This window comes from Campylobacter sp. US50a, from assembly GCF_004379015.1.
GTDB classification, from domain to species: Bacteria; Campylobacterota; Campylobacteria; order Campylobacterales; family Campylobacteraceae; genus Campylobacter_D; species Campylobacter_D jejuni.
The window spans coordinates 1-57,671 of sequence record NZ_RYYJ01000004.1; the positions used below are offsets into that span (position 1 = coordinate 1).

Annotated in this window: 58 protein-coding genes, 2 tRNA genes and 1 pseudogene (1 of these 61 running past the window's edge); 41 read left to right on the top strand and 20 right to left on the bottom strand. The window is 30.4% G+C overall.

Annotated elements, in window-relative coordinates:
• Positions 1-247 precede the first annotated feature (247 nt).
• A tRNA-Met gene (locus ELQ11_RS03445) sits at positions 248-323 on the bottom strand.
• 33 nt (positions 324-356) lie between these two features.
• Positions 357-431, bottom strand: a tRNA-Gln gene (locus ELQ11_RS03450).
• Between the two features lie 92 nt (positions 432-523).
• Between ELQ11_RS03450 and ELQ11_RS03455 the strand changes: the two genes are divergently transcribed.
• Genes ELQ11_RS03455 through lpxD form a run of 5 tightly spaced genes read left to right on the top strand, consistent with a single transcriptional unit; the run spans position 524 to position 5,139 of the window.
• Positions 524-1,543 carry a bifunctional 3,4-dihydroxy-2-butanone 4-phosphate synthase/GTP cyclohydrolase II gene (locus ELQ11_RS03455; protein ID WP_002861282.1) on the top strand — a complete coding sequence of 340 codons (1,020 nt, stop codon included), beginning with the start codon at positions 524-526 and terminating at the stop codon, positions 1,541-1,543.
• A gap of 11 nt (positions 1,544-1,554) precedes the next feature.
• A complete protein-coding gene (locus tag ELQ11_RS03460; RefSeq protein ID WP_002852081.1) occupies positions 1,555-1,998 on the top strand; it encodes a GatB/YqeY domain-containing protein in 444 nt (147 codons plus the stop codon).
• 17 nt (positions 1,999-2,015) lie between these two features.
• Positions 2,016-3,716, top strand: coding sequence for an acetolactate synthase large subunit (locus ELQ11_RS03465; RefSeq protein ID WP_002861283.1), 1,701 nt, complete (start codon positions 2,016-2,018; stop codon positions 3,714-3,716).
• Entirely contained in the window at positions 3,713-4,177 is a 465-nt protein-coding gene (gene ilvN, locus ELQ11_RS03470) for an acetolactate synthase small subunit (RefSeq protein WP_002852211.1), read from the top strand. The genes ELQ11_RS03465 and ilvN overlap by 4 nt, the downstream gene beginning before the upstream one ends.
• The gene (lpxD, locus tag ELQ11_RS03475; RefSeq protein ID WP_053872440.1) at positions 4,174-5,139 is read left to right on the top strand and encodes a UDP-3-O-(3-hydroxymyristoyl)glucosamine N-acyltransferase; all 966 of its coding nucleotides are present in this window, start codon (positions 4,174-4,176) and stop codon (positions 5,137-5,139) included. The genes ilvN and lpxD overlap by 4 nt, the downstream gene beginning before the upstream one ends.
• On the opposite strand, the gene queA is transcribed toward lpxD, so the two are convergent.
• From queA to hemW, 4 genes are read right to left on the bottom strand one after another with little or no spacing between them, the layout of a single operon-like run.
• Positions 5,128-6,156 carry a tRNA preQ1(34) S-adenosylmethionine ribosyltransferase-isomerase QueA gene (gene queA / locus ELQ11_RS03480; RefSeq protein WP_126223193.1) on the bottom strand — a complete coding sequence of 343 codons (1,029 nt, stop codon included), beginning with the start codon at positions 6,154-6,156 and terminating at the stop codon, positions 5,128-5,130. The two genes, lpxD and queA, sit on opposite strands and share 12 nt — an antisense overlap.
• The gene (gene tatC / locus ELQ11_RS03485; RefSeq protein WP_002856930.1) at positions 6,149-6,886 is read right to left on the bottom strand and encodes a twin-arginine translocase subunit TatC; all 738 of its coding nucleotides are present in this window, start codon (positions 6,884-6,886) and stop codon (positions 6,149-6,151) included. Before tatC ends, queA begins: the two co-directional genes overlap by 8 nt.
• Complete coding sequence (gene tatB / locus ELQ11_RS03490) at positions 6,887-7,294, bottom strand: Sec-independent protein translocase protein TatB (protein WP_002855100.1); 408 nt, start codon at positions 7,292-7,294, stop codon at positions 6,887-6,889.
• 58 nt (positions 7,295-7,352) lie between these two features.
• Positions 7,353-8,420, bottom strand: a complete 1,068-nt coding sequence (gene hemW / locus ELQ11_RS03495; RefSeq protein ID WP_070252503.1) for a radical SAM family heme chaperone HemW — start codon at positions 8,418-8,420, stop codon at positions 7,353-7,355.
• 101 nt (positions 8,421-8,521) lie between these two features.
• Here hemW and ELQ11_RS03500 point away from each other — a divergent pair, with 101 nt between their 5' ends.
• Genes ELQ11_RS03500 through cmoA form a run of 10 tightly spaced genes read left to right on the top strand, consistent with a single transcriptional unit; the run spans position 8,522 to position 17,686 of the window.
• Positions 8,522-8,992 carry an RNA pyrophosphohydrolase gene (locus ELQ11_RS03500; RefSeq protein ID WP_070252504.1) on the top strand — a complete coding sequence of 157 codons (471 nt, stop codon included), beginning with the start codon at positions 8,522-8,524 and terminating at the stop codon, positions 8,990-8,992.
• Between the two features lies 1 nt (position 8,993).
• Positions 8,994-10,196, top strand: a complete 1,203-nt coding sequence (locus ELQ11_RS03505; protein ID WP_070252505.1) for an aspartate kinase — start codon at positions 8,994-8,996, stop codon at positions 10,194-10,196.
• On the top strand, positions 10,197-10,733 hold the full coding sequence (locus tag ELQ11_RS03510; protein WP_002861289.1) for a HobA family DNA replication regulator: 537 nt from the start codon (positions 10,197-10,199) through the stop codon (positions 10,731-10,733).
• 5 nt (positions 10,734-10,738) lie between these two features.
• Positions 10,739-11,338, top strand: a complete 600-nt coding sequence (locus tag ELQ11_RS03515; protein ID WP_070252506.1) for a DNA polymerase III subunit delta' — start codon at positions 10,739-10,741, stop codon at positions 11,336-11,338.
• A 1-nt stretch (position 11,339) separates the two neighbouring features.
• Positions 11,340-12,482 carry a dihydropteroate synthase gene (gene folP, locus ELQ11_RS03520; RefSeq protein ID WP_070243473.1) on the top strand — a complete coding sequence of 381 codons (1,143 nt, stop codon included), beginning with the start codon at positions 11,340-11,342 and terminating at the stop codon, positions 12,480-12,482.
• Positions 12,483-14,426: an NAD-dependent DNA ligase LigA gene (gene ligA / locus ELQ11_RS03525; protein WP_070252507.1), complete on the top strand. Its 1,944-nt coding sequence runs from the start codon at positions 12,483-12,485 to the stop codon at positions 14,424-14,426.
• Positions 14,407-15,411 (top strand): hypothetical protein, encoded by a 1,005-nt coding sequence (locus ELQ11_RS03530; protein WP_126235176.1) that lies wholly within the window; start codon positions 14,407-14,409, stop codon positions 15,409-15,411. Before ligA ends, ELQ11_RS03530 begins: the two co-directional genes overlap by 20 nt.
• Positions 15,408-16,169 carry a TlyA family RNA methyltransferase gene (locus ELQ11_RS03535; protein ID WP_126235147.1) on the top strand — a complete coding sequence of 254 codons (762 nt, stop codon included), beginning with the start codon at positions 15,408-15,410 and terminating at the stop codon, positions 16,167-16,169. The genes ELQ11_RS03530 and ELQ11_RS03535 overlap by 4 nt, the downstream gene beginning before the upstream one ends.
• Complete coding sequence (locus tag ELQ11_RS03540) at positions 16,135-16,989, top strand: bifunctional riboflavin kinase/FAD synthetase (RefSeq protein ID WP_052949596.1); 855 nt, start codon at positions 16,135-16,137, stop codon at positions 16,987-16,989. The genes ELQ11_RS03535 and ELQ11_RS03540 overlap by 35 nt, the downstream gene beginning before the upstream one ends.
• Positions 16,976-17,686 (top strand): carboxy-S-adenosyl-L-methionine synthase CmoA, encoded by a 711-nt coding sequence (cmoA, locus tag ELQ11_RS03545; protein WP_072223616.1) that lies wholly within the window; start codon positions 16,976-16,978, stop codon positions 17,684-17,686. Before ELQ11_RS03540 ends, cmoA begins: the two co-directional genes overlap by 14 nt.
• Here cmoA and ELQ11_RS03550 read toward each other — a convergent pair.
• From ELQ11_RS03550 to nth, 5 genes are read right to left on the bottom strand one after another with little or no spacing between them, the layout of a single operon-like run.
• On the bottom strand, positions 17,676-17,891 hold the full coding sequence (locus tag ELQ11_RS03550) for an EexN family lipoprotein (protein WP_002871390.1): 216 nt from the start codon (positions 17,889-17,891) through the stop codon (positions 17,676-17,678). The genes cmoA and ELQ11_RS03550 overlap by 11 nt on opposite strands.
• Complete coding sequence (locus ELQ11_RS03555; RefSeq protein ID WP_002871389.1) at positions 17,888-18,316, bottom strand: EexN family lipoprotein; 429 nt, start codon at positions 18,314-18,316, stop codon at positions 17,888-17,890. Before ELQ11_RS03555 ends, ELQ11_RS03550 begins: the two co-directional genes overlap by 4 nt.
• A 57-nt stretch (positions 18,317-18,373) precedes the next feature.
• Positions 18,374-19,006, bottom strand: a complete 633-nt coding sequence (locus tag ELQ11_RS03560; RefSeq protein WP_002871388.1) for a trimeric intracellular cation channel family protein — start codon at positions 19,004-19,006, stop codon at positions 18,374-18,376.
• A 10-nt stretch (positions 19,007-19,016) separates the two neighbouring features.
• Entirely contained in the window at positions 19,017-19,667 is a 651-nt protein-coding gene (locus tag ELQ11_RS03565) for a DNA/RNA non-specific endonuclease (protein WP_002871387.1), read from the bottom strand.
• Positions 19,664-20,290, bottom strand: a complete 627-nt coding sequence (nth, locus tag ELQ11_RS03570; RefSeq protein ID WP_126217886.1) for an endonuclease III — start codon at positions 20,288-20,290, stop codon at positions 19,664-19,666. The genes ELQ11_RS03565 and nth overlap by 4 nt, the downstream gene beginning before the upstream one ends.
• An 80-nt stretch (positions 20,291-20,370) precedes the next feature.
• Between nth and peb4 the strand changes: the two genes are divergently transcribed.
• The 5 genes from peb4 (at position 20,371) to ELQ11_RS03595 (ending at position 25,605) form a co-directional block, all read left to right on the top strand.
• Entirely contained in the window at positions 20,371-21,192 is an 822-nt protein-coding gene (gene peb4, locus ELQ11_RS03575; RefSeq protein ID WP_126233031.1) for a peptidylprolyl isomerase PEB4, read from the top strand.
• Entirely contained in the window at positions 21,192-22,256 is a 1,065-nt protein-coding gene (gene fbaA, locus ELQ11_RS03580) for a class II fructose-bisphosphate aldolase (RefSeq protein WP_126254474.1), read from the top strand. Before peb4 ends, fbaA begins: the two co-directional genes overlap by 1 nt.
• Positions 22,257-22,350: 94 nt before the next feature.
• The gene (locus tag ELQ11_RS03585; RefSeq protein WP_052949604.1) at positions 22,351-23,793 is read left to right on the top strand and encodes a MotA/TolQ/ExbB proton channel family protein; all 1,443 of its coding nucleotides are present in this window, start codon (positions 22,351-22,353) and stop codon (positions 23,791-23,793) included.
• Positions 23,790-24,743, top strand: coding sequence for an OmpA family protein (locus ELQ11_RS03590; RefSeq protein WP_126230209.1), 954 nt, complete (start codon positions 23,790-23,792; stop codon positions 24,741-24,743). Before ELQ11_RS03585 ends, ELQ11_RS03590 begins: the two co-directional genes overlap by 4 nt.
• Positions 24,730-25,605 carry a 1-aminocyclopropane-1-carboxylate deaminase/D-cysteine desulfhydrase gene (locus tag ELQ11_RS03595; protein WP_052949605.1) on the top strand — a complete coding sequence of 292 codons (876 nt, stop codon included), beginning with the start codon at positions 24,730-24,732 and terminating at the stop codon, positions 25,603-25,605. Before ELQ11_RS03590 ends, ELQ11_RS03595 begins: the two co-directional genes overlap by 14 nt.
• Here ELQ11_RS03595 and ELQ11_RS03600 read toward each other — a convergent pair.
• The 3 genes and pseudogenes from ELQ11_RS03600 to ELQ11_RS03610 form a co-directional block, all read right to left on the bottom strand.
• Entirely contained in the window at positions 25,597-26,940 is a 1,344-nt protein-coding gene (locus tag ELQ11_RS03600) for a sodium-dependent transporter (RefSeq protein ID WP_052949606.1), read from the bottom strand. The genes ELQ11_RS03595 and ELQ11_RS03600 overlap by 9 nt on opposite strands.
• Before the next feature lie 50 nt (positions 26,941-26,990).
• A pseudogene (locus ELQ11_RS03605) lies at positions 26,991-27,655 on the bottom strand (MOSC domain-containing protein).
• Entirely contained in the window at positions 27,652-29,355 is a 1,704-nt protein-coding gene (locus tag ELQ11_RS03610; protein ID WP_134225144.1) for a protein-disulfide reductase DsbD, read from the bottom strand. The pseudogene ELQ11_RS03605 and the gene ELQ11_RS03610 overlap by 4 nt, the downstream one beginning before the upstream one ends.
• Positions 29,356-29,448: 93 nt before the next feature.
• Between ELQ11_RS03610 and ppk2 the strand changes: the two genes are divergently transcribed.
• The 5 genes from ppk2 (at position 29,449) to ELQ11_RS03635 (ending at position 36,077) form a co-directional block, all read left to right on the top strand.
• Positions 29,449-30,330, top strand: coding sequence for a polyphosphate kinase 2 (ppk2, locus tag ELQ11_RS03615; protein ID WP_002871378.1), 882 nt, complete (start codon positions 29,449-29,451; stop codon positions 30,328-30,330).
• 8 nt (positions 30,331-30,338) lie between these two features.
• Positions 30,339-31,529 carry a M20 family metallopeptidase gene (locus ELQ11_RS03620; RefSeq protein WP_126230210.1) on the top strand — a complete coding sequence of 397 codons (1,191 nt, stop codon included), beginning with the start codon at positions 30,339-30,341 and terminating at the stop codon, positions 31,527-31,529.
• Between the two features lie 78 nt (positions 31,530-31,607).
• Positions 31,608-32,780 (top strand): efflux RND transporter periplasmic adaptor subunit, encoded by a 1,173-nt coding sequence (locus ELQ11_RS03625; protein WP_002871376.1) that lies wholly within the window; start codon positions 31,608-31,610, stop codon positions 32,778-32,780.
• Positions 32,780-34,705 (top strand): ABC transporter permease, encoded by a 1,926-nt coding sequence (locus ELQ11_RS03630; RefSeq protein ID WP_002859966.1) that lies wholly within the window; start codon positions 32,780-32,782, stop codon positions 34,703-34,705. Before ELQ11_RS03625 ends, ELQ11_RS03630 begins: the two co-directional genes overlap by 1 nt.
• Before the next feature lies 1 nt (position 34,706).
• Complete coding sequence (locus ELQ11_RS03635; RefSeq protein WP_134225145.1) at positions 34,707-36,077, top strand: TolC family protein; 1,371 nt, start codon at positions 34,707-34,709, stop codon at positions 36,075-36,077.
• A 1-nt stretch (position 36,078) separates the two neighbouring features.
• Here the strand turns inward: ELQ11_RS03635 and ELQ11_RS03640 are convergent, their stop codons facing one another.
• The 4 genes from ELQ11_RS03640 to ctf are packed head-to-tail and all read right to left on the bottom strand — an operon-like array spanning position 36,079 to position 40,180.
• Positions 36,079-37,257: an SGNH/GDSL hydrolase family protein gene (locus ELQ11_RS03640; RefSeq protein ID WP_126229774.1), complete on the bottom strand. Its 1,179-nt coding sequence runs from the start codon at positions 37,255-37,257 to the stop codon at positions 36,079-36,081.
• Positions 37,244-38,254 (bottom strand): GDSL-type esterase/lipase family protein, encoded by a 1,011-nt coding sequence (locus ELQ11_RS03645; protein ID WP_126214701.1) that lies wholly within the window; start codon positions 38,252-38,254, stop codon positions 37,244-37,246. The genes ELQ11_RS03640 and ELQ11_RS03645 overlap by 14 nt, the downstream gene beginning before the upstream one ends.
• Entirely contained in the window at positions 38,255-39,631 is a 1,377-nt protein-coding gene (locus tag ELQ11_RS03650) for an MBOAT family protein (protein ID WP_126219544.1), read from the bottom strand.
• A 45-nt stretch (positions 39,632-39,676) separates the two neighbouring features.
• A complete protein-coding gene (gene ctf, locus ELQ11_RS03655; protein ID WP_002871370.1) occupies positions 39,677-40,180 on the bottom strand; it encodes a non-heme ferritin in 504 nt (167 codons plus the stop codon).
• A 178-nt stretch (positions 40,181-40,358) separates the two neighbouring features.
• On the opposite strand from ctf, the gene ELQ11_RS03660 reads away from it, so the two are divergent.
• The 15 genes from ELQ11_RS03660 (at position 40,359) to ELQ11_RS03730 (ending at position 54,082) form a co-directional block, all read left to right on the top strand.
• Complete coding sequence (locus tag ELQ11_RS03660) at positions 40,359-41,354, top strand: substrate-binding domain-containing protein (protein WP_126229775.1); 996 nt, start codon at positions 40,359-40,361, stop codon at positions 41,352-41,354.
• Positions 41,355-41,363: 9 nt separating this feature from the next.
• Positions 41,364-42,278 (top strand): phosphate ABC transporter permease subunit PstC, encoded by a 915-nt coding sequence (pstC, locus tag ELQ11_RS03665; RefSeq protein ID WP_002861319.1) that lies wholly within the window; start codon positions 41,364-41,366, stop codon positions 42,276-42,278.
• Entirely contained in the window at positions 42,275-43,363 is a 1,089-nt protein-coding gene (gene pstA, locus ELQ11_RS03670) for a phosphate ABC transporter permease PstA (protein ID WP_052857777.1), read from the top strand. Before pstC ends, pstA begins: the two co-directional genes overlap by 4 nt.
• Entirely contained in the window at positions 43,360-44,100 is a 741-nt protein-coding gene (pstB, locus tag ELQ11_RS03675; RefSeq protein WP_002871367.1) for a phosphate ABC transporter ATP-binding protein PstB, read from the top strand. The genes pstA and pstB overlap by 4 nt, the downstream gene beginning before the upstream one ends.
• Positions 44,101-44,177: 77 nt before the next feature.
• On the top strand, positions 44,178-45,494 hold the full coding sequence (locus tag ELQ11_RS03680; protein ID WP_134225146.1) for an MATE family efflux transporter: 1,317 nt from the start codon (positions 44,178-44,180) through the stop codon (positions 45,492-45,494).
• A complete protein-coding gene (locus ELQ11_RS03685) occupies positions 45,470-46,117 on the top strand; it encodes a M48 family metallopeptidase (protein WP_002871365.1) in 648 nt (215 codons plus the stop codon). The genes ELQ11_RS03680 and ELQ11_RS03685 overlap by 25 nt, the downstream gene beginning before the upstream one ends.
• Before the next feature lie 41 nt (positions 46,118-46,158).
• The gene (locus tag ELQ11_RS03690) at positions 46,159-47,679 is read left to right on the top strand and encodes a hypothetical protein (RefSeq protein WP_070314590.1); all 1,521 of its coding nucleotides are present in this window, start codon (positions 46,159-46,161) and stop codon (positions 47,677-47,679) included.
• Positions 47,660-49,864, top strand: a complete 2,205-nt coding sequence (gene hypF, locus ELQ11_RS03695; RefSeq protein ID WP_088306356.1) for a carbamoyltransferase HypF — start codon at positions 47,660-47,662, stop codon at positions 49,862-49,864. The genes ELQ11_RS03690 and hypF overlap by 20 nt, the downstream gene beginning before the upstream one ends.
• A gap of 62 nt (positions 49,865-49,926) precedes the next feature.
• On the top strand, positions 49,927-50,667 hold the full coding sequence (hypB, locus tag ELQ11_RS03700; protein ID WP_002871362.1) for a hydrogenase nickel incorporation protein HypB: 741 nt from the start codon (positions 49,927-49,929) through the stop codon (positions 50,665-50,667).
• Positions 50,667-50,948, top strand: coding sequence for a HypC/HybG/HupF family hydrogenase formation chaperone (locus ELQ11_RS03705; protein ID WP_002776342.1), 282 nt, complete (start codon positions 50,667-50,669; stop codon positions 50,946-50,948). Before hypB ends, ELQ11_RS03705 begins: the two co-directional genes overlap by 1 nt.
• Entirely contained in the window at positions 50,932-52,023 is a 1,092-nt protein-coding gene (hypD, locus tag ELQ11_RS03710) for a hydrogenase formation protein HypD (RefSeq protein WP_074487043.1), read from the top strand. The genes ELQ11_RS03705 and hypD overlap by 17 nt, the downstream gene beginning before the upstream one ends.
• Positions 52,020-52,994, top strand: coding sequence for a hydrogenase expression/formation protein HypE (gene hypE, locus ELQ11_RS03715; RefSeq protein ID WP_002872365.1), 975 nt, complete (start codon positions 52,020-52,022; stop codon positions 52,992-52,994). Before hypD ends, hypE begins: the two co-directional genes overlap by 4 nt.
• The gene (hypA, locus tag ELQ11_RS03720) at positions 52,994-53,338 is read left to right on the top strand and encodes a hydrogenase maturation nickel metallochaperone HypA (RefSeq protein WP_074487044.1); all 345 of its coding nucleotides are present in this window, start codon (positions 52,994-52,996) and stop codon (positions 53,336-53,338) included. Before hypE ends, hypA begins: the two co-directional genes overlap by 1 nt.
• 104 nt (positions 53,339-53,442) lie before the next feature.
• Positions 53,443-53,649 carry a hypothetical protein gene (locus ELQ11_RS03725; protein WP_126213670.1) on the top strand — a complete coding sequence of 69 codons (207 nt, stop codon included), beginning with the start codon at positions 53,443-53,445 and terminating at the stop codon, positions 53,647-53,649.
• A 235-nt stretch (positions 53,650-53,884) separates the two neighbouring features.
• On the top strand, positions 53,885-54,082 hold the full coding sequence (locus ELQ11_RS03730) for a hypothetical protein (RefSeq protein ID WP_126213669.1): 198 nt from the start codon (positions 53,885-53,887) through the stop codon (positions 54,080-54,082).
• A gap of 2 nt (positions 54,083-54,084) precedes the next feature.
• On the opposite strand, the gene ELQ11_RS03735 is transcribed toward ELQ11_RS03730, so the two are convergent.
• Positions 54,085-55,050: a DNA polymerase III subunit delta gene (locus ELQ11_RS03735; protein WP_134225147.1), complete on the bottom strand. Its 966-nt coding sequence runs from the start codon at positions 55,048-55,050 to the stop codon at positions 54,085-54,087.
• Complete coding sequence (locus ELQ11_RS03740; protein WP_134225148.1) at positions 55,043-56,977, bottom strand: ribonuclease R family protein; 1,935 nt, start codon at positions 56,975-56,977, stop codon at positions 55,043-55,045. The genes ELQ11_RS03735 and ELQ11_RS03740 overlap by 8 nt, the downstream gene beginning before the upstream one ends.
• Positions 56,978-57,095: 118 nt before the next feature.
• Here ELQ11_RS03740 and ilvC point away from each other — a divergent pair, with 118 nt between their 5' ends.
• On the top strand, positions 57,096-57,671 hold the 5' portion of the coding sequence (ilvC, locus tag ELQ11_RS03745; protein ID WP_134225149.1) for a ketol-acid reductoisomerase. The gene runs 447 nt beyond the window's last position; only the first 576 of its 1,023 coding nucleotides appear in the window; its start codon is at positions 57,096-57,098; its stop codon lies off the right edge, out of view.

Consider the following 57,671-nt stretch of genomic DNA (forward strand, 5'->3'; position numbering starts at 1 on the left):
CTTAGTTTAATTAGTTTTTACTCTCCTACTTGTTAAAATTTCATCCTGATAATTTTAAAATTATTAGGATGGATGTTTTTAAGGTTGTTAAACTCTTTTTAGATTGCAATCATTCTTTTAAAGTATTTTAAAAACTCAGTTAAGATTAACAATAAATCATTTTAAATCATTTTAAATCATTTTAAATCATTTTAAATCATTTTAATACGATTAAAAAGAAGTGAAGAGGATTGAAAAGTAATACATTTGGTTGCGAAGGGGAGATTTGAACTCCCGACCTTCGGGTTATGAGCCCGACGAGCTAACCACTGCTCTACTTCGCGACATATAAGATATTTGAAATATAAAATAAGAAGTGGATGGGGTAAAGGGATTCGAACCCCTGAATGACAGGACCAAAACCTGTTGCCTTACCGCTTGGCGATACCCCAATAAATATTTTTTAAAAGTGTGATTATAATGAATTTTAATTTATTTGTCAAGCAATTTAAGTTATAATTTTAAAAATTTTAAGGAAATAAAAATGAAATTTGTTAGCGTAGAACAAGCGATTAAGGATTTACAAGCAGGAAAAATGCTTGTTATGGTAGATGCAGAAGATAGAGAAAATGAAGGCGATTTAATCTTTCCTGCGCAATTTAGTACTCAAGAAAAAGTAAATTTCATGATAAAAGAAGCTCGTGGTGTGGTTTGTGTAGCTTTAGATGAAACTTTGGCAAAAAAATTTGAACTTCCTTTAATGGTGCCTAAAAATACTTCAAACCACGAAACCGCTTTTACCATAACCGTAGATGCAAAAGATGCTACAACGGGAGTTAGTGCTTATGAAAGAAATATGACTATACAAATTTTTGCTGATGATAATGCTAAAGCGAGTGATTTTGTAAGACCAGGACATATCAATCCTTTAATCGCAAAAAAAGGCGGAGTTTTAGAACGCACAGGTCATACAGAAGGTACGGTTGATCTTTGTAAATTAGCAGGATTAAAAGGTGCTTGTGTGATTTGTGAAATCGTAAAAGATGATGGAGATATGGCAAGAAGAGAAGATCTAGAATTTTTTTGCCAAAAGCATGATTTAAACATGATAGCCGTAAGTGATCTTATAGAATATCGCCTAAAACATGAAAGCCTTATTAAGCTTGAAGAAAAAAGTCAAAGTGTTTTAGCAGGCTTTAAAGCAGAAAAATTTATCTTTAGCGATCATAATCAAACCCAACACATAGCTTTTTGCTTTAAAGATATCAAAAAATGTGAAAATGTTAAATTTCATATCAGTGGTAGTGATTTTGAGCTTTTAACTTCAGATAAATTTTCAAAACTTTTAGAGCAAATCAAATTTCTTAGTGAAAATGGTGGCGTTATAGTTTTCATGCAAGGAGAAAAATCCAGTACCACTCAATACAAAAACTATGGTATAGGAGCGCAGATTTTAAGATATTTTGGTATAGAAGAAATTAAACTTTTATCTCAAAGTTGTGATAAAGACTATATAGGCTTAGAAGGTTTTGGTTTAAATCTTAAAGCTTGTAATTTTAACTAAAAAGGAAAAAAATGACTTTAAAAGAACAAATTTTAAACGATATCAAAGAGGCAATGAAACAAAAAGATGATTTTAAAAGAGATAGTTTAAGAACTCTAAATGCAGCTTTTAAGCAAATAGAAGTGGATGAAAGAATAGAATTGGATAATGAAAGAATTTATAAAATCATTGCAAGTGAAATCAAAAAACGCAAAGACGCAATCGAACTTTATCTTAAGGCAAATCGTGAAGATTTAGCACAAAAAGAACAAAATGAAATAAGTCTTTTTGAAATTTATTTGCCTAAACAACTAAGTGATGAGGAGTTAACTTTAGCCTTAAAACAACTTATAGAAGAACTGGGCGTAAGTTCACTAAAAGAACAAGGTTTGGTAATGAAAGAAGCTAAAATAAAATTAGGTGCGAGTGTTGATGGCAAAAGACTTAATTTGGCACTTAAAGAGCTTTTACAATAATTTTTTGGAGTGTTATTATGAAAGAATTAAGCGGTTCAGCAATGATTTGCGAGGCTTTAAAAGAAGAAAATGTTAAAATTGTTTTTGGTTATCCTGGAGGCGCTGCGCTTAATATTTATGATGAAATTTACAATCAAAAGTATTTTAAACATATTTTAGTGCGTCATGAACAAGCGGCTTTGCATGCTGCTGATGCTTACGCAAGAATGAGCGGAGAAGTGGGCGTGGCTATAGTTACAAGCGGGCCAGGTTTTACAAATACTATTACAGGTCTAGCTACGGCTTATAGTGATTCTATCCCTTTAATATTGATTTCAGGGCAGGTAGCAAATTCTCTTATTGGCACAGATGCTTTTCAAGAAATTGATGCAGTAGGTATTTCAAGACCTTGTGTGAAGCATAATTATTTAGTTACTTGCATAGAAGAGTTTCCACGCATTTTAAAAGAGGCTTTTTATATAGCAAGAAGCGGTAGACCTGGGCCTGTGCATATAGATGTGCCAAAAGATGTAAGTGCAACTTTGGGACTTTGGGAATATCCTAAAGAAATTTCTATGAAAACTTATAAACCTGTTTATAAGGGTAACTCAAAACAAATTAAAAAATTTGCAGAGCTTTTAAAAGAAGCAAAAAGACCTTTATTTTACTTGGGTGGAGGTTGTATCAGTTCCAATGCAAGTGAGCAAATCAGAGAGCTTGTAAAATTTACAAAAATTCCAGCAGTTGAAACCTTGATGGCGCTTGGAACTTTAAGAAGTGATGATGTTTTTAATCTCAAAATGGCAGGCATGCATGGAAGCTATGTTGCTAATATGGCTTTAAGTGAGTGTGATTTGCTTGTGAGTGTAGGAGCGAGATTTGATGATAGGATTACAGGAAAAACAAGTGAATTTGCTAAACATGCGACTATAGTTCATGTTGATATTGATCCTAGTTCTATTTCAAAGATTATCAATGCGCATTATCCTATAGTAGGAGATATTAAAGAAGTTCTTAAAGAGCTTTTAGAAGAGCTTAAAAAGGAAAATTTTAATACAACTTTTAAAGAATGGCATGAAACTTTAAAGCGTTATAATGAACTTTATCCACTTTCTTATGAAGATAGCAATGAGGTTTTAAAACCGCAATGGGTGATTGAAGAATGTGCGAAGATGGCTCCTGATGCAAGGATTATTACCGATGTGGGTCAGCATCAAATGTGGGTAGCACAGTTTTATCCTTTTAATTATCCAAGACAGCTTGCAACAAGTGGAGGGCAAGGAACTATGGGATATTCTTTACCTGCTGCTTTGGGTGCAAAGCTTGCTGTGGATGAAGAAGTGGTGATTAATTTCGTAGGTGATGGATCGGTTTTAATGAATATCCAAGAGCTTATGACTGCTCATGAGTATGGTATAAAAACTATAAATATTATTTTAAATAATGCCTTTTTAGGTATGGTAAGACAATGGCAAAGTATGTTTTATAAAGAGCATTTTTCACAAACAGATTTAAGCACTCAACCTGATTTTATCAAAATTGCTCAAGGTTTTGGTTGCGAAGGTTATGAAATTTCAAACAAAGAAGAATTCATTCAAGCTTTTAGCCAAGCTTTAAAAAGTGATAAAACCTCTCTTTTAAATGTAAAAATTGATCGCTTTGAAGATGTTTTACCTATGGTGCCCGCAGGAGGTGCGATTTATAATATGATTTTACCAAAGGCAAAGGATAGACAATGAGAAGGGTTTTATCGGTAATTGTTCTAAATGAGCATGGGGTTTTATCTCGTATAGTAGGACTTTTTTCAGGAAGAGGTTATAATATTGACTCGCTTACAGTAGCACCTTTGGAAAATAAAGAATTTTCGCGTATTAATATAGTCACTTCAGGAAATGAAAGAACTTTTGAGCAGATAGTCAAACAACTTCATAAGCTTATTCCTACTTATAAAGTGATAGAAAGTGAAGAATTTATTGACAAAGAAATGGCTTTAGTGAAAATTCCTTTAAATGAAAATTTAGGTGGACTTGATGCCGTTTTGAAAGCTTATAATGGTACTATTGCAAATAGTAATGAGAATTTTTTGTTTTTAATGGTTGCTGATGATGCAAATCGCATTGATAATTTTTTAAAAACAATTAAAAAATACAATCCTAGTGATATAGTTCGCAGTGGATCTGTTTTGATGGAGATTAAATGAAATTAAGTGAAATAGCAGAATTTTTAAGCTTAGAGTATAAAGGTGAGGATATAGAAATCAGTGCTTTAAATTCTTTATTGAAAGCAAATTTTACAGAGCTTACTTATTGTGATGGTGAGAAAAATACTAAAGATATACCTCACACAGGAGCTGCTGCTATTTTAGTATCTAAAGAATATGAAAATTTAGTACCTAAGGACACTAAAGCTTTGATTACTCAAAATCCACATTTGAATTTTGCTTTTTTAAGCAAGCTTTTTGCTAAGCCTTTGATAAGCACAGCTAAAGAAAAAGTGCAAAATATCGCAAAAAGCGCAAGAATCATGCCTAATGTTTATATAGGTGATAATGTAAATATAGGTGAAAATGTAATCATTATGGCAGGAGCTTATATAGGCGATAATGTCAGCATTGGTGATGAGAGTATTATCCATCCTAATGTAGTGATTTATAATGATACTAAAATTGGTAAAAAATGTCATTTGCTTGCTAATTGTGTAATAGGAAGCGATGGTTTTGGTTATGCACACAATAAAAACGGCGAACATTATAAAATTTATCATAATGGCAATGTGATTTTAGAAGATTTTGTAGAAGTGGGGGCTTGTACAACTATAGATAGAGCAGTTTTTGATAGTACTATTATCAAAGCAGGCACTAAGGTAGATAATCTAGTTCAAATCGGACATAATTGCAATATAGGTCAAAATTGTATCATTGTAGCACAAACTGGAATTTCAGGTTCAAGTGAGTTAGGACGCAATGTTATTATGGGTGGTCAAAGTGCAACGAGTGGACATTTAAAAATAGGCGATTTTAGTACTATAGCTGCAAGAGGCGGTGTGAGTAAAAATTTAGAAGGCGGGCGCGTTTATGGTGGTTTTCCTATCATGCTTCAAAAAGATTGGCTAAAACTTCAAGCTAAAATAGCAATAAATTTTAAAGAAAAATCACAAGATTAGCATCGCATCGCCATAAGAGTAAAAGCGATATTTTTCTTTTATGGCAAGTTCATAAAGTTTTAAACACTGTTCTCTACCGATAAAAGCTGAAACTAGCATGATAAGAGTAGATTTTGGTAAATGAAAATTGGTCAAAAGATGATTTTGTCTTATAGGTGGATTTTGCGGGTGTAAAAAAAGATCACAAAAACCATTTTTTGTTTTAGTTCTTGCGTAATATTCTATAGTTCTTGTTACCGTTGTTCCTACGCCTAAAATAGCTTGTTTAGAATCTATAATTTCACATGCTTGCTGCGGAATATTAAAAAATTCGCTATGCATTTTATGCTCTTGTATATTTTCACACTCTACGCTTTTAAAGGTTCCAGCTCCTACATGTAAGGTTAAATGATAAATTTCGTGTTTTTTTCTTAAATTTTCAAGCATAGTCTCACTAAAATGTAAACTTGCAGTCGGAGCAGCCACTGCGCCTAAATTTTTTGCAAAGATACTTTGATAATCTTTCAAATCACTTTTTTCATCCTCCCTTTTAATATAAGGAGGCAAGGGTATATGTCCTATCTTGTCAAGCAGGTTGTACAGATTTGAGGTATCTAAGGTTTTATCATTTTGAAAAAATTGAACTTTTCGAAGGCCATCATCTAAAAGTTCTACAACGCGCGCTTTTAAATCCTCTTTAAAATATAAGATTTCATCTTTTTTAACACGCCCTTTAATTTGAGCTAGAAAAAGTGGATTGTGAGAATTTAAAAAAGGTTGATGTAAGAAAAGCTCTATTTTTCCCCCGCTTGCTTTATTGCCATAAATTCTTGCTTTAATAACTTTAGTATCATTGAAAAAAATCGCGCAGTTGGGTAAAAAGTCTTGTAAATTTTTAAAAGTAGTGTGAAAAATTTCTTTGTTTTTGCGATCAAAAACCAAAAGCCTAGCATCTTCTTTTGGATTTGCAGGATAGTTAGCTATGAGTTCATTAGCTAGAGTGTAATCATAGCTTGAAAGAAGTAAGTCTTTATTCATCGCTTTCTTTATCTTTTGGGGCAGGATTTACCTTTTGAACAATTAAAATAGAAAGTCCATAAAGTCCACAAAGTGGTCCTGCCATTAAAAATTGAGATAAAACATCAGGTGGAGTCATAAAGGCTGAAAAAACAAAAATAACTAAAACAGCTATGCGAAAATGGCGTTTTAAAAAACTATCATCTATAAGCCCGATTTTAGCAAAGAAAAAGGCAATTACAGGCATTTCAAAAGCTAAGCCAAAAGCCACAACAACTTTTGTAAAAAAATCTACATAAGTTCCTATGGTAATCACAGGATTGAAATCTTCATTTAAACCAAAATTAATCAAAAATTTAAAAGCCAAAGGCACTACAACAAAATAACAAAAACAAGCCCCTAAGGCGAACATAATGCTTGCAAAGCTAACAAAAGGCACCACAAGGCGTTTTTCATTATCGTAAAGTCCCGGAGCTACAAATTTCCAAAATTGCCAAAAAATTACAGGTAAAGAAAAGATAAAGGCTGCAAAAAAACTAACTTTCATTGCAGTAAATAAGGCTTCTTGTACTTCAATTACATTCACATGTTTGGCTACTTCGGGCAAAACAGCTATAAGTGGAGCTTTTAGAATATCTAAGATATAGCTTCGTAGAGCAAAACATACAATAAACATAACTACAATGCAAGCAACGCTTATAAAAAGGCGTTTTCTAAGTTCTATTAAATGAGGTCTTAATTCTTCAAACATTTATTTTTCCGTTTTATCTTGTGTTTCTAATTTGCTAAGATTTGGTTTTTCTTCTGTATTTAAATTTTGTCCGCTAAGGTTATTTTTTGTGTTATCATCTCTGCTATCAAAGGTTAAATCTACCTTTGTTTTATCTAAAATATCTCTTTTAAGGTCATCAAATTCTTCAAAACTGAGTTTTTTGCGTATGTTTTCATTAGTGCTTGAAAATTCATCTTTGTATTTCTTAGCTTCTTCTTTTAAGTCATTGATGCGTATTTCTTTTTCTATACTTGATTTTGCATCATCTATGTTGCGTTTTACAGCCTTTAGAATTTTTGCTATTTGTACTATAGCTTCTGGAAGTTTATCAGGCCCTAAGACTAAAATCGCTACAACTAAAATAACTATAATTTCACCAAAACTCATTAATCGTTACTCTTTGATTTGATATTTTAAATAAATATTTTACTTAAAAAACTTAAATTTAAGATGAGAGATATAAAGCAAGTTCATCGCTAATGAGAAAATTAGGATTGAAATATCTTTTATTTTTGTAAAAAAGTTTTTTTTCTTTTAATAATATATTTATTTTGTCTTTTTGCCATTGATTGAGTTTTGTTTCATCAATCCCTGCTATACTTCTAAGTCCTAAAAATAGGTGTTCTAAATTCAAGTCTTTAGAACTTAGCTGCTCTATAGATCTAAAAGTGGGATTTTCTATGTAATTTTTTAAATTTTTTGCTGTATAAAAACGCTTGTTTTCATAAAATCCTACCGCACTTAATCCACAAGCTAGGTAGTTTTTTCCTTGCCAATAAGCAAGATTATGTTTGCAAATTTGGGCTTTGGTTTTTGAAAAATTACTGATTTCATATTGAAAAAAGTCAAGTTCTAGGAGTTGTTTGATGAAAAATTTCATTAAATTAGGAGCATTTTTTTTGAAATGTTCTTTTTTGGCAAAGGCTGTGTTTGATTCTATGGTTAAATTATAAGCACTAAGGTGTGTGATTAAAGCCTTGATTTGTTTTAAGTGTAAGAGTTCAAATTCAAGCATTTTTTTATTGTCTAATTTTGTATCATAAATAAGATCTAAATTGATATTTTTAAAACCTACTTTATTTGCGTTTTCTAATGCTTTGATAATCATTTCTTGATTGTGAATTCTTCCAAGAAAGTGAAGTTTTTTAGGATGAAAACTTTGAGCTCCAAAAGAAATGCGATTAACTCCTAGATTTTTCATATTTTTAAGCCAATTTAATGTTGCTGAGTTGGGATTAGCTTCGCATGAAATTTCTACATTTTTATCTAGTAAAGGATATAAAATTTTAAAAATATCTTCATAATTATACGCATCAATACAACTTGGTGTTCCTCCACCTATGAATAAGGTTTTAATTTGATTTGATTGAATGTTAAATTGTTTTAATTGAAAAACAATATCTTCTTTTAAAGCCTTAAAATAGGCTTTTTCATAATCATTTTTTTTCAAACTTGTAAAAGCACAATAATTACATTTGCTTTCACAAAATGGAATATGGATATAAAAATGCATAAAAACCCTAAAATATTTTATTAAATTTTTTTAATGTATTTTAATAAAAATTTGATTTGATTTAGGTTAAAATTATTTCCTTTAAATTAAGGAAAAATATTGTGGAAAACGAGAAAAATTATAGACCAAATGTTGCAGCTGTTATTTTGTCAAGTTCTTATCCTTTTGAGTGTAAGATTTTTATAGCTAGAAGAAGTGATATGGATAATATTTGGCAATTTCCACAAGGAGGTATTGATAAAGGTGAAAGTGTCAAAAACGCTTTATTTAGAGAACTAAAAGAAGAAATAGGCACCGATGAGGTTGAAATCATTGCTGAGTATCCAGGATGGTTGAGTTATGATTTTCCGAGTAAAATTGTTAAAAAAATGTATCCTTACGATGGGCAGATTCAAAAATATTTTTTAGTGCGTTTAAAACACGGTGCTGCAATCAATATCAATACCAAGCATCCTGAATTTGATGATTATCAATTTGTGAGTGTTAAACAAATTTTTGAAATGATTAATCATTTCAAAAAAAATATTTATGTTAAAGTGATCAAATATTTTGAAGAGAAAGGTTATATCTAAAATGCTTATAGTTCAAAAATATGGTGGAACAAGCGTTGGAACACTTGAGCGTATCGAAGCAGTAGCCAATAGGGTTATCCAAAGTGCGCAACAGGGTAATCAACTTGTTGTTGTAGTATCTGCAATGAGTGGGGTGACAAATACTCTTATCGAGCAAGCTGAATATTTTAGTAAAACTCCTAATGGTAAAGATATGGATATGCTTTTAAGTAGCGGAGAGCGTGTAACAAGCGCTTTACTTTCTATTGCTTTAAACGAAAAGGGTTATCCTGCTATATCATTTTCTGGGAGAAAAGCAGGAATTATTACAGATAGTGTTTTTACAAAGGCAAGAATTCATCATATTGATACAAAAGCGATAAAATCAGAACTTCAAAATGGTAAAATAGTCGTTATAGCGGGTTTTCAAGGTGTAGATGATGAAGGTAATGTAACTACTTTAGGGCGTGGTGGAAGCGATTTAAGTGCTGTGGCAGTAGCAGGTGCCTTAAATGCGGATTTGTGTGAAATTTATACCGATGTTGATGGGGTTTATACAACAGATCCAAGAATTGAACCAAAGGCAAAGAAATTAGATAAAATTTCTTATGAAGAAATGCTTGAACTTGCAAGTTTGGGTGCAAAAGTTTTGCAAAATCGCTCTGTAGAGCTTGCAAAAAAATTAAATGTTAACTTAGTAACTAGAAGTAGTTTTAACAATAACGAAGGAACAATGATAACAAAGGAAGATGGAATGGAACAAGCTTTAGTAAGTGGTATTGCTTTGGATAAAAATCAAGCAAGAGTGACTTTAAGAAATGTAGAAGATAAGCCTGGAATCGCAGCTGAAATTTTTTCTGTTTTAGCAAATGAAAATATTAATGTAGATATGATTATACAAAATGTTGGAGTTGATGGCGCTACAAATTTGGGTTTTACGGTTCCTCAAAATGAACTTGAATTAGCCAAAAATGCTATGCAAAAAATTTTAAGCTCAAAAACAACTATAGAAAGTGATAGTGCTGTAGTAAAAGTTTCTATAGTCGGCGTAGGCATGAAATCACATTCAGGAGTGGCAAGTAAAGCTTTTAAAGCTTTAGCTGATGAGGGGATTAATATCGGTATGATTTCTACTAGCGAAATTAAAATTTCGATGATAGTTCATGAAAAATACGGAGAACTTGCAGTTAGAGCACTACATGAGTGCTATGGACTTGATAAATAAATGAGTGATTTTTTAAGTTTTACTCTTGAAAATATCCGCAATGGCGGAGCTTTTATGGCATGGTTGGAGTCGCGTCGTTTAGAATGGGCTCCTTTGATGGCTGCAAGACTTAAATATCTTTTAGAAGGACGCACTTTTGTCTTAATGTGCGATGAACAAAGATCTTGGTATGAAGAGTATTTTTTAAAAAATATAAATTCAAAAGCCGCTCGTCCTATGCTTCCTTTTGTGTCGTTAAATTCTTTATGCAAGAAGAAAGTACAAAGTTCAGAAGATATAGCTTTACTTAATGACTTGCTTGACATTTCTTTTCCTAATGGTTATGTGTATTTTTATATAGGAAGTGCTTCTGATAATAAATCTTTAATCGCTAAATCAAGAGATGATAGTTTATTGTGGCTTTTTGATGAGCAGTTACAAGATAGTTTTTATTTAAATTCTAAAGATAAAGACTTGGATATTAAGCTTATTAGTTTATATCAACTTTTTGATGTAAGTTTGGATGCAATATTATTTTCCAAGGTGCAATTAGGATAAATATTTTGTTTATTAGTAAGATTATTATCAGTGAAGATTTTTTAGGTATTAAAGAAGAAATGATTAATAATTTTGGTATTAAAAAATTAAGATTTTTTATGCCACAAAATGAATTTTTACTTGATGATGCAAGAGCAGTTGAAAAAGAAAGCTATATCGCAGAAACCGAAGAAAAAATTATTGTTTTAATGGCGGATTCTTATAGGATAGAAGCACAAAATTTTTTACTTAAACTTCTTGAAGAACCTCCAAAAAATATTAAATTTCTTATTGTGGTACCTTCTAAAAATTTACTTTTACCTACTATAAAATCACGTCTTATTTGTGAAAAAAGAAAAGTTGAAAAGGAAGTTAAAAAACTTGATTTAGATCTTAAAAGAATGGATTTAAGAATGCTTTTTGATTTTTTGCAAAAAAATGAAAATTTGGATAAAAATGAACTTATGGATCAAATTGCATTACTTGCTAAAGAATGTGTGAAATATAAAGATTTTAACGCTGAAGAATTAGAGTTTTTTTATGAAAGCTATGAGCTTGCAAGATTAAATTCTAAAAGTGGGGTGCTTTTGGCTACTCTTTTGCTAAATTACTATACAAAGAAATAAAATGAAATTTTTTAAAATCAATCCAAATACCGATTTTAATTTACTTTGTTCTTTCATAAACCCTCATAAAATGGGGCAAAAGATTATGAGTAAAAAAACAAAAATTCATTTTATTTTTATCAAAGATATTTCTACTCCTGCAGCAAATATTTTAAAACAAGATGCCTTAAGAGTAGGAGCTGAGCTCATTACCCATAAAGAAATAATTACCGCAAAAATCACTCATTCAAATGCACTTTTAATGGCAAGTAAAGAACAAATTCAAAAACTTATTGCTAAAGAAAAACTTCAAGATTTTGGACTTAAAAATTTGGCTCTTTTTTTGCAAAAAGATTTTTTAAAAACAAAAAAAGCTGAGCTTATGGCAGTGATTAATGTTAATGAAGACAGTTTTAATGCAAAAAGTCGTGTGAGTGAAGAAGACTTTGAAAAAAGGCTTAATGACTTTCTTGCTTTAAGGCCTGAGTATATCGATATAGGTGCGGTTAGTTCAAGACCTGGGAGTGAGTATTGTGGCAAGGAAGAGGAATTTAAAAGACTAAAAAAAGTACTTGACTTAATTTATGAGAAAAATTATCATGAAAAAGCGATTTTTAGTTTAGATAGTTTTGATGAATATTGTCTAGAATATGCTTTAAATAAGGGTTTTAAACTCATTAATGATATTACAAGTTTAAGAAATCTTAATCTGGCTAAACTTGCAAGTAAATATGAGGCAAAATATTGCTTAATGCACATGCAAAACAATCCAAATAACATGCAAGATAATCCTTTTTATGAAGATTTACTCGATGAGATGACTTTGTTTTTTAAAGAAAAACTTGAACTTTTAGAAAGTTTTGGAGTAAAAGAAAGTATTTTAGATGTAGGTATTGGTTTTGGAAAGAGTGCGGAGCATAATATGATTTTAATCAAACACTTAGAGCATTTTTTGCAATTTAATAAACCTTTACTTATAGGTGCGAGTCGCAAAAGTGTGATTAATGCGTATTTTCAAAGCGAGATTAAAGATCGTTTAGCAGGAACTTTGTATTTGCATTTAAAGGCTTTTGAAAATGGTGCTAGTATTATAAGAGTGCATGATTTATACGAGCACAAACAACTTTTTGCTTTAGCACAGGCAATGGATAATATAGGAGTTTAGATGAAAAAAGAAGAGTATTTAGAAAAAGTTGCTTTAGCAAATTTGTGGATGAGGGCATATTATGAAAAAGATGAACCCTTGGCTAGCGATGAAGAATACGATGCTTTAATCAGAGAATTAAGAGTTTTTGAAGAACAAAATAAAGATGAAATTTCAAAAGACTCTCCAACGCAAAAAATAGCTCCTACTATACAAAGCGAGTTTAAAAAAATAGCTCATTTAAAGCGTATGTGGTCGATGGAAGATGTGTTTAATGAGAGTGAGCTTAGGGCTTGGGCAAAACGTGCAAAATGTGAAAAAAACTTTTTTATAGAGCCTAAATTTGATGGAGCGAGTCTAAATTTGCTTTATGAAAATGGTAAATTAGTAAGCGGTGCCACTAGAGGTGATGGCGAAGTGGGCGAGGATATAACACTTAATGTTTTTGAGATAGAAAATATACCTAAAAATATAGCCTATAAAGAAAGGATAGAAATTCGTGGAGAAGTGGTGATTTTAAAAGATGATTTTGAGAAAATCAACGAAAAAAGAGCTCTTTTAAATCAAAGTTTATTTGCTAATCCACGCAATGCTGCAAGCGGGAGTTTGAGGCAGCTTGATACAAGCATCACTAAAGAAAGAAATTTGAAATTTTATCCTTGGGGAATAGGGGAAAATACCTTAAATTTTACTAAACACAGTGAGGTGATGCAATTTATCAGAGAGCTTGGTTTTTTAAAGGATGATTTTGTAAGACTTTGCGCTAATTTAGATGAGGTTTTAAAAGCTTATGATGAGCTTTTAGCTTTAAGAGAAAAAAAGCCTATGATGATGGACGGTATGGTGGTAAGAGTTGATGATCTTGCGCTTTGTGAAGAATTAGGCTATACGGTAAAATTTCCAAAATTTATGGCAGCTTTTAAATTTCCTGCACTTGAAAAAACCACGCGTTTAATAGGGGTAAATTTACAAGTAGGAAGAAGTGGGGTGATCACTCCTGTGGCGGTTTTAGAGCCTGTAAATTTAGATGGGGTTGTAGTAAAATCAGCCACCCTTCATAATTTTGATGAGATTGCAAGACTTGATGTTAAAATCAATGATTTTGTAAGCGTGATAAGAAGTGGCGATGTTATCCCTAAAATTACTAAGGTTTTTAAAGAGCGTAGAGAAGGTTTAGAGATGGAAATTTTACGCCCTAAACTTTGTCCTACTTGCCAAAGTGAGCTTTTGGATGAAGGAACTTTAATAAAATGTCAAAATATAGATTGTGAAGATAGACTTGTAAATTCTATCATTCATTTTGTTTCTAAAAAATGTCTTAATATCGATGGACTTGGAGAAAATATAGTAGAACTTTTATACAAGCACAAAAAAATCACTACACTTGAGAGTATTTTTCATTTAAAATTTAGTGATTTTGAAGGTTTGGAAGGCTTTAAGGAAAAGAAAATCAACAATCTTTTAAACGCCATAGAACAAGCAAGAGAATGTGAGCTTTTTCGTTTTATCACAGCTTTAGGGATAGAGCATATTGGCGAGGTTGCGGCTAAAAAATTAAGCTTAAGTTTTGGTAAAGAGTGGCACAAGCAAAGCTTTGAAGCTTATGCCAATTTAGAAGGTTTTGGAGAGCAAATGGCTTTAAGTCTTTGCGAATTTACGCGCGTTAATCGTACAAGAATTGATGAGTTTTACAAGCTTTTAAATTTGAAAATAGAAAAACTTGAAATCAAAAGCGATGGTGTGATTTTTGGTAAAACTTTTGTGATTACAGGTACTCTTTCGCGTCCAAGAGATGAGTTTAAGGCTTTGATAGAAAAGCTTGGGGGTAAGGTAAGCGGCTCGGTTTCTAAAAAGACTGACTATGTGCTTTTTGGAGAAGAGGCAGGTTCTAAGCTTAGTAAGGCTAAAGAGCTTGAAGTAAAATGTATAGATGAAAGTGCTTTTAATGAGCTTGTTAAAGAATAGTTCTTATATTTTAACGCTTTTAAGCCTTTTTGGCTTTTTGCTAACTTGGCAAAGGAGTGCTTTTTCTTTATTTTTTTTAATTCCTATTTTTTTAGCACTTTTTTGGGAATTCTTTTTATTTTTAAAGCTTAGAAAAAATATTATAAAAGAAGCTACTTTGATTAAGGGAAGTTTGTTTTATCGTGTTAGTATGGGGGATTTTTATCTTTATATTTTTAGTTTTTTCTTGGCGATTTTTGGACTTATTTCTTTATTTTTAAATTTTTTAAATCTTGAAAAAATTGATTTTGTTTTTATATTTATAATTTTGCCTTTATTGATGATATTTTTAAAAAAAGAATTACATTTGCAATTTGTAGATAATGCTTATAATGACTTTAGAATAGTTGTTATCGCTAGTTTTTTTACTGCTTTATTTTATGCATTTTATGGGCTTTTTTTTACTTACAATGAGCTTTTAAATTTAGAACTTTTTTCTAGGAAAATCATTGCTTATAAGAGTGCTTCTTTTGTTTATTTTGATTTTTTATCTGAATTTTTGTATTTTGTTTCAAATTTAAAACTTTTTATTTTTTCTCATTTTGGATATTTGAGCTTTAGAGCTTTAAATTTTATTTTTGATTTTTTTAATTTTTTTATGTTTTGCTCTCTTTTGGCTTTTGTTTTTAATTTTGTTTTGAAAATAAAGATAAAAATAATTGTTTTATTTTTATGTTTTATCATGGTTTTAGGAAGTTATTTTTTAAAAGAGCAAAGAAATAATGCCTTAAAATCTGAACAAGAACAAATACTTTTATGGATGAATAATTTTGATTTTTTAAAAGATCATAATTTAAGTTTAATTCAAAAAGAAAAAGATCTTTTTGAAAAAGATCTTAAAGATCTTAGAGAAATTTTTAAAAAAAATGCTTTTGAAATAGGAATTTGGTGGTTTTCTAAAGAAAAAGAAGACTTGGAAAAAAGAATAAATGAGAGTTTAAAATGAGATTTGATTTTTTTGTTTCAAAGCGTTTAAATATCAGTAGAAATAAAGCTTTAGAGCTTATAGAAAATGAAGAGGTTTTGCTTAATGGTAAAAGTTTTAAAGCTTCTTTTGATGTGAAAAATTTTTTAGAAAATTTAAAAAAAACGCAAGATTTAAATCTTGAAGATATACTTTTAGCCAATGAGTTAAAATTGGATCTTTTAAGTGAAATTTATGTTTCAAGAGCAGCTTTGAAATTAAAAAATTTTTTAGAAGAAAATGATATTGAAATAAAACATAAAAATTGTCTTGATATAGGATCTAGTACGGGTGGTTTTGTACAAATTTTACTTGAAAATCAGGCTTTAAAAATCACTGCTCTTGATGTGGGTAGTAATCAACTCCATCCAAGTTTAAGAGCAAATGAAAAAATTATCTTGCATGAAAATACAGATCTTAGAGCCTTTAAAAGTGAAGAAAAATTTGAACTTGTTACTTGTGATGTGAGTTTTATTTCTCTTATTAATTTACTTTATTATGTCGATAATTTAGCCTTAAAGGAAATTATTTTACTTTTTAAACCTCAGTTTGAAGTGGGAAAAAATATCAAAAGAGATAAAAAAGGTGTTTTAAAAGATAATAAGGCAATCTTAAAGGCAAGAATGGATTTTGAAAAAGCATGTGCTAAATTGGGTTGGCTTTTAAAAAATACGCAAAAATCAAGCATTAAAGGAAAGGAAGGTAATGTTGAATATTTTTACTACTATATCAAAAATTAATATTACTTCTTTAGCCATAGGTTGTTTTGATGGTATGCATTTAGGACATCTAAAACTTGTAAAATGTTTAGATGAGAATGGGGCTTTATTAGTTATTAATAAATTTAAGGGTCAATTTCTTTGTTCAAATCGTCAAAAAGAAGAAATTTCAGGAAAAAAAGTTATAGAAGTGGATTTTGAAAATATAAAATCTTTAGATGGTAAAGATTTTTTAAGCTTTTTGAAAAAAGAATTTGTCAATTTGAAATTTATAGTGGTGGGATATGATTTTTCTTTTGGGAAAAATAGGGCTTATAATGCTAAAGATATTGAGTCTTTAAGTGGGATAAAAACTATAATAGTTGATGAATTTAGCATAGGCGGAGTAGGTGTTCATGCAAGTTTAATTAAGGATTTTTTATCAAAAGCAAATTTGCAAAAAGCAAAAGAATTTTTAGGAAGAGATTATAGTATCAAAGGGAAGATGATTAAAGGACAAGGTTTGGGATCTAAAGAACTTTTTGCGACTATAAATTTAGATTGTGAAGGTTATTTTTTGCCTCAAAATGGTGTTTATGCTACTTTGTTAAAAAGTCAAAGAAAAATTTATAAAAGTGTGAGTTTTTTAGGTATAAGGTCAAGCGATGAAAATTTTGCCATAGAAAGTCATATTTTAGAAGAATTGGGTGAAAATTTCACACAAGGGGAGTTTTTCGAACTCGAGTTTATATCTTTTCTAAGAGAGAATCAAAAATTTCAAGATCTAAAAAAGCTTAAAAATCAAATTGCTAAAGACATAGAGCAAGCTAGAGAATTATTAAGGAAAAATGATGAAAGATGAACTTTTTAAACAAAGCCCTAAAAAACAATTTGAATTTGATAAAAGCGTGGCTAGTGTTTTTGATGATATGATCAATCGTTCTGTGCCGTTTTATAGAGAAAATTTAGAACTTTGTGCTAATTTATTGGCTAAAATTTTATCTACAAACGCAAATATTTGTGATTTAGGCTGCTCAAGTGCTAATTTTTTGATTTTTTTGGCAAACTTAAGAAAGGATTTTAAACTTTTTGGTGTGGATAATTCTGTTTCCATGCTTGAAGTTGCAAAGTCAAAAGCTAAGGCTTATGGACTTGATATAAGTTTTTTTGAAGCTAATTTATGTGAGTTTGATTTTTTTGTTTGTGATGTTTTTGTGGCAAATTATACTATGCAGTTTATTCGTCCCCCTAAAAGACAAGAATTGCTTGATAAAATTTATAAAAATTTAAACTCTAAAGGCATTTTGATTATGAGTGAAAAAATCCTTTATGAAGATGCTTTTTTGTCTAAAAATATTATAGAGCTTTATGCAGACTATAAAGAAAAACAAGGTTATTCTAAATTTGAAATCGCAGCTAAAAGAGAGGCTTTAGAAAATGTTTTAATTCCTTATAGTCAAAAAGAAAATTTAAATATGCTAGAAAAGGCAGGTTTTAAAAAAATAGAAAGTATTTTTAAATGGGCAAATTTTGAAACTTTCATAGCTTTTAAGGATTAGAGATATTTTCATCTTCCCATTCATCTTTTGGAAAACCTACCTTATATGCATTAACACAATCTTGACTGATGATAGCTTTGTGTCTGCATTCTAAACTTCTTTTTTTTGCTTCTTCAGGGTGATTTTGATAATATTCTACACTTTTGGTTTGTTCGCATGCTGCAAAAAATATACCAATAAGGCTTAAAAAAATAGTTGTTTTCATGGTAACTTTTCCTGTGTTATGTTAATATCATCACTAAAGATAGAACTTTGATTGTCATCCTTTGTTTTAGAAGGATAAATTTCAGAAGGTGTTTCTGCTATAGGTGGTATTATAATACTTTCATTATTTTCTGAACTTTGGTTAATATCTTTTGTGGTTAAATCATTTTGTTTTAAAGCTTCTAATATCTGATTATCAGATTTTTTTGGTGTGTTTGGACTGTATTTACTCTCTTCATTTGTTGGTTTAACACCAACTTTTAATGCATTAATACAATCTTCGCTAAGAGTTTCGCTTTCTTTGCATTCTTTTGCTTTTTCTTTTGCTTCACTAGGATGATTTTTGTAGTAATTTTCTGTTTTGCTATCGCAAGCTGTTATATTAATAACTATTAAAATTGTAAGTAAAATACTTAGTCTTTGCATTTATCAATCTCCTAAAATTTTTAATATCTTAGCAAACTTGTATAAAGCAACGATAAATTATTTTTCCTCGTTGTAGGAAAAAATAGGCAAAGACCATTGATATTTGATAGCCAAAAGCCTTGCAATAACTCCTACAAAAAGAGTTAAAAGCGTGCAAACTAGGGCATTAAGTTCGAACCAAACTATAAGTGAATAGTAGATTGCTCCTGCAATTATGGCAATTCCTGCATAAATTTCTTTTTGAAACACTAAGGGAATTCTCATACATAAAATATCTCTTAAAATTCCACCAAAGACACCAGTGATTACAGCAGCAGCAACAGCGATGATAAAACCATGATTTTGATCTATGGCTATTTGAGCTCCAAGTATGCTAAAAACAACAAGTCCTATAGCATCAAGAGTTAGAAATAAAGCCTCAAGCTTGGTTACTACACGTGGAATTTTTGTTGCTACAAGGGCGCAAAAACAGATTAAAATAATATATTCAGGATGTTTAACCCAAGTTAAAGGATAATGCCCTAAAAGCACATCTCGTATGCTTCCGCCTCCAATTGCTGTTACGAGAGCAATAAAAATAACTCCAAAAAGGTCCATTTTATGGCGTCCTGCAGCTAAAGCTCCTGTCATTCCTTCTGCGGAAATACCTATGATATAAAGAGTAGTTATCGTAAGAGCATTTATCTCCATAATTTATACCTTAAAATTTATCACAATTTATTTGATACTGTTTAATATTTTCATCATTTACTTCGTGGTTTGGTACTTGATAGCATTCTTTAAATTTCGGAGTTTTAATAATTTTTACATAAAAACTTGGTATAGCAATACGGTTTTTAATGTATTGTGGTTCTTTATCGTAAAGTACCAAATTTAAAACCTCGATACTTTGAAATTTGAAAGCCAAATTTCTTTCTCTTTGCTCGATTTCATTCCAAATTTTATTATTTATTTGTGCAATTTGTGGGGTAATATTGCTCATTAAAAATACTGAATTTTGAGCAGCCTTGCTAAAGCTAAAAGAAGCATTGGGTGCAGTGTGTCCTCGCGTGTAGCCGCTGTTTTTATAATCACTCCAAGTAGTGCGGTATTTTTTAGGAATATTTGTATCATCTTCAAAGCGAGGGCGTTTTTTGATTTGTTTATTTTTTAAATTTGAAGCTTCTACTTTATAAGCAACGGCTTTTGTACCTTTGAGTTTATAATCATAGCAATTTAGATAAAAAAACTTATCTAAGATTTGCGAGCAATTTGTGTTGTTAAAATAAGAAGAAAAATCAGCACTAGGCTTGTAAGATTCTAAGGCAAAAATATTAAGAGATATAGCGAGTAAAAAGATGAAAATTTTCATTTAAGTTCCTTATCTTTACTTTTGCAAAGATGATTTAAAAAACATTCTTTACATAAAGGTTTTTTAGCTTTACAGGTGTAGCGTCCAAAAAGAACCATGGCTTGATGGAGATAGTTAAGATTATCTTTAAATATGCGTGTTAAATCTTCTTCTGTGGCTTCTGGAGTTTTTGCTTTACTAAGTCCTAAGCGGTGAGAAACTCTAAAAACATGAGTATCTACAGCCATGAAATTTGCTCCACACCATTCTATTAAAACCACATGGGCGGTTTTTTGTCCCACACCTGCTAAGGATTTTAAATTTTGTTCATCAAGAGGAATTTCTCCGTCAAAATTTTCACAAACTGATTTTGCCATTTTTATAAGATTTTGTGCTTTATTATTAAAAAATGAACAAGTTTGTATGTAGGTTTTAAGGCTTGATAAATTTGCATTTGCAAGGGATTTGATATCAGGATAGGCTTTAAAAAGATCAGGAGTGATGAGATTAACTCTCTTATCAGTGCATTGGGCTGAAAGCATCACGCAGACTAATAGTTCGTATAAATTTGAAAATTTAAGTTCTGTTACAGGTTTTTCAAAATGTTTTAAAAAAAGCTCTTTGATTTCTAAATTTCTTTTCATTTTTTAATTTTAGTTAATTAGCTTTAAACCAAGTTTAGATATAATCGATTTTATATACATTTTATTAAAAAGGAAACTCAATGAAAAAAATTTCTTTAGTTGCAGCAGCTTTGATTGCAGGTGTAGCTTTAAATGTAAATGCAGCTACAGTAGCCACTGTTAATGGCAAGAGCATTAGTGATACAGAAGTAAGTGAATTTTTTGCCCCTATGCTTAGAGGACAGGATTTTAAAACTTTGCCAGATAATCAAAAAAAAGCTCTTATTCAGCAGTATATTATGCAAGACTTAATTTTGCAAGATGCTAAAAAACAAAATTTAGAAAAAGATCCTTTATACACAAAAGAACTTGATCGTGCAAAAGATGCAATACTTGTTAATGTTTATCAAGAGAAAATTTTAAATACAATTAAAATTGATGCGGCTAAAGTTAAAGCTTTTTATGAACAAAATAAAGACAAATATGTAAAACCTGCAAGAGTGCAAGCAAAACATATCTTAGTAGCGACAGAAAAAGAAGCTAAGGATATTATTAACGAACTTAAAGGTTTAAAAGGTAAAGAGCTAGATGCTAAATTTAGTGAGCTTGCTAAAGAGAAATCAATTGATCCAGGTTCAAAAAACCAAGGTGGTGAGCTTGGTTGGTTTGATCAATCAACTATGGTAAAGCCTTTTACAGATGCTGCTTTCGCACTTAAAAATGGTACTATTACTACAACTCCGGTAAAAACGAATTTTGGTTATCATGTAATCTTAAAAGAAAATTCACAGGCTAAAGGTCAAATCAAATTTGATGAAGTAAAACAAGGTATTGAAAACGGACTTAAATTTGAAGAATTTAAAAAAGTTATCAATCAAAAAGGTCAAGATCTTTTAAATAGTGCTAAAGTGGAATATAAATAATGGGTGTTTTAGACATTGTAAAAGCAGGGGTGATTAGCGGAGATGAGCTTAATAAAGTTTATGACTATGCTAAAGCAGAGGGTTTTGCTATCCCTGCTGTTAATGTTGTAGGAACTGATTCTATTAATGCAGTTTTAGAAGCTGCAAAAAAAGTTAACTCCCCAGTTATTATCCAGTTTTCAAATGGTGGGGCAAAATTTTATGCAGGGAAGAATTGTCCTAATGGAGAAGTTTTAGGTGCAATTAGTGGGGCTAAACATGTACATTTACTTGCTAAAGCTTATGGTGTACCTGTGATTTTACATACTGATCATGCCGCAAGAAAACTTTTGCCTTGGATTGATGGGCTTATTGAGGCAAATGCGCAATATAAACAAACTCATGGACAAGCTTTATTTAGTTCTCATATGCTTGATCTTAGTGAAGAAAGTTTAGAAGAAAATCTTAGCACTTGTGAAGTTTATCTTCAAAAACTTGATGCTTTAGGTGTCGCGCTTGAAATAGAACTAGGTTGTACAGGCGGTGAAGAAGATGGAGTGGATAATACAGGTATTGATAATTCCAAGCTTTATACCCAACCAGAAGATGTAGCACTTGCATATGAAAGACTTGGAAAAATTAGTGATAAATTTTCAATCGCAGCAAGCTTTGGAAATGTACATGGAGTTTACAAGCCAGGAAATGTTAGCTTACAACCTGAAATTTTAAAAAATTCACAAAAATTTGTAAAAGATAAATTTGCTTTAAATAGTGATAAGCCTATAAATTTTGTATTTCACGGCGGTAGTGGTAGTGAGCTAAAAGATATTAAAGATGCAGTAAGCTATGGCGTAATTAAGATGAATATTGACACAGATACCCAATGGGCTTTTTGGGATGGGGTACGTGAATATGAACTTAAAAATAGGGCTTATTTGCAAGGACAAATTGGAAATCCAGAAGGTGATGACAAGCCAAATAAAAAATACTATGATCCGCGTGTTTGGTTAAGGAGTGGTGAAGAAAGCATGATAAAGCGTCTTGAAGTCGCTTTTGAAGATTTAAACTGTATAAACAAAAACTAAGCATTTTAAAGGCTTAGTTTTATTTTGTTTTAAAAATTTTTATCAAATTAAGTAGCAATCTTTAAAATAAAATTTTTATTGAGGTATTGGTTTCATGGAGATTAAATCAGATGAAATTTCAGAACTTGTTTTGCCTGAAGGCAAAGATGCAAGAGGTTCTTTGGTTTATTTTAAAATTATTTTTATTCCAGCTTTTCTTTATATTTTGATTTTATTGGGTTATTTTAATGTAATTGACTTTAAGGTTGAATTACATACGGTTATTATGACAGGTGTGATTTTTTTTACAGCATTGATTTTTGCTAGACATAGTGCTGAGTATGCGTATAGTATTTTTGAACAACAAAAAGATGAATTTAAACAGGCTTTAAAAAGACATATTATGAGGCATTTTCTTGCCATAGGGAAAGACACGAAATCAAATGCCAATTTTGATGACTTTGCTTATACATATATTAAAGGTGCAAGAAATGAGAATTTTGCTAGTATAGGTTCGGCAATTTTTCCAATGATGGGAATTTTAGGGACTTTTATCAGTATAGCTTTTTCAATGCCAAATTTTAGCTCTAGTAATACAGCTGCTTTAGAACAAGAAATTGCAGATTTGTTAAGTGGAGTAGGAACTGCTTTTTATGTTTCAATTTATGGAATTTTTCTTGCATTATGGTGGATGTTTTTTGAAAAATATGGTAAAAGTAAAATAGATCGTTTGCTAAATCGTCAAAAAAACGCCACAAGCGGATTTTTTTGGACAAAAGAAGAGCTTGATCAGAGATATTTAACCGAGAGTTTGCAACATTTTGAAAAAATTGGAGCAATTTTTAAACAAGTTAGTAATGATGATTTTTTTGCAGAGCTTGATCATGCTATTGATAGAAAATTTGGCATTTTTCAAGATATGCTAAATGTAGAAGAAAAGGCTATTAGATTAAGTAGTGAACACATCAAACAAACCATGGGTGAGCTTAGTAAAGCACAAAGAGATCAACGCGATCTTGGAAAGCTTTATAGTGAAATGTTAAATGGCATAGGTTTGCTCAATCAAAATTTGAAAGAAATCAATACAAGAATGTCAGAACAATATAATCGCTTGCTCGATATCAGTAGTGATAAAATTCATCATCTTGATAAGACGTTAAGTGCATTCGATGAAAAAGTAGAGCGTTTTGGTAAAAATTTTGAACTTTATGAAAAAGCAATGTTGGAAAGTCAAGAAAAGGTTTTTGAGGGATTTAAAGCAAGCTTGTTTGAAGGTATGCATAAATTTAAGGAAGTATATGAAGAAGAAAAAAGTATCGATGCTAAAATCAAAATGATGGATGAGCTTAAAAAAGAAATGAAAGCACTTGATGAAGAAACAAGTCAAATGATGAGCAAGCTTTCTGGGGACGAAAATCAGAATAAAGAAAATGAAACCAAACAAATAGAAGATTTTTCAGAGTCTAAGACTGAAGAAAATCAAGATAAAATTCAAGCAGAAATATCTAAGCAAGAAAGCAATGATGAGCTAAAAAATGAAGATAAAGAAAATAAATGAAAAATGAGTCAAAAGAAGATAGCAATTTTTGGATAGCTTATGCTGATTTAATGGCGGGATTGCTGTTTGTTTTTATTTTGCTAATAGGTACTATTGTTGTAAAATATGTTTTAACTCAAAGTGATTTAAAAGAAATTAAAGACAATCTCAATAAACAAGAGGCACGCTTAGAGGAGAGTAAAGAAGAGCTTAGAAATAAAGAAGCCATAGTGTTTAAACTAAGTTCTGATTTAAACAATGCTTCTAGTGCTTTAAATCTTGCTAATTCTCAAAAAGCAGAATTAGAGGCTAATATTACAAATTACAAGCAATTAAGCAAAGATTTAAACTCAACTTTAGATAATAAAGATAAGCAAATTTTGATTTTACTAGGTCAACTAGAGAAAAAAGATGAAGAGCTTAAAAATTTACAAGAAGATTTTCACAAAGCTAAAGAAAAGGTGCAAAATCTTGGTTTAATTCGTGAAAATTTAAGCAAGGAATTACAAAGCAAACTTGATAATAATATCACTATAGATGAAAAGACAGGATCTATTTCTTTGCCTGCTGAAGTACTTTTTGATAAAGATTCTTATGTGTTAAAAAATGAGGCAAAGGCAAGTTTGAGAAAAATCTTAAGTGAATATTTTGATGCTATTCTTGAAGATCCAAAAATTTTTTCTAACATTGAAAATATCATTATTGAAGGACATACTGATAGTGATGGATCTTATATTTACAATTTAGATTTGTCGCAAAAAAGAGCTTATGAGGTGATGAATTTTATCTATACTTTTTATAAGAGTGATAAGCTTCAAAAGCTTTTAATGGCAAGTGGACGTTCTTTTTCAGATCCTGTGTTTGTCAACGGAGTTGAAGATAAGGATAAGAGTCGTCGCATAGAGATAAAATTTAGCATTAAAAATGATAATGCTTTAAAAGATGTAGAAAAATTCTTTGAATTTCATTAAAACAATTAGTCCTATACAAAAAATCAATTTTAACGGATTTGAATTTTATATTAAAAGAGATGATTTATTAGGGGAAATTAATGGAAATAAAGCTAGGAAACTTGCTTTTTATATCCATCAAAGATATCCTAAAAATCAATCTTTTGTAAGTTATGGAGGAAGCCAAAGTAATGCTTTGGCGGCATTAAGTATTTTTGCTAAACAAAGATCATGTAAGCTTGTTTTTGCTTGTGAAAAAATTTCTACTTTTCTTAAGAATAATCCTTGTGGAAACTATGCTTTAGCTTTAGAAAATGGTGTTGATTTTGTAGAAAATATCCATTCTTTATCCTTAAAGCAATTTGCTTTGTCTTTGTGTAAAAAAGATGATATTTTTATAGAACAAGGCATAGCTAATTTAGAAGCTCAATATGGCTATATGGAACTTGCTCAAGAAATTCAAATGCAAAGTCAAAGTTTAAAGTTTGATTTTGATATTTTTTTACCTTCGGGTACAGGCACTTCGGCAGCTTTTTTGGCAAAGTATTCTAAATTTAAAGTATTTACTTGCGCTTGTGTAGGTGATATTAAATATCTTAAAAAACAAATTTTAACATTAGATCCAAGCTATGATTTTTCAAATTTAGAATTTTTAACAAGTGATAAAAAATATCACTTTGCTAAGCCGTATAAAGAATTTTATGAGCTTTATATGGATTTAAAGTTAAAGTGCAATATAGAATTTGACTTGTTGTATGATATTTTAGGATTAAGTATAGCATTAAAACAAGAGTGGAAAAAACCATTGCTTTATATACATCAAGGTGGAATTTTAGGAAATTCCACTATGTTAGAGAGATATAAATTTAAAAAATTAGTTTAAAATTCCATAGATAAAAATGATTAAAATAATCAAAGGTACTATATATTTTACATAATAAAACCAAATTCCAAACCATGGACTTTTAAGTGTATCGTTATTGCTAAGTTCTTTTAAACTTTCTTGTTTGCCTAAAATCCAACCTACATAAATGCAGCAAAAAAATGCAGTTAAAACAAACAAAATATTTCCACTAATGAAATCAAAACTATCAAAAATGTTTTTTCCTTTGATGATAAAAATGTCACGCCAAGGCCCATAAGTTAGAATACAAGGAAGATTGCCAAGTATGAAGATAAACCCTAGAGTTAGGTTAATAGAAAGATTTTTAGAATATTTAAATTTTTCTTCTAATACGCTAATAATAACTTGATAAATTGGCAAGCTTGTGGTTAAAGCTGCAATCAAGAGTAAGACAAAAAATAAAATACACACAATGGTGCCAAAATGGATATGAGAAAATGCTATAGGTAAAGTTTCAAAAACCAAAGAAGGCCCGCTATCTGGAGCAAGTCCCGCTGAGAAAAGTGCTGGAAAAATCATAAAACCAGCCAAAACAGCTATGATAGTATTTAAAACCCCTGTATAAATAGCGGTTTTTGCCATATTTTCATTTTTATTAAGATGAGATGAAAGTGTTATCATTACCCCAAAACCTAGGGATAAAGCAAAAAAGACTTGCCCTAAAACATCGATTAAAAGTTTTGGTGATAAAATTTTACTAAAATCAGGTTCAAGATAAAATTTAACTCCAGCCATAGCTCCATCAAGGGTTAAATTGCGTCCCACAACAATAATAAGACAGATAAATAATAAAGGCATTAAAAATTTGACGGATTTTTCTATACCATCTATAATGCCTCTTTTTAAAATAATATAATTAATAATTACAAAAACAGTGGTAAAAATACCAACTCCTAAAGGATTGAAGGCTATTTTGTCGTTAAAAAACTGATGAGTAAATTCTTTGCTTACTACATTGGCAAGACTAAAATTCCCTAGGGTTAATTCCCAAATATAAACTAAAACCCATCCTCCAAGTACCATGTAGTAAGCCATTATGCCAAAGCTTCCTAAAAGTCCCATATATCCAATACTTTGCCATTTTTGTTTGAAAGCATCTACGCTATTTGTCATTGCTTTTCTGCCTATGACATTTTCAACTAAAATAACAGGAATGCCTATGATAATCATAGCTATACAAAAAACTAATACATAAGCACCGCCACCATTTTCTCCTACAAGATAGGGAAAACGCCAAGTTGCTCCAAATCCTATGGTTGCTCCAGCAACTGTTAGAATATAAGTTAGTGTGCTACTCCATGTTTGTCTTTGCATGATTATCCTTTCGAAAAAGAATTATTTTACCTAAAAATAACTTTAAAAACTTATAAGCTATCCATATAGCTTATATCGTAAGTATTTTTTAAGCGTTTGTGTATCGTTTCGTGCCAATTTTGAGATATGAGAGAGTTTAATTTTTCTAATTTATCTAAAAAATCGGATTTTGTCTAAGAGCTTGATGTGGGGAGTAAAAAAGTTGATTGAGTTCAAATACACTAAGTGAAGTAGAATTTTTTTCTAAAATTTTAATATTTTCATACTTTCGTATTTGTCCAACTTGTAAAACCTTATAATACCATCCACTCAAGCCCGTTTTAAAAATTTCATGTGTAAAATTTGAATTATTATGAATTTTAGAAATTTTTACACAAGGTTTTCTAGGTTCGCTTACTTGCAGTATTGCATTTGAAATTTGATGTATATCACCTATGCAAACATTTTGTTCACAAAGCCCATCGATGCTCAAATTTTCACCCATTGAGCCAAAATTTAGCTTTTTATTAAGAAATCTTTCCCATATAGGATAGTTTTGACAAAAGTTGGCAAAAATACCTTATGGTAGCCTCCATGATGAATTTTATTAGCTATTTGATCATCTAAAATACCTAGAAAATCAATTTGTGTTTTTTAGGTAAATATCTTTAATAAATGCGTTTTGGAAATTTTTATAGTTTTTAATTTTCCCTATTTGCAAACTTTGAATTTTCATGGTTCTAGTTTTTTTAATAAATCATCAGCACTGATAAAACCCGTGATTTTTAATTTTTCTTTTCCATTTTCAAAGAAAATTAAAACAGGTGGGCCAAAAACATTAAATTCTTTCATGGTTTTAATTTGTTCATTATTATTTTCGCTTACATCAACTTTGATAAGTTTGTAATTTTGCATTTTTTGTATGATTCTTTCATCGCTAAAGGTTAATTCATCTAAAAGTTTGCAATTTTCACACCAAGATGCAGTAAAATCAAGCATTATGGGCTTTGTATTTGTTTGTATTTCTTGCTTTAATTGTTCAAAATTGTTGATATAATCATAGCTTAAAGCAGGTTTTGAGGCAGATATAGTATTGAAATTTAAAGGATTTAAGAAATTTTTAGCCCCAAAAAGTCCCCCTAGGAAAATACTTAGAGAATAAGTTAAAATAAGAATTAAAATACTTTTTTTGATTTTAGAAATTATTGTAAAACTTTTTTCAAAAATTCCCATAAAAACACTAAAAAATACACCTAAAATTCCATAGGCAATTAAAATGTAATTTTCTTCAATAATTCTAGAAAGTATCCAAATAGCCATAGCCAACATAACAAAACCAAAGAAAATTTTTACTTTTTCCATCCAAAAACCAGGTTTAATAAAACCTAATCCTAAGCCTATGAAAAGCAAAGGTATACCCATGCCAAAACTCATGATAAAAAGCGCACTACCACCTAATAAAGCATTGCCTGTATTGGCTATATAAATTAAAGCACCTGCTAAAGGGGCTGCTACGCAAGGACCTACTATTAAAGCAGATAAAAATCCCATAATAGCTATACCTACAACTCCCTTTCCTTTTTCGCTTTTTTTATGTATAAAGGTTTGAAATCTTAATGGCAATTCAAAACGAAAAGCTCCAAACATAGCAAAAGCAAAAGCTATGAAAATTAGAGCAAAAAGTATTAAAATAATAGGTTTTTGTAAAATTCCTTGAATACTTGCTCCTAGAAAACTTGCTATAACTCCAGCAATAGCATAGGCTAAAGACATGAAAAAAACATAGATAAAAGAGAGAAAAAAACTATGTTTTTTTGAAAATTTAGCATTACTTTTTGCTACGATAAGAGAAGATAAAATCGGAATCATAGGTAAAATACAAGGTGTTAAGGAGAGTAAAAGTCCATAGCCAAAAAAACTTAGCAAAATCCAAAAAAAGTTATCTGTTGCTAAAAAATTTGCTATAGAGCTTTCTTCAGATTCAATTTTAGTTTTTTTATCTGTTTTTTGAGTTTTGTAAGGTTTTGAAATTTCAAAAGCATCTTTTTTAGAAATGAGATCAAAGTACCAAGTTTGAGGATTATAACACAAGCCTTGTTCAGAACAACCTTGAAATTCGAGTTTGATTAAATTTGTAGTATTTTTTGCAAAGCGCTCTAGTAATAAATTTGGCAAAGCTAAATTTAATTTTTGATAATAAACATTTTCATTACCTCTTGTAGAACTTTGAGGTAGATTAATCAAAGAACTTATATCTTTTTCGTTTATATATAATTTAAGTTTATTAGAATAAAGATAAATATCTTTTCCAAGTTCAATATTAATTGAGATAGAATTATTATAAGAGTTTGATTTTACATTAAAAGCTTCATTTAAAGATAATATAGAAGCAAAACATAAACAAAAACTTAATAAAATAATACCAAAAATACGCATAAATTTCCTAAAAACTTATTTTTCCTTTATCTTTAGCTTCAATTATAATTTATTATGGTAAATTTGCTTTAAATACTTTATAAAGGTTTGAAAATGCAAGAAAATAATTCTCCAAAAACGCAAGCTGCTGTTAAAAAGAATGAAATTTATGTTTCTGTTAAAAGAAAGAAAAGTACAATAGAATATGAAAAAGATTTAAAGAATTTGCAAATTGAGCTTTTGAAATTTCAAAATCATGTTAAAGCCAAGGGTTTAAAGGTTCTTATACTTATAGAAGGGCGTGATGCGGCTGGAAAAGGTGGGGCGATTAAACGTTTGATTGAGCATTTAAATCCGCGTGGTTGCCGCGTTGTGGCTCTTGAAAAACCTAGTGATGTGGAAAAAACACAGTGGTATTTTCAGCGTTATATAGCACATTTGCCCTCAGCCGGTGAGATTGTGATTTTTGACAGATCTTGGTATAATCGCGCAGGAGTAGAACCGGTTATGGGTTTTTGCACACCGCAACAACATAAAGATTTTTTAAGAGAAGTGCCTTTGTTTGAAAATATGATTTCAAATAGTGATATTATTTTTTTTAAATTTTATTTTTCGGTATCAAAAGACGAGCAAAAAAAACGTTTTGAAAAACGCCGAAGTGATCCACTTAAACAATATAAATTATCTCCTGTAGATCAAAAATCACAAGAATTATGGGATAAATATACTTTAGCTAAATACTCTATGCTTTTAGCATCTAATACCCCAACTTGTCCTTGGACTATTATTTCTTCTGATGATAAGAAAAAAGCAAGATTAAATTTATTGCGTTTTATACTTTCTAAGGTAGAATATCCAAATAAAAAAACTGGAGATTTTTCCAAAATTGATGCAAAATTAGTGCGTAGTGGAGAAGAAGAAATACGAAAAATGGAGGCGAATTTGGAAAAACTTGACAGTAAAAAAGCAGATGAGAAAATAAAAGATTTAGATTAAGGAAAAGAATGCAAAAGCTGGTTGAAAATTTAGCACTAAAGTACTATGATAAAGTAGTTGATTTAAGACATCAAATTCATATGCATCCTGAGCTTGAATTTGAAGAAGAAAATACAGCTCATTTAGTGTGTAAAATTTTAGATGAGTTTGGCATTAAATTTCAAAAAAATATTGCAAAAACAGGAATTTTAGCTATTATAGAAGGAAAAAAGAAGAGTCAGAAAAAACCAAAATGTGTTCTTTTAAGAGCGGATATGGATGCTTTGCCTGTGCAAGAAAAAACTAATCTAAGCTATGCTTCAAAAATTGATGGTAAGATGCACGCATGTGGGCATGATGGACATACAGCAGGGCTTTTGGGAGCTGCTTTGATATTAAATGAACTTAAAGATGAATTTTGTGGCACGATTAAGTTTATGTTTCAGCCCGCAGAAGAGGGAAGCGGTGGAGCTAAACCTATGATAGAATCAGGTGTATTGGAAAATCCTTATGTTGATGCAGTTTTTGGTTGTCATTTATGGGGGCCTTTGCTTGAAAATACTGCTCAAATTGTAAGTGGTGAAATGATGGCTGGAACGGATATTTTTGATTTGGAATTTATTGGCAGAGGAGGACATGGAGCTCATCCGCACACTTGTATAGATCCTATAATTATGGCAACGCAATTTGTAAATAATATACAAAGTGTTGTTTCTAGGCGTTTAGCCCCTTATGAAGCAGGGGTGATTACCGTAGGTCAAATTTGTGCAGGAACTACTTATAATGTTATTCCTACAAATGCTTATTTAAAAGGAACCGTGCGTTTTTTAAATGATAAAACACAAGATATTTTAAAAAGTTCTCTAGAAGAAGTGGCTGCTGCTACAGCAAAATCTAACGGTGGAGATTATAAGCTTAAATATACTAAAGAATTTCCTCCATTGATTAATGATGAAAAAGCTGCTTTAATAGCAAGAAAAGCTTTTGCAAAGGTCTTAGGAGAAGAAAATATCATTGTTTCTTCTAAACCTGACATGGGGGCTGAAGATTTTGCTTTTTTAACACGAGAAAGAATGGGAGCTTATGTATTTGTTGGAATTTCAAAGGATTTAAATCATCCAGCTTTGCACCATAGTTCTACTTTTTGTTGGGATGATGAAAATTTAAAAGTTTTAATGCAGGGTGATGTGATGATGGCTTTAGAATTTTTAAATTTATAAAGTAGAATTAAAAATTCACAAAAAATTCACAAAAAATGAGTAAAATTTAATCTTGATTTTTCTTTAGGATTTGTTATTATGAAAAAGAAGATTGTTTTAATCATTTTAATTGCAATACTTGGAAGTGTTGGGGCTTATTTTATTTTTTTTAATAATGATGAAAAAATCAGCTATTTAACTCAAAAAATACAAAAAAAAGATATATCTCAAACCATAGAGGCAGTAGGAAAGGTATATGCCAAAGATCAAGTCGATGTGGGTGCTCAAGTTAGCGGACAAATTATAAAACTTTATGTGGATGTGGGAACTCATGTAAAGCAAGGTGATTTGATCGCTCAAATTGACAAAGATAAACAACAAAACGATTTAGATATTACAAAAGCTCAGCTTGAAAGCGCTAAGGCTAATTTAGAGAGTAAAAAAGTTGCTCTTGAGATTGCGAGTAAGCAGTATCAAAGAGAGCAAAAACTTTATGCAGCTAAAGCAAGTTCTCTTGAAAATTTAGAAACTCAAAAAAATAATTATTATACTTTAAAAGCTAATGTTGCAGAGCTTAATGCTCAAGTAGTTCAGCTTGAAATCACTCTTAAAAATGCACAAAAAGATTTAGGTTATACAACCATTACTGCTCCTATGGATGGTGTTGTGATTAATGTAGCTGTAGATGAAGGACAAACAGTTAATGCTAATCAAAACACCCCTACTATAGTCCGTATAGCTAATTTAGACGAAATGGAAGTAAGAATGGAAATAGCAGAGGCTGATGTGAGTAAGATAAAAGTAGGAACAGAGCTTGATTTTTCTTTGCTTAATGATCCTCAAAAAACTTATCATGCTAAGATTGCAAGTATAGATCCAGCTGATACTGAAGTAAGTGATTCTAGTACAAGCTCAAGCTCATCAAGTTCGAGTTCTTCAAGCTCAAGCTCATCAAATGCTATTTATTATTACGCAAAATTTTATGTAGCCAATAAAGATGATTTTTTGCGTATTGGCATGAGTATACAAAATGAAATTGTTGTAGCAAGTGCAAAGGCTGTTTTAGCAGTGCCAACTTATGCAATTAAAAGCGATCCAAAAGGCTATTATGTTGAAATTTTAGAAAATCAAAAAGCTGTTAAAAAATATGTCAAACTTGGTATTAAAGATTCTATCAATACTCAAATTTTAGAAGGTGTAAATGAAAATGAAGAATTGATAGTAAGCTCAAGTGCTGATGGCTTAGCTCCTAAAATGAAGTTGAGATTTTAATGATTTTTCTTAAAAATATTTGCAAAAATATAGGCGAAAATGCCATTTTAAAAAATGTAAGTTTAAGTATAGAAAAAGGTGAATTTGTTGCCATTATAGGACAAAGTGGAAGTGGTAAAACTTCACTTTTAAATATCATAGGAACATTAGATACGCCAAGTAGCGGAACTTATGTTTTTGATGAGTATGAAGTCACTAAACTTAATAACGATGAAAAAGCAAGATTAAGGCGTGAAAAAATAGGCTTTATATTTCAAAGATATAATCTTTTAAGCTTGCTTAGTGCTAAAGAAAATGTTTCTTTACCTGCAGTTTATGCGGGAAAAAATTTACAAGAAAGAAGTCAAAATGCTAAAAAACTTTTAAATGATTTAGAATTAGCTCACAAGTTAGATTCTAAGCCAAACGAATTAAGCGGAGGGCAGCAACAACGCGTTTCTATAGCAAGAGCTTTAATCAATGGCGGAGAGCTTATTTTGGCTGATGAACCAACGGGAGCTTTGGATAGTAAAAGCGGTATTATGGTGCTTGAAATTTTACAAAAACTTAACACACAAGGTCATACTATAGTCTTAGTAACTCACGATCCAAAAATTGCAGCACAAGCTAAAAGGGTTATAGAGATTAAAGATGGAGAAATTTTAAGCGATACTAAAAAGGAAAAAGCTCAAGAAAAACTTATTTTAAAAACAATGCCCAAAGAGAAAAAAACACTTACTTTGCTTAAAAATCAAGCCTTTGAGTGTTTTAAGATAGCTTATTCTTCCATACTTGCACACAAACTTCGTTCTATTTTAACTATGCTTGGAATCATCATAGGTATTGCTTCTGTAGTTTGTGTTGTAGCTTTAGGATTAGGCTCTCAAGCTAAAGTGCTTGAGTCTATTGCAAGACTTGGGACAAATACTATTGAAATTCGCCCTGGAAAAGGATTTGGGGATTTGCGTTCGGGTAAAACAAGGCTTAATTTTAGTGATTTAGAAACGCTAAGATCCCTAGAATACTTAGAAGCAGTTGATGCTCACTCAAATACTTCAGGAGTGGCAACTTATACCAATATTTCTTTAAGTGCAAGAGCTGAAGGAGTAGGGGTAAATAATTTTGCTATAGAAGGTTTAAGGATAGATGCGGGAAGAATTTTAAATAATGATGATGTAAAAAATAGTACCAATGTTGCTGTATTGGATTTTAATGCTAAAAAAAATCTTTTTCCTGATGAAAAAAGTGAAAATATTTTAGGTCGTGTGGTGCTTTTTAATTCTCAACCTTTTAAGATTATAGGAGTTTTGCAAAAAGATACAGACAAGCCTATAGAAGATAATGTAGTACGTCTTTATATACCCTATACAACACTGATGAATAAGCTTACAGGAGATAGAAATTTGCGTGAAATCATAGTTAAGGTTAAAGATGATGTGAGTTCAACTTTGGCTGAAAATGCTATTATAAGAATTTTAGAAATTAAACGCGGACAAAAGGATTTTTTTACTTTTAATTCTGACACCTTTAAGCAAGCTATTACAGCAAATAAACGCACTACAACGATACTTACAGCTTGTGTGGCTGTGATTGCTTTGATTGTTGGGGGTATAGGAGTGATGAATATCATGCTTGTTTCTGTAAGTGAAAGAACAAGAGAAATAGGCATACGCATGGCTATAGGGGCTAGAAGAGAAGATATTATGATGCAGTTTTTAATCGAAGCGGTTATGATTTGTACTATAGGGGCGATTTTAGGTGTGATTTTATCGATTTTTGTTATTTTTGCTTTTAATACTTTAAGTACTGATTTTCCTATGATTTTAAATGCCTATTCTGTGCTTTTGGGACTTTTAAGTTCTATGTTTATCGGTGTGGTTTTTGGTTTTTTCCCTGCAAGAAATGCAGCAAATTTAAATCCTATTAGTGCATTATCAAAGGAATGATATGAAAATAATACTTAGCTTTTTTTTAGCATTTTTCTTGAGTGCTTGTGGTGCAAAACTTAGCTTGCCTAAAGAAGTTGATTTAACTCAAGAACAAATGAAAGATTTAAATCTCACTTATGATTGGTATAAATCCTATGATAATGCAAAATTAAATGAATTTCTAAATTTTGTTTTATTGAATAATAGCGATATTAATATTGCTAGAAAAACTTTGCTTTCAGCTTTGGCTAGAGCCGATTTGATTGATTATGATTTATATCCGACTTTAAGTGGAAATTTGGGTTTTGGTGCGGATAAAGATTTAAATTCAGGCAAACAAAGTAAAAATTTCAATAATTCTTTAAATTTAAGCTATGAGCTTGATATTTATGGAAAATTAAGAGATAGTGTAAGTGCGAGTGAATTTAGTGCAAAAGCAAGTGCTTATGATCTTGAAAATTTAAAAATAAGCATGATCAATACAGCTTTAAATGATGTTTTTGAGCTGGCTTATTTTAACGATGTAGATAAATTGCTTCGAGCTTATCTTTCAAATTTAGAACAAATGAAAGAGCTTTATAGTTATAAATACAAGCTTGGAAAAATAGAAGAATTAGATCTTTTAAACATAGAACAAAGCTTATTAAGAGCTAAACAAAATTTATTAAGCAATGATCAAAATCGTAATTTACTCATAAAAAATTTACAAGATTTATTAGCAAAGCAAGAAGGTTTTGCTTACATAGAGTATTTTAAAACTTTATCTTTAAATGATTTTAAAACCTTAAGTCCTGATTTTAATATACCTTTAAAAGCTTTAGCGTACCGTGCAGATGTGAGATCTAAACTCAATAGCTTAAAATCAGCCTTTAAGGATTATTCTTCCATGCAAAAATCTATTTTGCCTAGTATTTCTTTAGGTGGAGCATTAAGTGGGAGTGATAAAAAAATTGATGATAGTTTTAAATTTGAAATTTTAAGTGGTAATGTTAAGATTTCTTTACCTTTCTTAGATTATGGTAGAGTAAAGCAAAATATCAAAATTTCTCAATTTACCTATGAGCAACTTTTAATTTCTTATGAGCAAGCTTTGCAAAGTGCTATGAATGAATTTGCATTAAATTATAAAGATTATCAAAGCAACACCTTGCTTTTGCAAAATTTGCAAAATATTAACATTAAACAAGAGCTTATCACTAAGGCGTATTATGAAAAATATATTTTAGGAAAAAGTGAATTAAAAGATTATTTGGATGCAAATAATACTTTAAATTCTACCCAGCAAGAATTTTTAAGAGCTAGATTTAATCTTTTAAAAACCATTAATTCTTACTATCAAATCACAGCTTTAAGTTTTAATGATGAAAGCTTAGAATTTCCTAAGTATTAATTTAATAATCGATGATATTTTTTAAATCCTCGAGTAATTTTTTAGCCATCAGCTCATAGCCTTTTATAGTAAGATGTACATCATTGAGCGAAAGCTTTTGTTCTATCCATTTGTTTTTTCCCCCACTATCTTGCATAAACTGATGCATATCAAAGATAAGAGTTTTTTCTTCTTTAGCAACTTCATATAATGCTTTGCGTATGGTAAAAAAATCAGGAGCAAGCTTGTAGTTTTTACCTTGTTTTTGAACTACAGTTGGTGGAGAGATTAGCATGATAACAGCGTTTTTATTGTAAGTTTTTAAAATGCTAATCCATTTTTTTAAATTATTTTTGAATTTTTGTTTTTCAAACCCTTTAAAGAGTGCATCATTAGAACCATAGGCGAGAATAATCAAATCGTTGTGTAAAAGTTCTAGTTCTTTTTTTACAACTGCTTGATTCCAAGAGAGCCATAAATCACTTTTGGCACCATTGATTGCAATGGTATCTAAGAAAACATTATTATTTTTATTTGTGATGAAATATCCTCCTAGCTCAGCATCTTTTTGTAAGGCTGAAATTTGCAAAGGAAGATCAAGTTCTAGTTCTTTATAAGACCATTTGTTAATTTGTGTGGTTCTTAACTCATAGCTTTGATTTTTTGCATCTTTGATGCTAAAAGCATTGGTATTTTGCTTGGCTTTAAATAAAAATCCTATCTTGAATTTTTTTTTATCTAAGGTTGTATCAAGGTTGATTTTTGCACCTTTGGTTTTTGCTTTGGCTATTATCCCACCTAGTGGAAAATTATGTCCAGCATTAGCAGGATTTCTTGAGTTTAAAATTTCAAAGTTTTTATAAGAATAAACAAGATTAAGATTTTGTTGATATTTGGGCTGTAAAGGATAGGCAAAACCTATAGAGTTAGAGCGGATTAAATATCCTCTTATGACACGCGGAAAGAAATCAGCTGCCATATGAGAATCCCCATAAATTCTAATTCCTATGTTTTGATTTTTTTCTAATTTTTTTTCTAGATTTTTAAGATCTTTTTTTGATACATAATTTGTTAAAGCAGAGTGATTTTTGTTTTGATTGAGTATAGAGTCTATTGTGTCATTTGTATTTAAATTTTGTGCATAAGAGCTAGTAAAAATAATAAAAAACAATAAGATAATTTTAAATTTATTTACTAGCATTTTCTTCCTTAAGTTTTATGTGTTCTAATAAAAGTTTAGACATTTCTCTTGCGCCACTTGGAGTAAAATGAACCCCATCATCTGTTCTTACTTTTATACTTCTATTGTTTTCATCTTTTATATAAGCTGAGTACTCATCATTGACACTAAAAAATAGCTTAGTGTTGATAAAAATTTCTTTATTTTTAAGAATTTCATCGCTGTAAATTTTATTGAGCACTTGTATTTTTTTGTTCAAATCTTCTTTTTTTACAGGAGGGATTTCAAACCAAAAAACTTTGGCTTTATGTTTTTTAGCGATTTTAATGATTTCATCTACACGACTTGTGTAAATATCTATCCAAGAAGGGGAGCCAAAACGATGGTAATTTCCTCCTTTTTTAATATCCCAAGGATCATTAGCGCCAAGAAGAACAACAAGATATTTAATATTTGAGTTTTTAATAAAAGCTTCATTAGTCGCTTTTGACCAATCAAAATAGGATTTATAAGAAAGGCCTGTATTTTGTTTGCTAAGATCGGTTACCTTAAGATTTAAATTTCTTAAATCTCTATTTAAGGCTATTGCAACACCTTGCATTAAAGAATCTCCGATAAATAAAAACTCATCTCCATTTTGCAGTTCTAATTTGGTATTATCAATAAAACTAATATTTGCATCTTGGACTAAAGTTAGATTTGCTTCTTTATGAGTAGTGTTGTCATCATTTTCTAAAGCGTTTGAAACTTTATCTATTTTGCTTAAATTTTCATCTGTTGATTTATTTTCTTGATTTATAGTTTCTTCATTAGCTTGAGGTAAGGGTTCGTTGCTTAAAATTGCACGAATTTGTTCTAGTTTAATTTTAAAGCCATTGGCTTCTTTTAAAAGATCATTATGAGGATAGAATGCAAAGTGATATTTTTGTTCTATATAAGAGCTAATACTCTGATTCATAACTACAACAACTAAGCCAAGCACTATAATCAAAATGAAGAAAAATCTAACTACACTCATCTAAAAACTCGAATAAATAAAATCAGGAATTCCATCTGGCATAAAAGCAAAAACCAAAAGTAAAATAAAAGCTATGATAAAAGGTTTTAGCAAAAATGGAGTAAGATTTAAAATCTTAATGCAATATTCTTTAAAATTAACAAATAAAGGATAGATCATAAAAAGAACCCCAAAGGCAACCAACATGTAAATATCATTATAGGATGGAATTTGGAAGAAATTATAATAACAAGCTTTAAAATATTCTATTGCATCCTCTAGATTTTTACTATAATAAAAGAAAATCCAAGTAAAACATACAAATTGAAAGGTTAAAAATCTTCCTAAAGCTGGAATTTTTTGTAAATTAAATTTGCTTAAAGCTAGTAAATGTATAAAAACTATGCCAATACCATGCAATAAACCCCAAACAATAAAAGCAAGCGTATTACCATGCCACATACCTGAAAGTATAAAGGCAATGAGTATATTAGCTACAGTGCGTGGCATTCCTTTTCTATTACCCCCTAAAGGTATATAGATATAATCTCTTATAAAGGTTGAAAGGCTGATATGCCATCTAGCCCAAAAATCTTTTAGGTTTTTTGCAAGATAAGGCATGTTAAAGTTAGGCGGAAGGGTAAAACCTAGCATTAAAGCAAAAGCACAAACTAAATCAACATATCCGCTAAAATCGCAGTATATTTGAATCGCATAGGCGTAAATTGCGCTTAAAAGTTGTATAAAATTATAAGATTGTGGAAAGTCTAAAATACTTTTAGCATAAATTCCAAGGTAATTAGCTATTAAAACTTTTTTAACTATACCAAAAACAAGCAAGATGATGATTAAATTTGCATGTTTAAATTCGCGTTTTTGATAGGCCTGTTCAAAGAAAAAAGAACTTCGCATAATAGGCCCTGAAAGTAGTGTTGGAAAAAATGATAAGAAGGTTGCCAAATTTAAAAAACTTTCTAAACGGCGTTTTTGATAAACTTCTACAAGATAAGTGATAGAAGTAAAGGTATAAAAACTAATTCCTATTGGAAATACTAAATCAATATTTAAAAATTCTAAACCGAAAAAATTTAATATCTCATCAACACTTCCTTTGATGCTAGGAAAGTATTTAAAAAAACATAAATTTAAAATAATAAAAGCCATACAAGTAGCGAAAATATAACGCTTGCGACGCACAAAAATTAGCAAGGCAAAATAATGTATAAAAAAGGTATATATAAATAAAACCAAGGCGAAATAAGGATTGATTAAAATATAAATAATATAAGAGAAAATTAAAATTAAAATATTTTGTATTTTATAATCATTTTTAAAAGTCCAATAAATAGCAAAAAAAGCTATCATTAAAATACTAAATTCTAAAGAAAAATAAGTCATACCTTTTTTAATCCAAAGCGAGATTTGCCCATAGTAGGGCAAAGATTATTTTTTTCTGTTTAATGCAATATTTTTGATGTATTGATCAGCTAAATAAAGTCCATTTCCGTGTTCCCCGATTAATTTAATCTTGTCAACTATACCGCGGAAAAGTGCTTCTTCTTCGTGTTGTTCGCTTACATACCATTGTAAGAAATTAAAAGTAGAATAGTCTTTATGTGTTAGCATGTGTTCAACTAAAGTATTGATTGACTTTGTGATAAATTGCTCATGTTCATAGGTTTTTTCAAAAACATCAAGTAAAGATTTGAAATTTTGTTCAGGCTGTTTTACTTCTTGAAGCTCTACATGAGAATCTGTTTCATTAAGATAAGTGATAAGCCTTTTGGCATGATCGCTTTCTTCGCTTGCATGTGCAAACAAGAAGGCACCAGCTCCATCAAGACTATTTTCATAGCACCAAGAACTCATACTAAGATATAAGTTTGCTGCATACATTTCTTTGTTTATTTGTTCATTGAGTAATTTTACAACTTCTTTAGAAAGCATTTTTATCTCCTTATTAAAATTTAAAATGTTTTATAATGATATATTATTTTTTTAAAAACAAGCTAAATTTTTGATAGTTAAAAATTATATTTAAGAAAAATACAAAATAAAAAATGTTTCCAAAATGTTTCCAAGTTTTTTTAAACTTCCATTACTTTTTTAAAGCTAAGGAGAAAAAATGAAAAAAATTCTATCTTTAAGTGTGGTAAGTCTTGCACTTTGTGGTGCTTTAAATGCAGCAGATTTAAAAATCGCAGGTTCATCGACTGTGTATCCTTTTACTTCTTTTGTAGCTGAAGAATATGCTTCGATTAAAAATACAAAAACTCCTATAGTAGAGAGCTTGGGAACAGGGGGTGGATTTAAGGTATTTTGTGAAGGAACTACTGATATTTCTAATGCTTCAAGACCTATGAAATTAAGTGAATTTGAAACTTGCAAAAAAGCAGGGGTAACTGATATAGTAGGGATTATGATAGGTTATGATGGTATAGTTTTAGCTCAAAATAAAACCAATGCTCCATTAAATATCACAAAAAAAGAACTTTTCTTAGCATTGGCAAAAGAAATTCCACAAAATGGAAAACTTATACCAAATCCTTATACAAACTGGAATCAAATCAATAAAAATTTACCAAATCGTAAAATTAGTGTTTATGGTCCACCATCAAGTTCAGGAACAAGAGATACTATAGAAGAGCTTATTATGAGTGATGTGTCTAAAAAAATTCCTGAGTATAAAGGCGAGTATAAAACCTTGCGTCAAGATGGTGCTTATATCCCAAGCGGTGAAAATGATAATCTAATCGTTTCAAAACTTACTATTGATAAAGATGCTTTTGGAATTTTTGGTTATAGCTTTTTAGTGAGCAACTCAGATAAAATTAATGTCGCTACTATTGATGGTGTTGCACCAAGTGAAGAAAATATTGCAGATGAAAAATACGAACTTGCAAGAAGTTTGTTTATTTATATCAATGCTAAGAAAAATCCAAAAGAAGCCTTTGAATTTGCAAAAATTTATATGAGTGATGATTTGGCAAAAAGTGGCGGAGAACTTGAAAAAATAGGACTTGTTCCTTTAAGCGATGATAAATTAAAAGCTTCTCAAAAACATATAGAAGATAGAAAAATTTTAAATGATGAGCTTGTAAAAGCTGGAAAAGTTTTTTAAGGAAAAACTTTGCTAAAAGAAAAAATAATCAAATTTGCACTTTTTTTATGTGCTTTTGTAAGCGTGATAGTAAGTTTTGCTATCATGCTTACAATTTTAATTGAAGCTTTAAAATTCTTTCAAAAAGAAAGCGTTGTTACTTTTTTATTCTCAAGTCAGTGGGCAGCTGATGCAGCTTTTATGAATGCAGATGGCACGAGCAAACAAGGTATTTTTGGGGCGCTATCGCTTTTTTGGGGTACTTTTTATATTTCATTGATTGCTATGCTAACGGCTTTACCTTTAGGGGTTATGTGTGCTATATATTTAGGTGTTTTTGCTGGTAAAAAATCTAAAAATTACTTAAAACCTATTTTAGAAATCATTGCAGGGATTCCTACTGTTGTTTTTGGATTTTTTGCGGCTATAGTTGTAGCGCCTTTTATAGTGTGGTTTTTTTCTTTATTTGGCATACAAGCAAGTTTTCAAAGTGCTTTAGGCGCAGGTTTTATCATGGGGATCATGATAGTGCCTATAGTGGCTTCTTTATCTCAAGATTGTATTGAAGCAGTAAGCGAGAAAAGGATTAATGGTGCTTATGCTTTAGGCATGACAAAAAAAGAAGTGGTTTTTGCTGTGATTTTACCCGAGGCTATTCCTGGTATAGTTGCAGCTTGTCTTTTAGGACTTTCAAGAGCCTTAGGTGAAACTATGATAGTGGTAATGGCAGCTTCCTTACGTCCAAATTTAACGATGAATTTTTTAGAAGATATGACAACGGTAACGGTAAAAATCGTAGAAGCTTTAAGCGGAGATCAAGCTTTTGATAGTTCTTTAGCTTTGAGTGCTTTTTCTTTAGGTTTGGTGCTTTTTATCATCACTTTAATCATCAATATGTTTAGCGTTTATCTTATCAATCGCTTTCACAAAAGGAAAAATTTATGAAAAAACTTTTTAAAAAAAGACAAAAAGCTTCAAAGTCTTTTAAAAGACTTTGTAAAATGGGGCTTTATATTAATTTAATTTTTCTTTGTATCTTTTTAGGAAGTGTGGGTTATCTTGGAATTGGAGCTTTTAAGCAAACTTATATTTTTGTAGAGGCTAATAGAAATTCTCCTGTTTATGATCTTTTATCTCGCGCAGAACAAAGAAAAATAAGAACAGGGCAAATCACTGAAAAAACTTGGCTTTTGGCAAATTCAGAAGTGGATCAATATATGAAGCAAAAATATAATCGCCTTAGTGAAAAACAAAGAACTTTAGTCGATGATCTTGTGCAAAAAGGCGAGATAGAGCTTAAATTTAATAGCAATTTCTTTTTAAATGGGGACTCAAAATCTCCTGAAAATTCAGGAATTTTATCTTCAGTTGTAGGGACTTTGCTTGTTATGCTTGTTTGTATGGTTGTGAGTGTTCCTATGGGCGTTGCAGCAGCAATTTATTTAGAAGAATTTGCGCCACAAAATATTCTTACACATTTTATAGAAGTGTGTATTAACAACCTTGCAAGTATTCCAAGTATCTTGTTTGGACTTTTAGGACTTGGAGTGTTTATCAATCTTTTTGGAATGCCTCGCTCAAGTGCTTTAGTGGGTGGGCTTACTTTGGCGATCATGAGTTTACCTATTATCATTGTTTCAACCAAAGCGGCTTTAAAAAGCGTGGACATTAACATGAAAAATGCTGCTTATGCCTTAGGTATGACAAAGGTTCAAATGGTAAAAGGTATTATGTTGCCTTTGGCTATGCCTATGATTTTAACAGGTTCTATTTTGACTTTAGCTGGGGCTATAGGCGAGACTGCACCTTTGATGATTATCGGTATGATAGCATTTATCCCTGATGTGGCAAGTTCGATTTTTGATCCAACTAGCGTTTTGCCTGCTCAAATTTACTCATGGTCAGCTATGCCAGAGCGTGCATTTTTAGAAAGAACTGCAGCAGGTATTATCGTGCTTTTAGGACTTTTAGTCGTGTTAAATCTTAGTGCGATATTATTAAGAAAATATTTTCAAGGAAAATTAAAGTGATAGCAAAAACAACAAATTTAAATTTATTTTATGGAAAAAAACAAGCTTTATTTGATATCAATATGCAAATAGAACAAAACAAAATTACCGCGCTCATCGGCGCTTCAGGATGTGGTAAATCCACTTTTTTGCGTTGTTTTAATAGAATGAATGATAAAATTGCAAAAATCGGTGGTTTAGTAGAAATTGAAGGAAAGGATGTTAAAAATCAAGATGTAGTAGTCTTGCGTAAAAATGTAGGCATGGTTTTTCAACAACCTAATGTTTTTGTAAAAAGCATTTATGAAAATATCTCTTATGCACCAAAACTTCACGGCATGATTAAAAACAAAGATGAAGAAGAAGCTTTGGTGGTGGATTGTTTGCAAAAAGTAGGGCTTTTTGAAGAAGTTAAAGACAAGCTAAAGCAAAATGCCCTAGCTCTTTCAGGCGGACAACAACAACGCCTTTGTATCGCAAGAGCTTTAGCAATAAAACCTAAACTCTTGCTTTTAGATGAGCCAACTTCCGCACTTGATCCTATTAGCTCAGGTGTTATAGAAGAGCTTTTAAAAGAATTAAGTCATAATCTTTCCATGATTATGGTAACGCATAACATGCAACAAGGCAAACGCGTGGCTGATTATACTGCATTTTTTCACCTAGGTGAGCTCATAGAATTTGGTGAAAGTAAAGAATTTTTTGAAAATCCAAAACAAGAAAAAACCAAGGCTTATCTAAGCGGTACTTTTGGATAATAAAGCCGCTTTTTAGCGGTTTTTATTTTAAGAAAAATTTGTTAAAATTTGCCTTTTATCTTTGTAAGGCATTAATTATGGCAAAAAAACAACTCTCTTTAACAAGACTTAGTTTTCCTATATTTTGGGATTTGCTTTCTAAGTATTTAACTGTGATTATCAATACCGCTATGGTGTCGCATTATTCTAATTTTCTTGTCGGTGCTATGGGGGCTGGAAATCAAATTTTAGATCTTTTTATCACTATTTTTTCATTTTTAAGTGTGGGTTGTAGCGTGGTGATAGCTCAAGCTATTGGTGCAAAAGATCATGTCTTAGCAAGAAAAGTGATTCATCAAAGTTTATTTTTAAATGCACTTTTAGGCTTTGTATGTGGTGCGCTTATTTTATGGCATGGGGAGTATTTGCTTTATCTTTTAAAAATCCCACAAGAATTGCTTAAAGACAGCAAAATTTACTTGCATATGCTTGCAATTTGTTTGTTTTTTGATGCCATAGGTATTGTTTTAGCGGCTATTGTAAGGGTTTATAATATGGCTTATTGGGTTATGCTTATAGGCTTTTTGATGGATATAGTGGTGATTTGTGGAAATTATTATGTTTTGCATTATACAAAATCAGAACTTTTTGGAGTAGGGCTTAGTAATATTTTTGCCCGTATTGTTGCTATAGTGGCTTTACTTGTGATACTTTTTTATAAACTTAAAATTCATCTTAAAATCAAAGAAATGATAAAACTTGAAAAAGAGGTATTAAAAAAGGTTTTAAATATAGGTGGGTTTTCAGCAGGAGAAAATCTTTTGTGGATAGTTCAATACACTATAGCTTTTGCTTTTGTAGCAAGCTTAGGCGAGGAGAGTTTGAGTGTGCAAACGATTTATTTTCAAATTTCAATGCTTATCATGCTTATAGGACAAGCTACGAGCATAGCTAATGAAATCATAGTAGGTAAATTAGTCGGTGCTAGACATGAAAATATAGCTTATAAGCATGCTTGGCGTGCTTTGTATTTTAGCGTGATAGCGAGTGCTTTAGTGGCACTTTTAAATTATCTTTGTCAAGATTTTACTATGCAAATTTTAGGGCTTAAAGAAGAGTTAAAAAATTTAATGATACCTTTATTTGCTCTTTCAATCTTTCTTGAAATTTCACGCACCTTTAATATAGTTATGGTGAATTCCTTGCGTGCAAGTGGCGATGCTAAGTTTCCATTTTTTAGCGGACTTGTTTTTATGATGGGAGTATCTTTGCCTGTGGGTTATGTGCTTTGTTTTCATTTTAATCTTGGAATTTTAGGGGTTTGGATAGGATTTTGTGCGGATGAGTTTTTGCGTGGAATGGTAAATTCATACAGATGGAAAAGTAAAAAATGGCAAGGCAAAGCTCTAGTTTAAAATCATTTATTTATAAAGATGAGTGTTATTTTTATTCTAAAAAACGCATAAAAACTTTAAGATTAAGGCTAAATGAAAGGGGTGAATTTGTTCTTAGCATTCCTTATTTTTGCACTTTTAAAAGTGTTTATGAGTTTTTAGATAAATCAAGTTCTTGGATAAATGAGACAAAAAAAAGATTTGAAAAAAAAGTTTTAAAAGATGATGAATTAATCTTTTTAGCTAAAAAATATAAAATTATATTTGATGAAAATGCCAAAAAAACTTATTTTGATAAAGATAAAATTCTTTGTGAAAATAAAGCAAAATTAGATTTATTTTTAAGAGAAAATGCTAAAAAGATTTTTACTTTTTATCTTGAAAAATGGAGCCAAAAAACAGGTTTATTTTATACGCATTTAAGCATTAAAAATATGAAAACGCGTTGGGGTTCATGTAATCATAATAAAGCTTATATTAATTTAAATTTAAAACTCATTCAAAAGAGTTTAAAGGCTATTGAATATGTGATTTTGCATGAAATCAGCCACTTAAAATTCCCTAATCACAGCAAAGAATTTTACTCTTTTATGGAGCATTTTATGAGCGATTTTAGACAAAGAGAGAAAGAATTTTTAAGTTAAAAATGTTATATTTATAGTTTATTTTTCAAAAAAGGCATAATATGACTTTGGATTTTGATTTTATTTATAATGCGGATAATGATATTTTTGAATATTTATTGCGTTTTTATGCGAAAAATTATAACTACACCCTTAGTAAAGAAGAAAATATTTATCATTTTTCTATTGATGCAGATGAAGAAAATTTAAAGACTTTTTGTGATTCTTTAAATTTTATGAGTCATAGTGTTTTTTTGAAAAAATTTGATGTAAAAGCGGGACAGGATTTTAACCCTTGTATGCCAGAAGATAAAGAATTTTCAAAATTTTCTTATATTACTCATTTAAATTCTAATGCCTATCAAGAAAAAAAACTTTTAAACAAAAACGAATGGGGCGTGTTTTGTGAGTGTGAATTTTCAAGCAATTTATCAGAATTTGAAAAAATCAATGAAGAAAATTTCAATACTTTTTTAAATCTTGCCTTTGATTTGTTAAGTCAAGAAAAAAAGATTTATTTAAAAGATAAAAATGGCATTTATGAATTTTCTTTGTTTAAGAACGAATTTATAGGAGATTTTTTACTTCCTTGTGATATTAAGGCTATAAATTCAGTTTTTGTTTGTTCAAATGAAAATTTAAAACTTCTTGCAAGTTTAGAAAAACCTTTGATGAAGCTAAGACTTAATGCCATGTTTAGAAAAAATCACAATCTTGATTTTAATAATTTTAAAATCAGACTTGCTAGAGATTTGTTTTGCTTTGCTTTAGGTTTAAAACTTTTTGAAAATGAATATAAATTTTTAAGCGTAAAAAAAATAGAAGAATACCAAAAAGATTTTTATATCAGTGCTTTAGATGAGCAAGTGGTGGTTTTGGAAGGCTTTGAATTTATCAATGCTAAGGCAAGAGAGCTTATTTTTTCTAAAGAAGATAAAAATATGGCAAGAATTTCTTATCTTGTAAGTCGTTATAAAGAAAAAGCTTTTATTTTAGAGCTTAGCAAAGATGATGAAGATATTTTGCTTATTAACAAAGAGCTTAATTTGCTTAAACTTTCTTTACCAAAACACAGCAAAGAACTTTATGAAGAGATTAAAAAAGATGAAATTGGTGCAAGGCTTTTAGAAAATTTTAGCAAGGAATTTCCTCTTTTAGATGAAAATTTTGAGCTTCAAAACAATTTTTATTCCTTGCTTGGCTTGGTAGGCAGAGTGCTAAATTTGGGTAAAAATTTACAAGAGAGTGCTAGTGAGCTTTTAAAAATTGCTGATGAGTCAAAAATGCCTCGTGGAGTAAAGATTGATTATCGTTTGAAAGAAGATAAAAGTTTTGATTATACAAGAACTTTAAGATCTACTATGAGTTTTATGTTAGCAGGTGTAGATAGTACTAATATCGCTTATGGAGCGGTTGAGAGTTTGGCTTATTTCTTACGTGATACTTATGATGAATTAAGAGAGAAAAAGCAAAGCGACTTAGCGCTTATAAGTGGCTCTTTGTTTGAACATAAATCTTTACTTAAAAATACTTTAAAACATCTTAAAAATTGTCAGTTAAGCGATGTGCCACTTAGGATATAAGATCAAAATTTCAGGTCTAGTTCAAGGGGTGGGTTTTCGCCCTTTAGTTTATGAACTAGCTTTGAAATCAAAGCTTTTTGGAGAGGTAAGAAATGATGGTTTTGGGGTAGAAATCATCCTTGCTTGTACTCAAAAAGAATGTGAAAATTTCATAGAGAATTTAAAAAATCATCTCCCACCTTTAGCAAGAATAGACAAGCTTATAATCACGCAAATTTCTATTTCAAACTATGAAAATTTTAGTATCACTCCTTCTTTAAAGAACACAAAAAGCACACCTATGTTAAGTGATTTTGCGCTTTGTAAGGAATGTAAAAAAGAATTTTTTGATGAAAAAAATCCACGCTTTTTATATCCTTTTATCACTTGCACACATTGTGGGCCACGCTTTAGTATTATAAAAAGTCTTCCTTATGATAGAGCCCATACTTCCATGCAAGAATTATTGATGTGTGAGTTTTGCAAAAGCGAATACGAAGATCCTAAAAATAGGCGTTTTCATGCCCAGCCTATTAGTTGTCCTAAGTGTAAAATCAATGTTTTTCTTAAAAATTCAAAGGGTGAAATTTTAGCCAAAGATCAAGAAGCTTTTATGCAAAGTTCGAAGTTTTTAAAGGAAGGTAAAATTTTAGCCATTAAAGGCATGGGCGGTTTTCATCTCATGTGTGATGCTTTTAATGAAGAAGCTTTAAAAACTCTAAGACTTAGAAAAAATCGCCCCAAAAAACCCTTTGCTTTGATGTGTAAAGATTTACAAAGTGCTAAAGAACTTGCCTTTATAGATGAAAAAGAAGAATCTTTGCTTGGTGGGGTTTTAGCTCCTATTGTGATTTTAAAGGCAAAAAAAGCCTTTTCTTTAATCGCACCTGATGTTGATAAAATCGGTATTATGCTAGCTTATACGCCTTTACATCTTTTGCTTTTTGAGTATTTTAAAGGAAGTCTTGTGGCAACGAGTGCGAATTTAAGCGGAGAAAGTATCATTAAAGATGAGTTTAATTTGTGTCAAAAACTTGATAAAGTTTTTGATTTTTATTTGGATTATGATAGAGAAATTATCAACGCAAGTGATGATAGCATAGCTCAAGTGGTAAATGGTAAAACTATGTTTTTGCGTACTTCAAGGGGTTTAAATCCTTTTTATTTGGAAAGAAATTTTAATAAAAAAGGCACTTTTTTAGCTTTGGGCGCGGAGCTTAAAAATGAATTTGTGATTTTTTATGAAAATAAACTTTTAATTTCTCCTTATATAGGGGATTTGAAAAGTCTTGATGTGCATGAGAGATTTTTTAAACTTTTAGAATTTTTTAAACAAAATTATGATTTGAAATTTGATGCGATTTTGTGCGATAAACACCCGCATTTTAGCTATGCAAAAGAATTTGAAGAAAGGATTAAAATTTCTCATCATTATGCGCATTTTTGTGCGGCTTATTTTGAATACGAAGAAAATTTTGCAAAAGATGAAAAGGCTTTAGCTTTTATTTGTGATGGAACAGGTTATGGCGAAGATGGCAAAATTTGGGGTGGAGAAGTTTTTGTAGGAAATTTAAAAGAATATGAAAGAATTGCACATTTTGAAAATTTCACTCTTATAAATAGTGATATTAAAAATATACAAAATTTGGCTCTAAGTCTTATTTTTCATTATGATTTAGAAGATAAGGCTAAGGAGTTTTTAGCAAAAATTCCAAAAATTAAACTTGAAAATCTTAAAAAAATTTATTCACATTCTAACTTACAAACAAGTTCCTTAGGACGCATTATCGATGCTTTTGGAAGTATTGTTTTTAACTTAGAAAAAAGCTCTTATGAGGCTCAAGTTGGCTTGATGTGTGAAGCTTTTTATGATAAAAATCTTGATTTTTCTTATAAGCTTTTTGTAGAAAAAGGGCAGGTTAATTTTAAAAATTTAATTTTAGGGGCTTTGCAAGATGAAAAAACTAAGGCAATTACAGGTATGTTTAATGCTTTGGCAAATTTTATCATAGATTTTAGCAAAGATTATGATTTAAAAGTGCTTTTAAGTGGAGGAGTTTTTCAAAACAAAACCTTACTTGAAATTTTAAAAGCTAAAAATTTTGATTTTTTTGTACCTTTAAAATATCCTTGCAATGATAGTTCCATAGCTTTAGGGCAAATGGTACATTTTTTAAATTTTAGAAAAATAAAGCAAATATTCTAAAAACTCATAATTTTTTAATGCTTTTAAGGTTAAAATGAAACAAAAATTATAAAGGAAAGAAAATGTGTAAAGATTGCGGCTGTTCTATAAATTCAACCCATACACACGATCATCACGATCACCATCATGAAAATCCAAGCTTAAAAGAAAGCAAAACCATAGAAGTGATTTCTAAAATTTTAAGCAAAAATGACGAAGAAGCTAAGCACAATAGAGCACATTTTAATGAAGCTAACACGCTTTGTATCAATTTAATGAGTTCTCCAGGTAGTGGAAAAACTACGCTTTTAGAAAGTACGATCAAGGCTTTGAAAAGTGAGCTTAAAATCGCTGTGATTGAAGGGGATTTAGAAACCAATAATGACGCTCTAAGAGTAAAAAATGCCGGAGCTTTAGCGTATCAAATCACTACAGGGCAAAGCTGTCATTTGGATGCTTTTATGGTGCATGAAGCTTTGCATCATTTAGCGATTGATGATGTGGATTTGCTTTTTATAGAAAATGTTGGAAATTTAGTTTGTCCTGCAAGCTATGATTTAGGAGAGCATTTAAATGTGGTTTTGCTTTCGGTAACCGAAGGAAGTGATAAACCGCAAAAATACCCTGTGATGTTCAAAAAGGCTGATATAGTTTTAATCACAAAGGCAGATTTGGCTCATCATTTTGATTTTGATATTAAAGAGGCGACTAGGTTGATTAAAGAATTAAATCCTAGAGCAGATATTATCACTCTTGATGCAAAAAATGGCACCAATATGGAGCTTTGGTATAAGGTGCTTAAACTTAAAAAGGAGCTTTTTTAATGTGTTTATCTATACCTTCTGAAATTTTAGAAATCGATGAGTTAAACAATGCTTTAGTGCAAACTTTAGGTGTGAAAAGAAAAGTTAATTTAGATTTGATTGATGAGCCTTTAAAACAAGGCGATTATGTCTTAATCCATGTAGGCGTTGCTATGGAAAAAATCGACAAAGAAGCTGCACTAGAAAGCATTAAAACCTATCAAGAAATAGTAGAAAAAATGAATAGCGGAGAGATAAAAAGCGATGAGGGAGATTTGGGTTTAAATGAATTTCATCGATGAATTTAGAGATAAAGAAAGCATTTTAGCTTTAAAAAAACTCATAGAACAAGAACTTAAAAATCCTATCAATATCATGGAAATTTGCGGTGGGCATACACATAGTATTATGAAATATGCCCTACCTTCTATTTTGCCAAAAGAAATTAACTTCATCCATGGACCAGGATGTCCTGTTTGTGTTATGCCAAGAGTTCGCATTGATACAGCTATCAAGTTAGCCTCCATGAAAGATACGATTTTTTGTACTTTAGGAGATCTTTTAAGAGTGCCTGGAAGTGAAATTTCTCTTCTTGATTTAAGAGCTAAAGGGGCTGATGTTAGAGCACTTTATTCTCCACTTGAGGTTTTAGAAATCGCTAAGCAAAATTTAAACAAAAATATCATCTTTTTTGCTATAGGCTTTGAAACCACTACGCCTATGAGTGCTTTACTTCTTCAAAAGGTTATAGAAGAAAAAATAAATAATGTCTTTTTTCATATCAATCATATCACAGTTCCAGCACCTGTAGAAGCGATCATGAATGATGAAAATGTAAAAATCAATGCTTTTTTAGGCCCTTCTCATGTGAGTGTGATAACAGGTTATGGTGTTTATGAGCCTTTAGCAGCAAAATTTAAAACCCCTATAGCAGTGAGTGGTTTTGAACCAGTTGATATTTTAGAGAGTGTGTTAAATATTATAAAACAAAGTAATGAAGGTACTTTTAAAGTGTATAATCAATACAAAAGAGCCGTAAGCAAAGAAGGTAATGTTAAAGCACAAAATTTAGTAAAAAAATACTTTAGGGTGTGTGATTTTGAATTTCGTGGCTTAGGACTTATTAAAGATGGAGGTTTGGAGCTAAAAGAAGAATTTAGCACCTATGATGCAAGTAAAAAATTTGATTGCATGGTACAAAGTAAAAATGAAAGCAAAGCTTGTATTTGTGGGCAAATTTTAAGAGGTTTAGCCAAGCCTTATGATTGTAAGGTTTTTGGTAAGGCTTGTACGCCAAGAAGTCCTATAGGAAGTTGTATGGTTTCTGGCGAGGGTGCTTGTGCGGCGTATTATAAATACTCAAAGGTGAATGTATGAAAAATATTTCCTTAGCCCACGGAGGTGGTGGAGAAGAGATGAACGAGCTTTTAACTAAGCTTTTTAAGATCTTTGATAATGAAATTTTAAACGCAAATAATGATGCGGCGATTTTAGGAAATTTGGCTTTAAGTACGGATTCTTTTGTTTTAAGTCCGATTTTTTTAGATGAAGAGGTTAATATAGGCAAACTTTGTGTTTGTGGTTCTATTAACGATGTTTTGATGGTGGGTGCTAAGCCAAAATATCTAAGCTTAGGACTTATCTTAGAAGAAGGTTTTGAGCTAGAAAAACTAGAGCGTATTTTAAAAAGCATTAAAGAAGAATGTGAAAAATGCGGAGTTATGTTAGTTTGTGGCGATACTAAAGTTGTTCCTAAGGGTAAGGCAGATGAAATTTATATCAACACTACAGCCTTAGGTGAAATTATTTCTAAAAAAGAAAGTAAAAATATCAAAGCAGGGCTTAGCATACTTCTTTCAGGTGATATAGGAAGGCATGGAGCTAGTGTTTTAATCAAAAGAAATGAGTTAGAAGCTGATATTAAAAGTGATTGTAAGGCTTTAGATAAAGAGGTTTTAGAGCTTTTAGAAAAAGATATAAAGGTTGTAGCTATGAGAGATGCTACTCGCGGGGGGCTTAGTGCGGTTTTAAATGAGTGGGCAAAGCAAAGCGGAAATGATCTTTTGATCTTTGAAGAAAAAATCATCGTTCAAGATGAGGTTTTAGGACTTTGTGAGCTTTTTGGTTATGAAGCTTATGAACTTGCAAATGAAGGCACTTTTATACTTTGTGTGGAAAAAGAAGATGAGTTAAAAGCCTTGGAAATTCTAAAAAAATACAATGTAAATGCGAGTATTATAGGAGAAGTTTTAGAAGAGAAAAAAGCACGCGTGATCTTACAAAACGCTTATGGGGCAAAACGCTTTTTAGAAAGCCCTAAAGGCGAACTTTTACCAAGAATTTGCTAATGCACGAATTAAGTATAGTAGAATCTTTAATCGAACTTTGCGAAGAAAATGCCTTAAACAATAAGGCTTGTAATGTACAAGAAATTTATGTAAAAATTGGGCGTTTAAGCGGTATAGAAGTTGATCTTTTTAAGCGTTGTTTTGAAACTTTTAAAGAAAATTCAAATATTTGTAAAAATGCTAAACTTTTTATAGAACTTGCCCCACTTATAATTTTATGCTTAAAATGTGATCAAACAAGCATTTTAGAAGAAAATGTTTTTAAGTGTCCTAAATGTGAAAGTATAGAATATAAAATCACACAAGGTGAGGACTTACACCTTATGCGACTTGTGATGGAGTGAGTCAAAAAATTGATTTTTTTTACAAAATGATAATATGATATTGTTTATGAGATTTGTTTGGGCTAAGTTTTATTAAATGTTATTGGAGTTTAAAATGGAAGTATATGCAAGATATTTTGATACACAAGATTATTCTTTTAGAATGGAATACTTTATTATGTTTTGGCCAAAGTGCTGAGCTTTTAGGAAGTGCTGTTTTGCTAAACCCTGGTTCTTCAAAATGTAAAGAAGAAAGTCTTACATGTGATGAATTAAATAAAATACGAGAATTTTATAAGGATAAAAAAGATGTAGGAGATTTTGATTCTTGAAAAAAATTTTCTCCTGATAGTACAATGAGAGAAATTGAAAAAATTTTTAATGGCCAACATATAGATAAAAAAACAGAATTGAATGGAATTATTCAAATTTTTAATTTATTTATTTGAAAAATTCTGATTCCGATAGTGCAATTAAAGAAATGTGTCAAATTGAAAATCAGTATTTAGTAATGATATTCATCTTAGATTTTATAATAAAATTGTTTATTTTGGTTTTGGTAAAAAAATGCTTAAATACGATATTTTAAGAAAGAGGGCATGTGACATTTTTAAAAATGCTCCTATTACAAGTAAAGAAAATTATGAAGTATTGTTTGAAAAAAATGATTTTTATCATCCAATGTATATTCTTAGAACTTCAAGCAAACATAAAGATTTTTTAGAGAAATTTTATAAGAAATTTAAAGAGCAAAATAAGAAATGAATCTAGCTTTTTAAAATCCTTGCAAGTTTAAGCAAATTTGAAATCAAAAATTCTTTTTTTACGAGCTTAGAATTGATTTTAAGCTCATATTCGCTTTTAAGTAAAAGAGTGAAAATTTCTTTATATTGTTCGATTTTTAAACTAAAGGCTTGAGAGCTTAAATTTTGTCCCACTTGAGGGGGTGGAGTGTAGCCTAAAAGCTCTTTAAAATCAATTTTGCCATTGACTTTAACATAAAGTGCGATTTTAAATAAACGATAAAAAGAATTATATAAAGAGTTGATTAAAGCAATTTCATTAAAATTATCTAAAATTTTTTCAAGTTCGCTTTTAAAGTCTTGTTTTTTTAAAATTTTATCAAAAAAGCTTTCAAAACTTCCTGTATTTAAACTATAGCAGTATTGTTCTATGGTTTTTTCATCTACTCTTAAACCGCTAAATTTATTAAGTTCGCTTGCAGCAAGATACAAGTTTTCATCAAAACTTGTAAAAAGGGTAAATAAAGCATTTTGAGTGATTTCAACCCCTAGTTGTTTTGCTTTTATGCTTAAAAGTTCCACGCCTTCTTTAGCTCCGTTAGCTTTAAAAAATCTTACAAAATGAGGAGAGAAAATTTTTTCTATGTCGCTTTGCTTTGAACTTTCATCATAAAATTCTAAAAGAAAGAAATTGTCCGCATTGTTTTTACAAAGATCTACTAAAATTTTAAGATCTTTTATTGCAATTTTTTTAGAAGTTTTGATTTCTAGTAATTTTTTTTCACTAAAAAGCGATCCTGCGCTTAAAAAATCACTCGCACGAGTGAAGTTGTATTCTTCAAAAAAAAGCTTTAAAGTTTCATCGGGCTTATATTTTTCTTTTATAAATTCAGCATAAAGTTCGCTTTGAAAATTATCTGCTCCATAAAGAAAGAAAAAATTAGGTATTGAATCTTTAGAAAGCAGGGTTTGGAGCTCTTTTCTATACATTTTCTTCCTTTATAAGTCTTTGGGTGATTTTAGCATAAATTTTTGCCATAACTATATCTGCTTCCATGATTTGCACTTCAACACTTTCTAGCAAATTCACACGCGTATCATAAAGGATTATATCCGCTCCTTTGATTTCATCATCTAGTTTGGCTATGCAAACTCCATCATTTTGCACAACTAAAGCTTTAAATTTTTTGTCTATATTTTTGGCTGCCCATCTAGCAAATTTTCTATCCATAAAATCAAAAGCAACCTTATCCGCCTCTCTTTCAAGCGTACTAAGACTCTCGCAAGTGCTTTCTATGTTTAAAAGCAGATAATTAAAAAGTTTTTCATCGTTTTTTTGTTTGGCTTTTAAAAGTCTGTGTAAAATAAGATCAGAATACCTTCTTATAGGGCTTGTAAAATGTGAGTATTTATCAAAACCTAAGCCAAAATGTCCCGCATTTACACTAGAATATTCTGCTTTTTTTTGTGCTTTGATGATGAGTTTATCTACTTCTGCTCTTAAATTTAACTCATCGGCTAAAGCTTGTATGTCTCGTATGAGTTCAGGAAGATTGGGCTTAAAATTTACATCGATTCCGAGTTCGCGTAATTCATTTAAAAGTTTATCGATTTTTCTTGTATCAGCACTTAAGTGATTTCTAAAAATACCTATATCTATGAGTTTTGCTGCCGCTTTATTGGTTAAAAGCATACAATCTTCGATCAAATTATGCGAAGGCGTGTCTTTTTCAAAAACTGTGCTTTTTAGACTTAAATTTTCATCTAAATTCATTCTTAATTCTTCGGTGCGAAATTCAAAGGCATTTTTAAGACGCATTTTGCGTAAATTTTTTGTGATTTCAAAAAGCTCATAAAGCCATGAAAGTTCTTTTAAATCAGGTTTTTGTACCAAAATTTCATCAACTTCATCGTAATTAAAACGGCGTTTTGAGTTGATAATGCCTTCAAAAAGTTCTTCTTTGATGACTTTATTTTCATGATTGAGCGTGATTTTAAAACAATACGCTAAGCGATCTAAATGAGGTTTTAAAGAACAGATATTTTCACTTAAAGGACGCGGTAACATAGGTATAGCAATATGTGGAAAATAAATAGAAAATCCACGATTTCTTGCTTCTTTATCTATAGCACTATAAGCATAAACATATTCGCTAACATCAGCAATAGCTACATAAATTTCTCGTTTTTGGGTGTCAAAATAAATCGCATCATCAAAATCTTTTGCATGTATAGGATCTATGGTGCAAAAAGGCAAGGCTCTTAAATCCATGCGATTTTCATACATACTCGCATCAACACTATCACCGTTTGCTAGAGCTTCTTTGATACAAGCGTCGCTAAATTCGCTATTTTTATTAAAAAGAGCTAAGGAGATTTTTTCATCTACGCTTTCATCATCGATATGTCCTAAAACTTCTATGATATTATTATTTTCATTTTCTATTTTTAAAATTGTCCCTAAAGGTAGTGCTTTTAAGGATTTTTGAGAAGCTTTTAAGGCAGTGCTTAATCCTGTTTTGATATTCATTCCAAGTACGGCTTCGCCATACCTTTTGGTGATCACTAAAGAGGTTTCATTGGCTCTTTTTAGAACTAAAATCACTTTTGCACTGGGGCGTTTTTTCTTTAAAGGTAAAAGTTTTACAGCAACTATATCTTTATAGTTAGCACCTTTTAGGTTTTTGTTTTCTATCAAAAGATCTTTTTTAAAACTTTCATCAAAGCATTGTAAAAAACCTGTACCTTTGCTTGAAATATCAAGTACTCCAAAGGCAAAACCATTGTTAAGATAGTATCTGTTTTTGTGTTCTTTGATGATATGATTGGCTAAAAGCTCTCTTAAAATTTGTTTAAATTCATTGCTTACTTCATGAGGGCTAATGCCATAACTTAGACTGTTTAAAAATTCTTTCACTTTTGATACTTTATGATTTTTTGTAAAATTCTTACATAAAGTTTATAAAAAAAATATGAAATTTATACTTTAATTGCTATAATAATACCTTTAATTTTTGAATTTTTAAGGAGTGAATATGGCTATTACAGTATATTATGATAAAGATTGTGATTTAAATTTAATCAAATCAAAAAAAGTAGCAATTATAGGCTTTGGCTCTCAAGGACACGCTCATGCGATGAATTTAAGAGATAATGGCGTAAATGTAATTATCGGACTTCGTGAAGGTAGTGTAAGTGCTGTTAAAGCAAAAAATGCTGGTTTTGAAGTAATGAGTGTAAGTGAAGCTTCTAAGACAGCAGATGTGATTATGATTTTAGCTCCTGATGAAATTCAAGTAGATATTTTTAATGTCGAAATAAAACCAAATTTAAGTGAAGGTAAGGCTATAGCTTTTGCACACGGTTTTAATATCCACTATGGTCAAATTGTTGTTCCAAAAGGTGTAGATGTTATCATGATAGCACCTAAAGCACCAGGACATACAGTAAGAAATGAATTTACTTTAGGAGGTGGAACCCCTTGTTTAATAGCTATCCATCAAGATGAAAGTAAAAATGCTAAAAATTTAGCCTTAAGTTATGCAAGTGCGATTGGGGGCGGACGCACAGGTATTATAGAAACAACCTTTAAAGCCGAAACAGAAACAGAT

Bases quoted from the DNA above. Each gene is read 5' to 3' on its own strand.
- ELQ11_RS03455 (WP_002861282.1), top strand. From the start codon at position 524: ATGAAATTTGTTAGCGTAGAACAAGCGATTAAGGATTTACAAGCAGGA.
- ELQ11_RS03460 (WP_002852081.1), top strand. From the start codon at position 1,555: ATGACTTTAAAAGAACAAATTTTAAACGATATCAAAGAGGCAATGAAA.
- ELQ11_RS03465 (WP_002861283.1), top strand. From the start codon at position 2,016: ATGAAAGAATTAAGCGGTTCAGCAATGATTTGCGAGGCTTTAAAAGAA.
- ilvN (WP_002852211.1), top strand. From the start codon at position 3,713: ATGAGAAGGGTTTTATCGGTAATTGTTCTAAATGAGCATGGGGTTTTA.
- lpxD (WP_053872440.1), top strand. From the start codon at position 4,174: ATGAAATTAAGTGAAATAGCAGAATTTTTAAGCTTAGAGTATAAAGGT.
- queA (WP_126223193.1), bottom strand. From the start codon at position 6,156: ATGAATAAAGACTTACTTCTTTCAAGCTATGATTACACTCTAGCTAAT.
- tatC (WP_002856930.1), bottom strand. From the start codon at position 6,886: ATGTTTGAAGAATTAAGACCTCATTTAATAGAACTTAGAAAACGCCTT.
- tatB (WP_002855100.1), bottom strand. From the start codon at position 7,294: ATGAGTTTTGGTGAAATTATAGTTATTTTAGTTGTAGCGATTTTAGTC.
- hemW (WP_070252503.1), bottom strand. From the start codon at position 8,420: ATGCATTTTTATATCCATATTCCATTTTGTGAAAGCAAATGTAATTAT.
- ELQ11_RS03505 (WP_070252505.1), top strand. From the start codon at position 8,994: ATGCTTATAGTTCAAAAATATGGTGGAACAAGCGTTGGAACACTTGAG.
- ELQ11_RS03510 (WP_002861289.1), top strand. From the start codon at position 10,197: ATGAGTGATTTTTTAAGTTTTACTCTTGAAAATATCCGCAATGGCGGA.
- folP (WP_070243473.1), top strand. From the start codon at position 11,340: ATGAAATTTTTTAAAATCAATCCAAATACCGATTTTAATTTACTTTGT.
- ligA (WP_070252507.1), top strand. From the start codon at position 12,483: ATGAAAAAAGAAGAGTATTTAGAAAAAGTTGCTTTAGCAAATTTGTGG.
- ELQ11_RS03530 (WP_126235176.1), top strand. From the start codon at position 14,407: ATGAGCTTGTTAAAGAATAGTTCTTATATTTTAACGCTTTTAAGCCTT.
- ELQ11_RS03535 (WP_126235147.1), top strand. From the start codon at position 15,408: ATGAGATTTGATTTTTTTGTTTCAAAGCGTTTAAATATCAGTAGAAAT.
- ELQ11_RS03540 (WP_052949596.1), top strand. From the start codon at position 16,135: ATGTTGAATATTTTTACTACTATATCAAAAATTAATATTACTTCTTTA.
- cmoA (WP_072223616.1), top strand. From the start codon at position 16,976: ATGATGAAAGATGAACTTTTTAAACAAAGCCCTAAAAAACAATTTGAA.
- ELQ11_RS03550 (WP_002871390.1), bottom strand. From the start codon at position 17,891: ATGAAAACAACTATTTTTTTAAGCCTTATTGGTATATTTTTTGCAGCA.
- ELQ11_RS03555 (WP_002871389.1), bottom strand. From the start codon at position 18,316: ATGCAAAGACTAAGTATTTTACTTACAATTTTAATAGTTATTAATATA.
- ELQ11_RS03560 (WP_002871388.1), bottom strand. From the start codon at position 19,006: ATGGAGATAAATGCTCTTACGATAACTACTCTTTATATCATAGGTATT.
- ELQ11_RS03565 (WP_002871387.1), bottom strand. From the start codon at position 19,667: ATGAAAATTTTCATCTTTTTACTCGCTATATCTCTTAATATTTTTGCC.
- nth (WP_126217886.1), bottom strand. From the start codon at position 20,290: ATGAAAAGAAATTTAGAAATCAAAGAGCTTTTTTTAAAACATTTTGAA.
- peb4 (WP_126233031.1), top strand. From the start codon at position 20,371: ATGAAAAAAATTTCTTTAGTTGCAGCAGCTTTGATTGCAGGTGTAGCT.
- fbaA (WP_126254474.1), top strand. From the start codon at position 21,192: ATGGGTGTTTTAGACATTGTAAAAGCAGGGGTGATTAGCGGAGATGAG.
- ELQ11_RS03585 (WP_052949604.1), top strand. From the start codon at position 22,351: ATGGAGATTAAATCAGATGAAATTTCAGAACTTGTTTTGCCTGAAGGC.
- ELQ11_RS03590 (WP_126230209.1), top strand. From the start codon at position 23,790: ATGAAAAATGAGTCAAAAGAAGATAGCAATTTTTGGATAGCTTATGCT.
- ELQ11_RS03600 (WP_052949606.1), bottom strand. From the start codon at position 26,940: ATGCAAAGACAAACATGGAGTAGCACACTAACTTATATTCTAACAGTT.
- ELQ11_RS03610 (WP_134225144.1), bottom strand. From the start codon at position 29,355: ATGCGTATTTTTGGTATTATTTTATTAAGTTTTTGTTTATGTTTTGCT.
- ppk2 (WP_002871378.1), top strand. From the start codon at position 29,449: ATGCAAGAAAATAATTCTCCAAAAACGCAAGCTGCTGTTAAAAAGAAT.
- ELQ11_RS03620 (WP_126230210.1), top strand. From the start codon at position 30,339: ATGCAAAAGCTGGTTGAAAATTTAGCACTAAAGTACTATGATAAAGTA.
- ELQ11_RS03625 (WP_002871376.1), top strand. From the start codon at position 31,608: ATGAAAAAGAAGATTGTTTTAATCATTTTAATTGCAATACTTGGAAGT.
- ELQ11_RS03630 (WP_002859966.1), top strand. From the start codon at position 32,780: ATGATTTTTCTTAAAAATATTTGCAAAAATATAGGCGAAAATGCCATT.
- ELQ11_RS03635 (WP_134225145.1), top strand. From the start codon at position 34,707: ATGAAAATAATACTTAGCTTTTTTTTAGCATTTTTCTTGAGTGCTTGT.
- ELQ11_RS03640 (WP_126229774.1), bottom strand. From the start codon at position 37,257: ATGCTAGTAAATAAATTTAAAATTATCTTATTGTTTTTTATTATTTTT.
- ELQ11_RS03645 (WP_126214701.1), bottom strand. From the start codon at position 38,254: ATGAGTGTAGTTAGATTTTTCTTCATTTTGATTATAGTGCTTGGCTTA.
- ELQ11_RS03650 (WP_126219544.1), bottom strand. From the start codon at position 39,631: ATGACTTATTTTTCTTTAGAATTTAGTATTTTAATGATAGCTTTTTTT.
- ctf (WP_002871370.1), bottom strand. From the start codon at position 40,180: ATGCTTTCTAAAGAAGTTGTAAAATTACTCAATGAACAAATAAACAAA.
- ELQ11_RS03660 (WP_126229775.1), top strand. From the start codon at position 40,359: ATGAAAAAAATTCTATCTTTAAGTGTGGTAAGTCTTGCACTTTGTGGT.
- pstA (WP_052857777.1), top strand. From the start codon at position 42,275: ATGAAAAAACTTTTTAAAAAAAGACAAAAAGCTTCAAAGTCTTTTAAA.
- ELQ11_RS03680 (WP_134225146.1), top strand. From the start codon at position 44,178: ATGGCAAAAAAACAACTCTCTTTAACAAGACTTAGTTTTCCTATATTT.
- ELQ11_RS03685 (WP_002871365.1), top strand. From the start codon at position 45,470: ATGGCAAGGCAAAGCTCTAGTTTAAAATCATTTATTTATAAAGATGAG.
- ELQ11_RS03690 (WP_070314590.1), top strand. From the start codon at position 46,159: ATGACTTTGGATTTTGATTTTATTTATAATGCGGATAATGATATTTTT.
- hypF (WP_088306356.1), top strand. From the start codon at position 47,660: ATGTGCCACTTAGGATATAAGATCAAAATTTCAGGTCTAGTTCAAGGG.
- hypB (WP_002871362.1), top strand. From the start codon at position 49,927: ATGTGTAAAGATTGCGGCTGTTCTATAAATTCAACCCATACACACGAT.
- ELQ11_RS03705 (WP_002776342.1), top strand. From the start codon at position 50,667: ATGTGTTTATCTATACCTTCTGAAATTTTAGAAATCGATGAGTTAAAC.
- hypD (WP_074487043.1), top strand. From the start codon at position 50,932: ATGAATTTCATCGATGAATTTAGAGATAAAGAAAGCATTTTAGCTTTA.
- hypE (WP_002872365.1), top strand. From the start codon at position 52,020: ATGAAAAATATTTCCTTAGCCCACGGAGGTGGTGGAGAAGAGATGAAC.
- hypA (WP_074487044.1), top strand. From the start codon at position 52,994: ATGCACGAATTAAGTATAGTAGAATCTTTAATCGAACTTTGCGAAGAA.
- ELQ11_RS03725 (WP_126213670.1), top strand. From the start codon at position 53,443: ATGCAAGATATTTTGATACACAAGATTATTCTTTTAGAATGGAATACT.
- ELQ11_RS03730 (WP_126213669.1), top strand. From the start codon at position 53,885: ATGCTTAAATACGATATTTTAAGAAAGAGGGCATGTGACATTTTTAAA.
- ELQ11_RS03735 (WP_134225147.1), bottom strand. From the start codon at position 55,050: ATGTATAGAAAAGAGCTCCAAACCCTGCTTTCTAAAGATTCAATACCT.